Raw genomic sequence first — 41092 nt, forward strand, 5'->3', positions numbered from 1 at the left:
ATTCATTCTTTATTCCTCCATTGTGGTAGTTATCGGATTAATCCTCCCACGTAAAAGGGGCTCATCAACCCTCGACGGTGACGCCCATGCTGCGGGCGGTGCCCTTGATCATGCTGACGGCAGCTTCCAGAGAAGCAGCGTTCAGGTCAGGCATCTTGGTCTTGGCGATCTCTTCGGCCTGAGCCAGCGTGATCGAAGCGACCTTGTTCTTGTTGGGCACGCCGGAAGCGGTCTCGATGCCGGCAGCCTTCTTGATGAGGACCGGAGCCGGCGGGGTCTTGGTGATGAAGCTGAAGGAACGGTCAGCGTAAACGGTGATGACGACGGGGATGATCATGCCCATCTGGCCCTTGGTACGTTCATTGAACTCCTTGGTGAAGGCCATGATGTTGACGCCCTTCTGGCCCAGAGCAGGACCAACGGGGGGCGCCGGAGTCGCCTTGCCGGCGGGGATTTGCAGCTTGATGTAGCCAGTGATTTTCTGTGCCATGATAATTGCACCTCCAAAATTTGTGGTGAGTTGCGGCCCGCGGTGCAGGCCTCCCACGAGCATACCCAATCGGTACGCTCTATAAAAACCGCTGCGTCGCGGTTTCTACCGGAACTTGTGCGGACAGCCCGCGGCTGTCCACTGTGCGGATTCCCGCTCGGAACCCTTACAGCAGTTTGACCTCATGAAGTCCCAGCTCCGCCGGGATCTCACGGCCAAACATATTGATCTTGACGCGCACTTTACGCTCGTCCAGGTTGATCTCCTCAACCGTGCCGACAGAGCCTTCCATCGGTCCGGAAGTGATCTCAACGCTGTCGCCCACCGCGTAATCGACCTCCGGCGCGGCAACGCCGTTATCGACACCCAGTTTGGCGACCTCATCCTCCGAGAGCGGCTCCGGCTTGGAAGCCGGACCGACAAAGCCGGTGCAGCCGCGGGTGTTGCGGACGATGTACCAGGTATTGTCGTTCATCACCATTTTGACAAAGACATAGCCGGGATAGATCTTGCGCTGAACTTCCTTCTCGCCGATCTTGTTGCCGGTCTTGTCAAACTGGTCTTCCAGCACGGTCTCGGTAGGGACTTTGACGTCACAGATGAGATCCTGAAGGCGGCGGTTCTCCACCATCGTCATCAGGTCCGTGGCGACCTTGTTTTCATAGCCGGAATAGGTATGCACCACATACCAATACGCTTGTTCAGCCATTGTTGCCTCCGCTCAGAAGTCGGTTCACGCGCCGATCAGCAGCTGAATGATGCCGCCAAAGGCGAGATCAAGCAGAATCAGGACCAGCGCTGCAATGATGACCACCACGATAACGGTGATGGTGTTGGTCCTGACGTCCTGTTTGCTGGGCCACACGACCTTCTTCAGCTCACTCTTGGTATCACGGAAATACTTCCGGATGCGGCCGAAGAAGTTCTTGACCTTGGTCGTGAGGGGAACTTTTTTCTTGCCGTCGTCCGCCTTCTTGGCCTTCTTTTCGACCTTGGCGTCCTCAGGCTTGGCGGCGGTCTGGCTTACCGCTTTCTTATCTGCCATCTTAAAAGCTCCTTCAACTCACTTGGTTTCGCGGTGAACAGTATGCTTCTTGCAGAAGCGGCAATACTTCTTCATCTCAAGACGATCGGGGTTGTTCTTCTTGTTCTTTTCCTTGTTGTAGTTACGCTGCTTGCACTCGGTGCAGGCCAGGGTGATCTTGACAGTCATGTTTCGGCACCTCCAATTAACGGTTTATTAAGCCTCCCTCGTTGCGCAAAGGTTTGCCGCCCCCGCGCCTGCGGGCCTGCGCCTAAAAATGGGCACAAAAAAATAGACCCGCAAAAGAGGTATTATCATAATAGCATACCCATGCCCCCGCGTCAAGGGGCATGGGCGGAAAATTTCGCGTGGAGCGGAAACTCTTTCAGGGTTCGCACGGGATGTCAATTTCCCGGTGCAGCGCAAACGCATAGATGGTCAGGCGGGTCACCGGAACCGGCAGCCGCAGCGCAAAGGCACGGCGGTACAGCCGGAGCTGAGACGCATATTCTTCCTTATAATAGGAAGGATCGGTGCTGCGGTCGGTCTTGTAGTCCACAATCTCGGCATGATCCTCAAAGACCAGCACCAGGTCGGCAATGCCCTGGACCAGCACCGGCGCCTGCCGTGCGGCGGCATCGGGGGCGGCGGTTTCAAACTGCTCGGGGACCACCTCCCCGGCCGGCAGGGCCGTGATGAAGGGTTCCTCCCGCAGAATCCGTCCGGCCCGGGTGATCCGCTGCCACAGATCGCTCTCAAAGAACGGGCGGACCACCTCGAGGTCCAGGACCTCCGCCAGGGCAGGGTCCAGCAGCCGGAGGCGGATCTGGCGTTCCACCTCCCGGGCAAGGTCGGGCGCCGGGCCGTCAAACGGCACGCTCTGCATGAATGCGTGGATCGCCGTGCCGCGCTCGGCGCCCGTCATCCCGGATTTCTGCAGGAAGGCGGGCCGCTGCGGCAGGATTTCCTGCTGCGCATGGGCAACGGCACTCACGCTGACCTTGGCCGGAATCCGGTGCAGGGCTTCCTCGGGGTTGTGCCAGTCAAAAGCGTCCAGCATGGCCGCGCACAGCGTCCGATCCGGTTCGGCGGGTTCCTCCCGGGGCGGCTCTTCGACCTGTTCCGCCGGCGGGACCACACGGATGTGCAGCGGCGCGTCGGTCTGCTGCCAGTGGGGCAGAAGATCACTGTACTTCCAGAGCTCCCCGCTGTCGGGATGAAGCAGGGCCGCCGTCAGCAGCCAGGAAGCCCAGCTGCTGCCCGAGCGGAGCAGCGCCGCGCTGGTTGCCTCGGCGCAGGCACACAGGGCCGGCATTTTGAGGTCGGAGTCCGGTTTGCGCAGCGGCACCGTCACGATGAGGGCATCCTGGGCGCGGGTCAGGGCGACATAGAGAATCCGCATCTCCTCGCTGAGGGTCTCGCCGCGGATGGTCTGCGCCAGGGCGGCATAGGGCAGCGTCTTGTAGCGTCCGGCATGGCTGCCGGCCCGGAGCATGAGGCCGACCCCCAGCTCCCGATGGCTGAGCACCGGGCGGATGGCATCGCTCTGGTTGAATTTGTGGGCCGTGTCGGCGACAAAGACAATGGGAAATTCCAGTCCCTTGGAGCGGTGCACCGTCATGATGGTCACGCAGCCCGGGCGGCTCTGGCCGGTCCCGGACGGGTTCTGGACACCGCCGCCGTCCTGGGCCGCATCCATCGCACGCACGAGGGCCGCCAGTCCTCGGGCGCCCGCCTGGGCAGCCCAGACCGCAAATCCCCGCAGATCATCCCGGCAGTGCTCCCCGTCCGGCATGGCGCCCACCGCGGCCAGATAGCCGGTGCGGGCAAAGAGTTCTTCTATCAGGCGGTCCACCGGCAGCGTGCGGGCGAGCCGGCGATAGGTTTCGAGATCGCGGAGGAAGGGGGCGAACCGCTCCTTTCCGCCATAGAGGACGGCGGTATACAGGCTGCCGCCGGGCACCTCACGGCGAAGGCGGACCAGATCGTCCGGCGTATAGGGATAAAGCGGGCTGAGCAGCACGGCGGACAGTTCGACATCCTGCGCCGGGTTGTCAATGACCCGCAGCAGCGCGGCAAAAGGCCGGATGTGCGGGGCCGACAGCAGATCGTCCGCCGTATCGGCGTAGACCGGAATTCCGCGGGAGGCCAGGGCCGCCTCATAAAGGGCAAAATCTCCGCGGCTGCGCAGCAGGATGCAGAAATCTCCGTACTCGCAGGGGCGGGTTCCGTCCTCCCCGCGCACCGCAAAGCCCTGTTCCTTCATCCGGGCAATGCGCTCGGCGATGGTCCGGGCATCCCCGGCCGCATCGGCCTCGGGAAGGACATCCAGCTCACAGAGGCCGCGGTACTCCCCTTCCCGTCCGGGCACCAGACGCTGGCCGTCCCCGTACTCGATGCCGCCCAGCTCCGCCGAGAAGATTGTCTCAAACAGATAATTGATGCCCCGGATCACATCGGGTGCACTGCGGAAGTTGGCATCCAGCGCGATGGTAGCCGGTTCACGGTACGGGACCGGCGCATCGGTGGGATATGGTTTCCAGGCAAGCTGCTTGCCGATAAAGACCGAGGGGTCCGCCTGGCGGAAGCGGTAAATGCTCTGCTTGATGTCCCCCACAAAGAACAGGTTGGAGGCATCCGGCGCCGCCAGGGAAAAGTAAATGGCATCCTGCAGGGCGTTGGTGTCCTGATACTCGTCCACGAGGACCGCCGCATACCGCCGGCTCACCGTGCGGCAAAGGGAGGTGCGGTCACCGTCCGGCGTCTGCAGCAGTTCCAGCGTCAGATGTTCAAGGTCCGCATAGTCCAGCACCTTCTCTGTCAGTTTGGCCTGGAACAGATGGCTGCGGTACTCCTCCACCGCCCGAACCAGCGCCGCCACCAGGGGTGCCGCACGGCGACGGTCCTGGCGGAATTCCTCCTCGGTGCAGAGCAGGAAGTCCGCCGCCAGGGAGGCCACCTGTTTTTTTGCCCGTTCCCGCAGTTCCGCAGCCGCCGAGGCCGCGGTATTGCCGGCCTTTCCGCCCGGGATGCGGCCCATCCGCCGCCAGTTTCCCGCCGCCTGCAGGGCCTCGAGCGCACGGTCCCAGTCCCCGCGTTCCAACCGTTCGGCCAGCAGGCGCAGACGGTCCTCATCGTCAAACAGGACCGCCGTCAGTGCTTTGTCGGCGGCGTCATCGCGTGCGGCAATCTTCTGCGCAGCGCGGATCATCTGCAGCGCACCGTCCACCTTGCCGGCGGCGGCCCGGAGCAGATGCCGCCCCCAGACCGTCTGCTGGGGCGGGTCGTCGGTCTGCCACATCGCGGCAAAATCCCGCAGCGCGGCAGAAGGGTGTGGCAGGGTCTGGGTGAAATCATACAGTTCCTGCACCGAGCGTCCCGCCGTGTCATCGGTCCGGCCGCGGTCATACAGGTCGGCAAAGGCGCAGAAGTCGGCGTCCTCATAGGCGTGTTCCAGCACCTGTGCAAGCGTTTCCTGCCGCAGACGGGTCAGGGTGGCTTCGTCGGCCACCGTAAAGTCCGGCGGGATTTCCAGCGCCGAGAAATTCTGCTGCACAAAATGCAGGCAGAAAGCATCCACGGTGCCGATGTCGGCGCGCTGCAGCCGGAGCTGCTGGCGGCGCAGACGGGCATCGCCGGGACGGGCCCGGATTTCGGTGACAAGCCGCCGGGCAATATCGGAGCGCAGTTTGGCCGCGGCCGCGTTGGTGAAGGTCATGATGAGCAGCGCGTCGGCATCCACCGGGGCAACGGGGTCGGTGATCAGCCCCGCAACACGCTCGACCAAAACGCGGGTCTTGCCGGACCCCGCGGCGGCCGACACCAGCAGGCTGCCGCCCCGCGCCCGGATGGCCGCCGACTGGGCGGGCGTAAACCGGATTGTCTGTTCAGGCATCGTTGCAGCTCCTTTGTGTGCGGATCTTTTCCATCCGGAAATTGGTCATTGCCACGCCGTGGCGCACCACCTGCTGCCGCTGCACCACCCGGTAGCCCCGCCGCAGGAAAAAATCGCGGGCCGTGAGGGAGGCCTCGGTATACAGGCGCGGTGCATCCGACCCGGATTCGAGGGCGTCACACAGACGTGTTGCAACGCCCCGGCCCTGCCAGGCATGGTGGACGTACAGACGGTCCAGATGGCCGTCCGCCGCGAGGTCGGCAAAACCGACCATCCGGCCGTCCTGCACCGCAACCAGCGTGCGGTGTTCCCGCAATGAGCGGTCCCAGGCTGCGGTGTCGGGGGTTCCGTCCGCCCAGGCATCCAGCTGGTCCGGCGTGTAATCCCGGGCGTTGACGATATGGACGGTGTTGTAAAACAGGGTCAGCAATTCGGGCAGGTCCCCGGATCGGTACTCTCTCAGTTCCATCTTCAGGATTCCTTCTGTTTTTCCGGTGTCTGTTCAAACGGATCTTCGGTTTTGCGGACGGTGCGCTCTCCTTCCCCGTCGGCGTGGCGGCAGACGGCCCGGAAATCGCACCAGTTGCAGGGGCTTTTGCCCTCGCCGGGCACCAGCGGGGCGGCGTCGATGCGACCGCCGTAGAGGTCCCGGGCCATGCCGATCAGCAGTTCATCCAGATGATCCCGGATACGGTCCAGCGTCTCACGGTCCGCCAGGTGTGCCTTGGCCGAAACCGCCGTCGGTTCCCCTGTCTTGGCGCTGAACGTCAGCGGCACAAACGCGCCGGTGCCGTGGGTGTCCATGGCATGGTAGACGCTGGGTTCGTCCAGAAGCAGCCCTTCCAGCGGGTAGTCCTGGGGTTTGTCCGGTTGAGCGGCATCCGCCGCGGGACGTGCTCCGGTCTGCTGGGGCGGGTCGGCCAGCAGGTATTCCACCCCCGCCGCCCGGGCGCCGGGGAAGAGGTTCCCGGCATTGCGTTCCAGCGTGAAGAGGTAGAGCAGCATCTGGCAGTCCAGTCCGTAGTAGACTTCCCGCAGATCGAATTTTTTGGTGCCGGTCTTATAGTCCACCACCCGCAGGTAGGTTGTGGTGCCGAGTTTCATGGCATCCACGCGGTCCACCGTTCCCACCACGCGGACCGTGTGCCCCTCCTCATCGGTCAGGGTGACGGGCGGCACCTGCGGGGCTTCGGGGGCATCGGCATCGGGTCGGTCATCAATGCGCAGCTCAAAGGCCACCGGGTGGAATCCCGACTGGCGCATATCGCGCTGGATGAAGCTCAGCAATCCGACGAGGTTGCGGCCGATGCGGCCGAGCAGATAGGTCATCCGGGTGCCGGCACCCGGCAGATTGTCCCGGGTGTACTCCTCGATCAGCGCCGTGACGAGGGCTTGGATTTCATCGGGCTTCAGGTCCGTGAACTGTTCTCCCTGGCGGCGCAGTGCCTGTTCGAGAACCCAATGGGTCAGGGTTCCACTGATGTTGGGGGCCAGTTCCGCCTTGCGGCGCACCCGGGCGCCCAGCACATACTGCATGAAGTAGGCAAAGGGACAGCTGACATACCGTTCAAACCGGGTCGGGCTGATCCGGACGCTGCGGCCCAACAGCCCTTCGAGTTCCCGGACATCCTCCACCCGGGCAGGTTCCCGCCGGGCGGCACGGCGGATGGCCGCGAGGCCGGGGGCGGCGTGGGGCGTGTTTTCCACGGCATGCAGGGCTTCCAGCACCGAGGCCCGCAGCGGGGTGTTCTGCTGCCACACGCTGCCCAGCAAATCCAGGGCCGAGGACGGGGTGGCCGCCAGCGAGACCGGATCGGGGACCGTCTCGGGCACATTGAGCAGTTCCAGGGCCGGGGCCAGGGCTGTCGAGCAGGGCAGTCCCGCAGCACCGCCGGGCCAGCTGACCCAGAGGAACTGCCGGGCCGCCGTCAGGGCCTTGTAAAAGCAGACCTGTTCGCGGATCACGCGGTTTTCGAAGCAGTCCGGAAGATCGGCCCCCTGGGCGATCATCGCATCGCGGTCGGCATGGCTGAGCAGGCCGCTGTCTCCGGGGGTCTGGGGGAACTCACCTTCCGCCAGGCCCAGCACAAAGACAGCATCGGTCTCGGGCAGCCGCATCCGGCCCGCCGTCGTCAGGATCACACTGTCAATGCTCTGGGGAATATGGCCCAGGTCGGTGGTGCGCAGCAGCAGCGTGAACAGGTCGTCATAATCGGCGGCAGAGATCGGCGACCCGGCCGGCAGCAGCCGGACCATCTGGTCGAGCAGACCCATGACGACGTTCCATTCCCGCAGCGCTTCGTCGGCGCCGGGCAGTTCTCCCTGTGCGCGGAGTGCGTCGGTGAGTTTCTGCAATGCGCTCTCCGCCCCCACCGCCTGCAGAAAAGCGTACAGTCCGCGCGTCAGTTCGGCGGCATCGGCGCCGCGGGCCCGGTCCATCCAGCGGCGGGCCCGCGGAACCAAAAAGGCGCGGGCGGTTTCGGCATCGGCCAGGTCCCGCTGATCCTGCTCGGTCATCCGGTCGGTGTAGCCGGACGGGTTGCGGGTGAAGGGTTCCCGCCAGTCCGCCGCGCTGAGCTGCCAGGTGTAGGCGTAGTTTTCCAGCGCACAGAGAACCGGCTGTTCAAGGTCCACCAGTCCCGTTTTGACCAGCTTGAGAACCGTGTTGGAGGTGATGCCGCCCCGCAGCAGGTCCAGGGCCGCCCGGACCGCCCGGGCCGGCGCGGTATTTTCGGGGGTGGTGGGTTCATCGCAGAAAAGCGGAATGCCCTGAAGGCGGAATTCATACCGGACTGCCGGCAGATACTGCTCTGCGGTACGGCAGATAACGGCCATCCGCCGGTAAGGCATCCCGGCGCGTGCCCGGGCCTTGACCGCTGCGGCCACCGCCTTGGCTTCCGCCTGACGGCTGTCCGCCCGGTAACTGACGATGGCCGGGGCCGCCGGGTCCACCGTATGTTCCGGGGTATAGGTAGGGTCGGCCAGCAGCAGCCCCAGTTCCGCCAGCACCGGGGTCTTGCGGTGGCGCAGATCTTCGGTCAGTTTTTCGGTCCGGCAGGCAACACCGGCCCGGTTTGCCATCGCCCTGAGGGTATTGGCCACCCGCCGCATCCCGCTGAACACATCGGTCAGCCCCTCCTGCTCCGCCGCATCGTCACAGCAGAGGCTGACCGTCACATCGGTGACGGGAAGCATTGCCGCGAGCATCGCACGCTTGGAGGCGTTGAAGGTATCGAACTCATCAATAAAGACCGTCCGCCCCGCGAAGAATTCAGGGCTCAGTGACCTGGCCGCCAGCTCAACCCGGTCGCCGGGGTCCATGGCGGTCTCGGCGAGCAGGCTCTCGTATGTACCGTAGAGCAGCGCCAGTTCGGAGAGCTTGTCCCGGTCCGCCCCGGGCGCCGACGCATAGTCGGCCAGCGTTTCGGGACGGATGCCGGCGCTCTTCAGCTCGCTGATCGTCTCGGCGGCTTTCTGACAGAAGGCTGCACTGCGGCGCTGCCGGCTGTAATACACCACCTTGTCCATCATCTGGTCCAGGGCACGGCGCACCAGCACAGCCCGTCCCGCCTCGGTCAGGGTGGGGACAGCCGCCCCACCGTACCGGCGGAGCAGCGTTTCGGCCAGTGATGTGAAGGAGTAGCTCTCCACATAGCCGGACAGGGTATCTCCCAGCGTCCGGTACAATGCCGCCTCGGTGGAGGAGGTGAACTGTTCCGGCACAATCAGGAGGCTGGCGCTCCCCTTCTCTGCCCGTTGTTTGAGCTCCCGGCGCAGCCGTACCGACTTGCCGCTGCCGGAGGGTCCCAGAATCAGCGTGAGCATAGCAGTTCCTTTCTTTTCATGAGGTTTGGCGCAGTGCCTTCCAGGCCGCGCGTGCCGTGTCCAGCAGGGCCGAGCGGACCCGATATTCCCCGAAGACCAATGCGTTTTCATCCGCCTGCGCATACTCGGCGTCGCTGCTTCCGACGCAGAGCGCCGGGTAGAGCACGCAGAACCAGTTATGGCCGGCCGCTTCCCCGAGTTCAATACGCAGGGCGAGATAACTGCCGCCGGGCAGTCTGAACGTCCCGTAATCCCGCGGCGCAAACTCTGCCTGTTCCAGAGAACACTGCACGGTCTGGCTGCTATGGGCGGCGCGGACCGTCTGCTCCGCCGTCGCCCTGAGGGTGGGCAGCGCCGCCCCGACAGCCTGGACCGCCTGTTGTTTGTCCTGGGCGTTTTCGGTCAGGGCCGCCACCTGTTCGAGCACGGCATCCCGCACGCGCAGTTTGAGAAGCTGATCTTCGAGGGTATCGCTGTTGGCAAGGATATGCAGCCGCAGGGTATCCCGGCAGACGCGGTTACAGACGGCGCGGTACTGCCACAGTGCCGCGGTAAGTACGATGGTGAGAACCAGACCGAGCAGAAACCCGATTTCCAGCACGGTGCGGGCGGCCGGGCGTCTGGTGCCGGCCGGTGCAAATTCCGGATATTTCATAAACAAACTCCCCTTTCACCCGTCAGTATGGGGCAAAGGGGAGCAGCATAATCAGGTCTGCGGCGTCGTTCTGGGCGTTTTGCTCGTCCGGACCGATACCACCCGCGCGCCGCCGCGGACGGGGCGGGCGAAATAGACCTGCGAATATTCCTGGCGCAGGGCCTGGGCGGCCGCCTGGGCCGCCTCTTCCCGGTCAAACACCCCGAAAACGGCGGCTCCCGAACCGGTCATCAGACTGGTGACGGCGCCGTGGGCGTTGAGCTTTTCGCAGATGGCCGGGGTTTCCTTGGCACCGGAGCAGTGTTCCAGCGCGTTGCCGGCCGCGGCACAGACCGCCGCGAGGTCTGCGGCCCGCACGGCCTGTTCCTGTTTTTCACAGTCGGGATGAACCGGGCTGCCCATCGTATCGTACCGCTTGAAGGCTTCCGGGGTGGAGATTCCCACATTGGGCATGACCACCACAAACCAGCAGTCCGGGCAGGGCGGCAGCGGTTTGAGGAAATCCCCGACGCCCTGGACGCGGCAGGTACCGCCCATGAGTGCAAACGGTACATCGGCGCCGATGCCCGCACCGATCGCGCAGAGTTCACTCATCGAGAGGCGGGCGCCGTACAGCTCATTGAGGCCGACGAGCACGCCGGCCGCATCGGCGCTGCCGCCCGCCATCCCGGCACGGACGGGGACGCGCTTCTGGATGACGATTTCGGCACCCGCCAGCAGGCCGGTGTAGTTGAAAAAGGCAAGCGCCGCCTTGTACGCCGTGTTTTTTTCGTTGACGGGCACAAAGCTGCCGGGCATGCGCAGGATCAGGTCCTGGCTGCGCCGCAGCGTCAGGCGCTCGTACAGGTCGATGGTCTGCATGACCATGTCGAGATTGTGATACCCGTTGGGGAGCAGGCCCACCACGTCCAGCGAAAGGTTCAGCTTGGCCGGGGCCAGCACGACAACGGACTGTTTCTGTGTTGCCATTCGGATTCAACTCCCTGCGGCGGGCTCTCAGTCCTTGAGCCAGCCGTGATCTTTCAAGAATGTACGGATGCGGTGCATGGCGGTCTGCAGATGTTCCACGCTGTAAGCATAGCTGATGCGGGCAAACCCTTCGCCGGAAGCACCGAACGCATTGCCGGGGATGATGGCGACCTCCTGTTCCTTGAGCAGCAGCTCGCAAAATTCCTCGCTGGAAAGTCCGCTGCAGCGGATGCTCGGAAAGACGTAGAAGGCGCCCCGGGGTTCAAAGCAGGTCAGGCCCATATCATTGAGTGCCTTGACCACATACCGGCGGCGGCGATTGTATTCATCGCGCATCATCTCGATGGCGTCATCGCAGCTGCGCAGGGCCACAATGGCCGCATACTGGCTGGTGGTGGGGGCGGACATGATGCAGCTCTGGTGGATTTTGGTCATGACCCGGATGACCGGTTCGGGACCCACCGCATAGCCCAGCCGCCAACCCGTCATCGCGTAGGCTTTGGAGAAGCCGTTGACGACGATGGTGCGTTCCTTCATATCGGGCAGCGAGGCGATGCTGATATGGCGGTCCAGGCCATAGGTCAGCTCGGCGTAGATTTCGTCGGACAGCACCATCACATTGGTACCGCGCAGCACCTCAGCGATGGCTTCCAGGTCTTTCTGACCCATCACACCGCCCGTGGGGTTGTTGGGATACGGCAGCACAAGCAGCTTGGTCCGCGGCGTGATGGCGGCGCGGAGCTGGTCTGCCGTCAGGCGGAAGTCATCCTCGACGCGGGTTGCGATCGGAACGGGGATTCCGCCGGTCAGCGAGGTGATGGGTTCGTAGCAGACAAAGCAGGGCTCGGGGATGATGACCTCATCGCCCGGCTTGACAAGGGCACGGATGGCCATGTCGATGGCTTCGCTGCCGCCCACCGTCACCAGCACCTGCTCGGGATGGTAGTGCAGGTCCATCCGGCGTTCGAGGTACCGGCAGATTTCCACGCGCAGTTCCCGCATACCGGCGTTGGCGGTGTAGCGCGTCCGGCCCTGTTCCAGGCTGCGGATGCCGGCGTCACGGATGCCCCAGGGCGTCTTGAAGTCCGGCTCGCCCACGCCCAGGCTGATGCAGTGCGGCATATCGGCAGCCAGATCAAAGAACTTGCGGATTCCCGAAGGCCGCATCGCTTTGGCCGCCGGCGCAAGCAGTTCATCATAGTTCATCACAGTACGGTACACTCTCTTTCGTCGGCTTCTTCGTTCTGGTACAGCTTGCCGCCCCGTTTGTAGGTGCGCAGCACAAAGCTGGTGGCGGTGGACAGGACATCATCCAGCGGGGACAGCCGCTTTGCCACAAAGAGAGCGATTTCCTGGAAGCTGCGGCCCTTGATGACCACCTGCAGATCATAGCCGCCGCTCATCAGCAGCACGCTGTCCACCTCATCGAAGCCGGCGATGACGTTGGCAATCTCGTCAAAGCCGCGGGTCTTGCGCGGGGAGACATGCAGTTCAATGACCGCTTCCACCACATTGATGCCGGCCTGTTCCCAGTCGATCATCGCTTCATAGCCGCGGATATATCCCTTGGCTGCCGCTTCGTCCATCATGGCGGCCACCTCGGCGGGCGTTTTGTCCATCATCGCAGCGATGTCCTCGATCGGCAGGCGTGCGTTTTTTTCAAGAATATGCAGCAGTTCTTCCATCTTGCAGGGCTCCCCTCTTCAATAGATATGAAAATCATTATACCATAAATCCCGAACGCTGCACAGAGGAAATCTCAGATTTTTTGCCCGCTGTCGGCGTCCGGCTGCATCTCGAGCATGTCCTTCCACCAGCGGCGCGGGACATGCGTCTGCTGTGTTCTGAGATTCCGGCGTTCCTCGATGGTCACTGCGCCGAAAAAGTCCTTCCACAGCCGCTGCCACTGCCGTTCTTCCTCCTCGGCGGACGGCAGATACCGCTCCATTTCCAGGTATTGGACGCTGCCATCCTTCCGGACCAGCGCCATGGCGTGGGTGGCGTCAAAAATCAGGAAGTCCTCATCCCCCAGTCTCTCACAGAAATGCCGCTGCAGCAGCGGCAGCACCCGGTGTGTGGGATGGATTCTGGCGCCGTACATGCCATCCTTGTATTCAAACCGGATGAACTGCAGACATTTGCCCGCCTCGCCGTTCACGGCCCGTTCCAGCCGGAACGCCGCCTGCACATCCGGGTCGCCCAGCATGGCAGCAGCAGAAGGTCCGCGCTCAAAGCAGAGCCGGGCAAAGCGGAGCAGAATCATCTCCCGGTCGGGCGAATCCGCCAGGAATCCCCGCGTGATCCGCTGCCGCACATAGGGGCCCATCCGGTCAATTCCGGCCGCCACCCGGCGGGCGCGCCCGGGATCGGTGGGGATGTCCCGGCAGCCGAACAGCGAGGTCTGCCCGCATTCGGGCGACAGAATGGCCGCCGGAAGTTCCCGGCAGCGGAAACTTTCAAAAATACAGCAGAGGAATCCCGCATAGCTCCCGTCATACCGGTAGGATTCTTCGGTCACATGCGCCTGGTAAGACATCCCAACGCCTCCTGCCGCACTTCCATGGCCGCCCGCTCGGGGGCCATACCTCCATCGGTCAGCTGCTGGACCGCCGGCGCCGCCGTGGAGAGCGTCTCCTCAGTGATCTCTCCAAAGCTGAGCTGGTGCACATCGGCGGCGAATGCCTGGGGGTCCAGCAGGGCCGATGCGATCTCCCGCCGCGTGCCGCGGGCCGGGGCGCGTCCTTCACAGGTCACAAAGAACTGGGCACGTTTGAGCACGACGCCCAGACGTTTGAGTTCCGGCATTCCGAGATGCTGCTGCCGCCGTGCCAGCAGAATCCGCCGTGCACTCCGGGGACCGATGCCCGGAACGCGGAGCAGTGCAAACTCGGGCGCCTTGTTGACTTCGACGGGGAAGAATTCCGGATGCCGGATCGCCCAGCTGCATTTGGGGTCAAGATAGGGGTCAAAGTCCGGTTCCTCCTCCCCCAGAAGTTCCGAGGCCGAAAAATGATAGTAGCGGAGCAGCCAGTCCGCCTGGTACAGCCGGTGTTCCCGCAGCAGCGGCGGCCGGGTGGTCACTGCCGGCAGACGGGAGTCCGCATTGACGGGCAGATAGGCGGAGTAGAACACCCGCCGCAGGCCGTATTTTTTATAAAGCGCTTCGGCAAGCGTCAGGATGTGACGGTCATTCTCGGGGCTGGCGCCGATGATCATCTGGGTACTCTGCCCCGCCGGCGCAAACCGCGGGGCGTGGCGGTAGCGGACCAGGTCCTGCCGGTTCTGGCGGCTCTGCACGGCAATCTGTCCCATCGGGCGGAAGATCTCGCCGCGCTTTTTATCGGGGGCCAGCTTGGTCAGGCTTGCCTCGCTGGGCAGTTCGATATTGACCGAAATCCGGTCCGCAAGCAGCCCCATCCGCTGCACCAGTTCGGCAGACGCCCCCGGAATGGTCTTGGCATGGAGATAACCGTTGAAATGGTATTCCTCGCGCAGAATCCGCAGCACCTCAATCATGCGTTCCATCGTATAGTCCGGCGTGCCGATCACCGCACTGGAGAGAAACAGCCCCTCGATGTAATTGCGGCGGTAAAATCCGATCGTCAGGTCTGCGAGTTCGCGCGGCTCAAAGGTGGCCCGGGGCCGGTCATTGGAACAGCGGTTGACGCAGTAGCTGCAGTCATAGCGGCAGGCGTTGGAGTACAGGACCTTGAGAAGCGAGACGCACCGGCCGTCCGGGGTGTAGGCATGGCAGATGCCCGCCGCACTGCAGGTGCCGAAGGTTCCCGGGGTTCTGCCGCGGTTGATGCCGCCGGAGCTGCAGGATGCGTCGTATTTGGCGCTGTCGGCCAGGATTTTCAGTTTCTCGGCCAGTTCCATCTGGGGTTCCTCCTGAAAAATGGGTATAAGAAATACACCCCGCCGCATACCGTTGGATAGCGCAGGAACTGCGGCGGCGTGTACGATCAATGGGATGTTCAATTGGACAGGGTCCGGCTTGGGTCCGGATTAACGGACTGCCGGTCCGCTATACTGGAGTTGTGGCCGGGAAAGGCTCACCACTTGGCTTTGGTCTCGACAACCTTGCCGGCGATGTACAGATGGTCCAGCTCCTCGCCTCGGATGATCAGGTCCTCATAGTTGGGGTTGAAGGGATGGAGCACCACCGAATCCCCGCGCTGGATGTATTTCTTGAGGGTGCCGTTCCCGTCACTGCCGTAAACCATCACGCCCAGGTCCCCGTTGTCCAGCGTGTTCTGCTTATGGACAAGGGCCAGGTCTCCGTCCGAGATGCGCGGTTCCATGCTGTCACCCTTGACCACCAGATAGAAGTAGTTCTGCGGGTCCTTGACACTGGCATATTCGCTGCCGTAATCTTCCTCAAAGGCCAGCGATCCGTAACCGGCGCGCACCGTTCCCACAACGGGAATCGGGCACTGGGTGTAGCGGCTGAACGCACGCTGCCCGACGGCCCCCCGCAGCTCCGCAGAGGCACTCTGCAGCCCCAGAAGGACATCCGCGGTGGTATCCAGAATCTCTGCCAGCCGTGCGACGGTCTGGGGGTCCGGCGTGGAACGGCCCGTCTCCCACTTGCCCACAGCCTGCTGCGTCACGCCCAACAGGCGGGACACCTCGGCCTGGCTGTATCGTTTGGCTTTGCGGGCCTCTTTCAAACGTTCGGAAAACATCAGGTTCTACCTACTTTCGTATCGATGGAAGATTCCACGTTCTGTGATCCCATTATACAACCAAAGGTAGTTTCTGTAAAGAGGGTTGCCAAAATAAATTTCCCTTAAAAGTTGTTTTTTTCGTCTTGACAACAACGCAAAGTTGTATTATAGTGAAGTCAGCAAACAACAATAAGTTGTCACCAGCGATTTGTGGCCGCCGGATGACAACGCGACCGGGAGGAGAATCACCATGAAAACCGAATTGCTGAAAACCATTGTGTGCAAGGGCATCCTGACGGCGATGCCGCTGCTGCTTGTCAGTCTTCTGAGTGCGCTGCTGGAAGGAAGCATCGGTCCTGCCGCCGCTTTGCTGCTGGCTGCCGCCCTGATTCTGGGTGCCAACCTTCTCTGCGGGCTGCTTCTGCCCGCGCGTCCCCATCGGACCAAGACGGCACCGTCCCCGTCCACCCCTGCCCTGCGCGTTGTTCACAACGGGCAGGCCGCCTGATTGTGTTTCCCCCTTTTTCCGGGCCACGGCCGCGGATCGCATAGAACTGCACATTTCCCTGCCGTGTTCCCGCAAGCTGCACGGCGGGGACTTGTGCTTTTACGGCAAATGCACTATGATAGAGAAAACCCGATACCGGGCAGGGAGGTTGTCAGGATGAAACGACTGTTGGAAGTCTGTGTGGACAGTCTCGCTTCGGCGCGTGCCGCCATCCAGGGCGGTGCCGACCGGCTGGAGCTTTGCAGTGCGCTGCTGGCCGGCGGACTGACGCCGTATACAGCCCTGCTGCGCCAGATCCGGCAGGAGAGTTCGGTGCCGGTGCGGTGTCTGATGCGTCCGCGGGCAGGGGATTTTCTGTACACGCCTGAAGAGATGGACCTGCTCTGCCGCCAGGTGGAGGAACTGCGGTTGGCCGGGGCCGACGGTTTTGTGATCGGCTGTCTGACGCCGGACGGTGAACTGGACCGCCGGGCGCTGGAACCGCTGCTGAAAGCCGCCGAGGGAACCGGTCTGACACTGCACCGCGCCATCGATGTCTCCCGCGATCCCGTCACCACCTACCGCGAGGCGGCGGCTCTCGGATTTGACACCGTCCTGACGAGCGGTGCTGCTGCCAGCTGCGAAGCCGGAGAAGCCGTTCTGAAGGAGCTGCTGGCCGAGCGGGATCGTCTGAACGGGCCGGAAGTTCTGATCGGGGCCGGTGTCAACGCCGGCGTGATTGACCGGCTGCGGCGCCGCCTGCCGGGAGCACGGGCCTTCCATATGAGCGGCAAGACACTGCGGGAGAGCGGAATGCGCTTCCGCCGTGAAGGTGTGCCGATGGGACTTCCCGGCCTGGATGAGTGGCATATTCAGCAGACCGACCCCGGGGCAGTGCGGGCGGCGCGCGATGCGCTGGACGCCGAGATCTGAGGGAATCCGAATTTTTTCACGGAAAAGCTTGACAACCGCCCGATCGCGTGCTAGAATAATACACGCATCTGGTGGTGACCACTGTGGAGAGGTGTCCGAGTGGTTTATGGAACTGGTCTTGAAAACCAGCGATTCGCGAGAGCGGACCATGGGTTCGAATCCCATCCTCTCCGCCATTTTTGCAAAACAGGTGAATAGTTGAATCACTTTGAACTTTGGAGTAATACTCAAGAGGTCGAAGAGGCGCCCCTGCTAAGGGCGTAGGGTCCGAAAGGGCCGCGAGAGTTCAAATCTCTCTTACTCCGCCAACGTAAAAACCGCGTTACAGCTTGCAAAAGCCGTAGTAACGCGGTTTTTCGCTTTTATTGAGCAACCAGCAACCACGAAATAGACCGTTGTACCCGGTCGTATAGGTGTCGTAGACGGGGCTTCTGTCGTAAAAATGTCGTAGAAATCCGAGCCTTATTCTTCCTGGAAATGGGCATCCAGCATGGCTTTTGCCTCCTCGATGGCACTGGTTTTCGCTTCGGCATACCATCGCTGCGTTGTGAGTATGTCCGCGTGCCCCATGAGCTCCTTGGCCACCTGGGGGCTGATACCACACTGTACCAGAGTGCTGGCGAATTCATGTCGCAGTTGGTGGGCAGTGAAGTCAGGCGCCATGATCGTTTTATAGAGCGGATTGCCGCGCTTGTCCTTTTTGCCGGTCAGATATCTCCGTCCTGTATCATGGATACACCCCAGTGAGGCACAATATTGAAGCCAGGCGTTTTCATATTGGCTTTTGGTCATAGGCTTTTCTCCGCCAAAAACATATTCCTCATCTTTCATGCCGTCCAGTCGGTCCCCTATTCCCCGCCGAAGCGGCGCCAGAATAGGAACCTTCCGGACGGCATTTTGTGTTTTCGGAGATTCTATAACCGGCGCATTGCTGTGCCATACAACTTGTTTATAAACAAAAATCATGCCTCCGGCCAGATCTTTCTTCTGCAATGCCATGATTTCCCCCAGTCGCAAACCCGCATACATCATGAAGGCAGCGCACAGTCCGAATCCTTCCGAGTGCTGCTTCACCTTTTCCACCTCTGCATCGGTGGGGGCGCGGCGTCTGGTTTGAGGTAATCCCTGGGGTAATTTGAGCAGCGTGCAGGGATTGCAGTCTCCATCGAGCTCAGCGCACCAATACTGGAAGATCATCGAGAGCACTGACTTCTGCCCGGCAATGCTTTTGTAAGACCATCCCTGTGCTGCCATGCGGGACAATTCCCGGTTGATGAGAGTGCTGTTGATCTCTCGCATACCGTAGCCGGAAAACCAGCCCTTGGCCACCTCTACCTTATGCCTGTAGCCACGCACCGAGCCATATTTCAGTTTCGGCTCCTTTGTCTTCCAGAAAGCATCAGCCACCTCTTCGAACTTTTCGCCGCATTCTTTCTTGGTAGCTGCTTCTACGATAGCAGCATCGATTTTCTTCTGCACCTCTGGCAGGGAGCGACCGTAGAAGTGCCGGCGCTTGCCGTCAATGGTGCGCACCCGCTCGATCAGACCGTCAGAGCGTGTATTCACTTTCTTTTTGGGCATAAAAAATCCACCTCCAAAAGGGTACACTTGTCAAAGCCTACCCGAAGGTGGTATAATCCGAATTGGACTAGGTCGGATTTTCGCCTTTAGGCAAGCTGATCTATTCGAACGCCCTGCCGGTGGCCGCCGGCGGGGCGTTTTTTCTTTTTTTGGTCTTATTCTATAGGGATTTTATTCAGTGCCCCTTCCAGCGTGTTGATACACCGCGCTGAATTCTGAACAAGCAACTCGTAAAAAGAACTGCCGAACTGGAGTTCTATTCCTTTAGGGTTCACTGCAAAAGTTGTGATTGTGGTCAGTTTCTTATCAAAGCTGCCATGATTCCCGGAAAACACAATTCTTCGATTGGTTATGTACAAAGTGCCGGGATAAAGCTCTGAGACATTTTCCCGGATTGCCCGTGATACACCTGTGGACCGTCCGACGTTGAGGCCCGGCATAATCCGCACACCGGCGCCACCGCTTTCCTTGACATAGCCTGTCACCCGGTTTTTGGAAACTGTATACTGTGCAGGGGAGCAATAGACGCATACCTCCCCCTCATCCAAAAACAGGCCGGGAGCAGGCACTGCAAACAAAGATGTTGGTTTTCTGCGAAGCTCGTGCGCATAATGTGCAGCACCGAAATAGCGACGCCCAGCCTGCACTGTGTCGTAAATCCAACCAATGCAAAATAAACCACATGTAAAGATGTAAAGCAGACCTATGCCAATTTTCCCATGTAAAAACTTGTGGACTCCAAAGGCACCGAACAAAAAAGTCACCCAAAATTCAACAGCTGGAGACATACAACACTCCCCTTCCCATTTTTAATTGCGCTCCTTAGCGCGCTTCCAGTTCATTTACCACAACCGGTTCATCATGATAAAAATGGTCAAGCTGTATGTGCCTCAACTCATGTTCTGCAGCCTTACGCTGAATGTCAGGGCCTAGTGAATCGTTAACAAAAACAACAAAGTCATCATCCGGTGCGGCCACTGTAACACCTCGCACAGAACCCGGCAAAGAAATGCGCCTGATAAATATGCAATTCAATAAAATGTCACTTCCCTAATGCGGCCTCAACAATGCGTACTGCCTTCTCCACATCTTCTTTTGAGGCTCCCTTGGCAAGCGAGAATAGCATACGCATTTCTGGTCGATTCTTTAATTCTTCCAAATACTCGGTAAGCTCCTCATCACCATTGATGAGGGGCGTTTCTTTTTGCTCGTTACCGAGCAGAAAATCGATAGATACGTCAAAATAGTTTGCAATTTTAGATAAAGTCTCAGCAGAAAGAGATTGCTTACGGCCCGCCTTCAAATCGGTGATTGTCCCACGGCTAATTCCCAAATCGTTACACATGCGACCAGGTTTAATACCTTTTTGCTCGCAAAGAGAAGTTATTGTTTCATACAAATTGTACATTTTCAAGTACTCCTTATTGTGCACATAGACAAAAGTACATCAACAAGAACATTTCACGTTGACTTGTACTTGAACAAGTACTATAATAAAACCGTAACAAGTACATGATTGCGTGCTAATAACTGTTGACAGCTTTATATTAGTACTTAATTAGGTACTTGTCAATATGATTTATGGCAAGGAGGTGATGATTTGTGCAAAAAAACAAATTAACTGAATTCGGTTTGTGCGTAAAGACGGAACTCTTGCGTCAAGGAATGAGCCAGGCCGAACTGGAAAAAAAGGTCACAGAAGATACAGGGCTTTTTGTGGATAGTGGCTATATGTACAAGATTCTTACTGGTCAGAGAAGCCCCGAAAAAATCATAGAAAGTGTCAAAAAAAATCTTGGTTTTTCTGATCTTAAGGATCATTCTACCAAATAATTCGTCCCATACTCGGGACTGCAAAGGAGGAGACTATCTGAAATTATCTATCATCATCAGCTGTCTTTCCGGTGCCATCATCGGTTGGAACTTTGACAAGCTCGCTTGGCCTAGTATTATCAGGCGAGTTGCCCTCCGAATTCAAGGGTTCATCTTTAGGGTAAAATTCAAACGCCGCTGAAAAAGCCCCCCACGCAAAAATAAATGAGTAAAATGCCCCCAGAAAGCACACAACCTTTGCGGACATAAATAACAAATCCATCACCGTTTTGGGACTTAGCGGCGTGGGGATTAAAACTCCAATAGCAACAAGAATCGGCAAAGAAATAAAGCATATAAAAAACTGCTTTTTTACAAACGAGCGTGAATGCTTTGTCCGCCCATGTGAATTGTCGTTTTTCTCTCTTTCATTTATCGATTTTATAACTGCTTGCAAAATAAATCCGAAAAACGCGCAAATTGCAGTTGTGATTATGTTCGTAATAATGTCTTGCAACATTTTTTTCGCTTCCTTTCCGTCTCCATTCTACCGCGGAAAGTACAACATCACAAGGAGGTTCCTTATGGCACGAGAAAAAGAAGGTTACCGTGACGCCCTGGAACGGGTACGCAGTCAGGCTGCCGGCGAGATGGTAACGGTGGCGGAAGCTGCCAAGATCACTTTGGGCGCCGCGGACCGCAAAGAGAAAGACTGGGTGCTGCGCAAGTTCACCGGCTGGACCCAAGGCAGCCACGACAAAAAGATTCCTGCCACTGCGCTGGCCCGGCAGCTCTGCTGAAAGGAGTATCTCATGACACAAAACAAAAGGACCGCCCCGATGCTGGCACACCGGAACGGCCTGAAAATGCGGGAGGACAAAGAAAATACCCGCTCTCCAATGGTACATATCCTGGAGGGCATTGTCCACCAAATTCTGATCGGGTGCGGAGCCGCCGGCGTAGGGCTGTTTGTCGGTGTGACACTGCCGTCGTTGCTGCACTTGACGCCCTGGCAGCCTTGGCCGGTCACAACCGCCATTGCCCTGTGCATCATCGGCTTGCGGGAGGAGACACGATGAAATCGCCTTGGGTGGATCTGATCGAAGCACTCGCTCCGTTGGTCTGGGAAGAGCGCTGCCAGGAGGCGCAGCAGACAGCATCCAGACACCAGACCACACCGTGGTACTTCCTGAATATCAATCATCCCGTCATCAAACAGCTGTATATGCAGTATCTGAAGCACTCCCTCAACGGGACACCTCTGACCAGTCCGCCGGGAGATCTTGATCGTGTTCGGTTCGAGTTATCGCTTCTTCACCCGGCGGTCTTGCGTCGTCTGGCAGAGAGGTATCGAAAAGCAGGGAAACTTTGAAAAGAAAAGGAGGGATCCCCGCAGTGATTTACTTGCTGATGAGTGCAAGTGCAGACGCAGTCCGACAGATTTTCGAGGGCAGCAAAACCCTTGAAATTCGCAAGACGGCTCCGGAAAGTTCCGGACCGTATTGCGTGATTCTGTATGAGAGGAAACAAGGCAATGGCCGTGGGAAGATCGTAGGATGGTTCCGGTGCCCGCACATCGGGACGCTGCACAAGATTTCCGTACGGGAGGCGTGCAGCAGAGCGTGTCTGTGCAGATCGGAGCTTTGCCGATATGCAGCGGATTCCCGGCGGGATGTTCCGCAGCTGCGGACCTGGGAGATCGAATCTCCCAGGGAGCTGGTTACGCCGATCCCGTTGCCCAAGGCGCTTGCACCTTGCCCGCCCGAGAGTTGGCGGACACTCAAACCCGGTGCAGCCCTGGCCGTTTTGGACCTTCCTTCCAGGACGATCCGCTCCTCTTTGCCGTTGACTGCAAAATGAAAACCGGCCCCACAACCATGCGGGGCCGGTTTGGGCAAGCGCGGACGCTTACCGGATCAGCATTCCCATTATAGCGTGCGCGCTGGTGCCCTGTCAAGAAAGCCCGGCGGCTTCGGCCGCTATGCGGGCTCGTATAGGGTAATAAAAATAGAACGGTGCCCTGCCGGGGAAAGGGGTGCAGGGGAAAACGAGGGCAGGCGCTTTCCCACCTCCAAAGCACTGCCGCCCGGACAAGCCTGCCCGGTGTGTTCCCCTGCAGGAGGAGCCCTTTTTTGTTTCATACCAGAAAAGCGAGGAATTCATGAAGACCTACCAGCGAGAGCGCCGATACCTGTGCGGCAGGAACTCCCGGCAGGCGCAGTACCAGGAAGTGGAGATCTATCCCCTCCCCTCTCGGGACAGCCTCAGCCGGGACCTCGACCGCCGGAACAGCACGCCGCCCACCTTTCGCGGGACGCCTCCCGCCCAGGCGGCCCACAACGCAAAAACAGCCCGGCGATGGTTTCACCGACTGGCCGTAACCAACTTTACCGGAAAAGACACCCACACCACCCTGACCTACGCCGCCGACAAACGCCCGGCCTCCCCGGAAGAAGCGTGGCGGGATTTTCGCAATTTCATGCGGCATATCCGGGAAAAAAGCAAAGCCGCCGGGCTGGACAAGCCGGAATGCCTGGCCGTGATGGAGTGGCAGGACGCGGACCCCGACGCAGATCAGAAAGCCGTGGCGCCACACTTTCATGTGCTGCTGCGCTGCGGGCTTTCCCGTGACGAAATCGAAAGCTGCTGGCACCGCAAGGGTGTCAGCCTGGGCCGCGCCAACGCCGACCGGCTGCAGCTGGACAAGGGCAGCCTGGAAGCCCTGGCCAATTACATGATGAAGCATCCCAACCGCAAGCACCGCTACTACCGCAGCCGGGGCATCCGCAATCCCGTGATGCCCCCGCCCCGGGACGGCCGCTACACCCGCCGCCAGATCGAGCACCTGGCCACCAACAATGCCCTGCTGCAGGACGCTGCCTACTGGGCCCGGCGGTACCCGGGCTGGGAACTCAACGAAGCCACCGCCCAGTATAACGACTTTCTCGGCTGGTCCATCAGCCTGAAAATGCGGCGCAAGCCACGACTATAACGAAAGAGAGTGAATCAATATGACCCATCTGCAAGCGGCGCTGGACAAGATCACCGCCCAGCAAGCCACGCACAAGCAAGGCTCTGCCCCCTGGTGTGTAGGTGAGCAGCTGAAGGATATTCTGCGCACCCAGCCGGAGACCGCCGGGCTGGTAGCCAACGACCTGGACCAGACCGGCATGAGCCTGGCCGACTGTGAAAAGAAGATTGCCGCCTTCGCCAAGGATCACCGCCAGGGCAGCGTAGGTTTCTGCGGACCGCTGGATGCCGACCGCATCATCCGGGCATTTTATGGTCTGCCGGAAGCCCCGTCGGTCCCTACCGGTGCGCCAAAACGCAAGACCATCCGCTTGGCGGATTTTCTCTGAGGAGGCAGTCCTCATGGAAACACAAGACTACGCCAGGCTGATTCCCACCGCCCCGCCCAGAGGCCTCGTGTCCTGGCTCAAACATTTTGAGCACTTCTGGTCCAGCGGCATCCTGAAATACAAACAGATCAGCCGGGAGGAAGCAGACGCCTACACCTGCCACTATGACTTCTTTGCCGACCTGCGTTGCGACGACGGCACCGAAAAGCATCGTCCGGCCCTGCTGTACTGCACCGAGTGTCAGCGGTATATGCTGGCAGACTACATACCCGGCAAAGCCTGCCACGGATATGGTGTCTCTTCCGGCGTCCGGATGCTGGACTGCTACATGGACAACACCCGGTTCGGGGACGGCGAGGAGCTGCTCTGTCCCAGCTGCGGCGCACAGGTGCGCCTGCGCAGTACATCCTCCCTGCGGTACGGCCAGACCGAGGAGCACTTCGTGGTGGTGCCGACGGTGAAAAGGAACCGGCTGGTGCTGACACAGTGGCGGATTGCCCGGCATTTCAGCGCCCGGCTGGAGGAAGACTGGTTTTCCGACCCGTTCTGCGCCTATATCTTCGACGGCGGCAAGCTGCACCGGCTGGTAAAATGGCGTCTCGGCATGATGGGGCGCTACTACGAGCTGGAAACCTGGCAGCAGCCCAAACGGAAGATCGACAGCCTGGGCGATCCGGTGTTCTATACCGGAGAACTTCCCAGCCTGGACGGCACCGAGCTGGAGAACGCCAAGCTGTGGGAGTATGCCGAGCAGGCGTACCGGAAGGGCGTATTCTACCCGGTGGCCTACCTGCGCTTTTACCAGCGTCACCCGGCGGTGGAGAATCTCATCACAACCGGGCTGGGCCGCCTGCTGGGGCAGGCATTTGAGGCGGAGTGCGAGCGAAGCTCCATGAGCTACAGCGGCATTAAGATGGTGACCCCCAAACTGTCCTGGATGAACTGGAAGGAATGCAAACCCGCCAAGATCCTGGGCCTGAACCGGGCGGAACTTCGCCAGGTGGCCCGGCAGCAGTGGGATCTCAAAAAGCTGCGCCTGTATCTCACCCTCCGAGAAGATACCACGCTGGAAGACTTTACCCTGGCCGTGCAAGAGCTGCAACTCTACTTTGTGGAGCGGCTGCATCAGTCAGGCGCACCGCTGGGCAAAACGGTGCGGTACCTGAAAAGACAGGAAGAGCGGCCCAACCTCCTGCTGGACTACTGGAGTATGGCCGATCAGCTGGAGCTGGACCTGCAGGACGAAGTGATCCGCTGGCCGCCCCATCTGCGTGCCGCCCATGACCGGCTGGCCACCCAGGTCGAATACCAGCACAACGCACCGCTGAACGCGCGCTTTGCCGCCATGACGGAGCGCTGCCGGGGCCTTGCCTGGGAACATGACGGTATCTGCATCCGCCCGGCGGAAACGGTGGACGAACTGGTGCAGGAGGGCAAGACGCTGCACCACTGTGTGGGCGGCTACGGGCCAGCGCACGCCAACGGTCAGATCATCCTCTTTATCCGCCACACCCGCCGCCCGGAGCGCAGCTGGTTTACCCTGAATGTGGATGTCAAGGAGAAAAAGATCATCCAGAACCACGGCTACGGCAACGAGTATGCCCACGGCCAGACGCTGCACATTCCAAAGGCCGTGCAGGATTTCGTAGACCTCTGGAAACGGGAAGTCCTGGACAAATGGACCCTTCCCAAACCGAAAAAGAGGCCGAAACCGCAAACCGCTGTCAGCGCCGCGTAAAACGCTCCTTTGCATTTGACTGCAACCACCCGGCGGGCCGTTCCCGCCGCCATAAGGAGGCAACATCATGAACGAAATGCAGCAGCTGTCCCTGATTCCGGACGGCACCCCCGAACAGGCCCAGGCCATGGGCCTGCACTATGAGATCATGGCCGCCGCACAGGCTGCCGCCAACAGCCTGCTGGACCTGGGCCGCAAGCTCAAACAAATGCGGGATACCGGAGGCTATAAGCGGCTGGGATTCGAGACCTTTTCAGACTACACCGAGCAGGCCGTTGGCATCCGGCAGCGTCAGGCCTATAACTACATAACCGTGGTGGAGAACGTACCCGCCCGCCTGGTGGAGGAGAACGCAGCCGCCGGTGTGACAAAACTGGCTCTCCTGGCCAGGCTCGGCCCGGCAGATCAGCAGAAAGTGGCCGGAGAACTGGCCGGCATCACCGTGAAGGACCTGAAAACCCTCATCGAAGAGAAAAATGGCCTGGCCGAGCAGCTGTCACTGCTTCAGTCCAATGCACCGGTGGAAGACCGGGCCGAGAAAGTGGATGTGGATGCTCTGCGCGCCGAGATGCTGGAACAGGTCAAGGAAGAGGTAGCAGATGCCCACCGGCAGGAACTGGAGAGCGCTCTTCGCACGCAGCATAATGCGCTGACTGCCAAGATCGACGCAGCCCGGCGGGATGCTGCGGAGGAGGCACGCCGCCGGCAGGAAAAACAGGATGAAGAAGCCCTGGAACGGGCCCGGCGGGATGCCGACGATGCCCGGATCCGTGCCGAGACGAATGCCAGAAAGTTGAATCCGGATTCCAGCGAGGACAGTATCCGTGCTGCTCTTCTGTTTGAGCAGCTGCAGGACGCAGCCCAGAAAATGATGGATCTGATGGAAGCCATGACCGACGCCGGTCATGCTGATGAAGCAGCCAGACTGCGATCCGCCCTTGCCGGTGCACTGCATGCTCTGGCAGATCAGGCGGAAAGATGAGAAAGGAGAAAAGCAGGCGTGAGCTATCAAGTATTTGTGTCGTATCGGTCCTTTGCCGACTGGAAGATCCACTGGAAGATCTTCCGGTGTCAGACTTTGAAAGCGGCGGTGGAAAGAATCCTCAAGATCCGGACCGCAGCCATCGTGTATCATGTCCGCGTGGAGCGGGTGGAAGCAGGTGAGAAAGCGTGACGATTGTGGCAAGCGTATTCGGAACCATTCTCCTGGCGGCACTGATCGCCGGTGCCTATGCACTGGGAATCGTTCGGGGAACCGAGGCCGCCCGGGAAGAGTACCTCGAAATCGAATTGTACATGGATCATACCCACGGAGGCGACCCCGATGACCTATGACGAAAAAGTCCGCTGGCTGCGACGATATCAGGATAGCCTGCGGCGAGAGAAAGAACTGGCCGAGGAAGTGGAGCGATTGCGCAGCGAGGCGGCGCGGGTGACGCCGCTGTTGTCCGGAATGCCCGGCGGGACAGAGGATGGGAGCAAGCTGCCCCGCGCCGTAGAGGGGATCGTCAAGGCGCAGCAGGAACTGCAGGCCCAGATCAACCAGTGCGGCGCCATCCGCAGGGAGGTGGTGGCAGCCCTGAATCAGATCTCCAACCCCCGGGACCATGAGATCCTGCGCCGGCGGTATCTTCTGGGGCAGCGCTGGGAGTACATTGCGGTGGAGATGAAAATCGAACTGCGCTGGGTTTATCGGAGACACAAAAGGACCGTAGAGATTTTGACCATTGAAAGCCACTAACATGTGAGGTAAGATGGTACCATCAAAAGCCGTAAGGAACGGGAAACCGCCTTGCGGCTTTTGTGTTGCCCGGCAGGCAAGGAGAGCCCCGCCCATTTGTGACCCAAACGCTCCGTCCTCTGCGCTGCCGGGATTTTTATTGCCGTTTGCTGTGTCTCCGCAGGAAAAACTTGTCAATATCACCTTGATTTGCTAGAATCAAGTCGAGGTGAGTACCGTGCCAGAGGAAAAGAAACGCACTTTTGCTGATGATGACCTGTTCCACCGCGAGGACTACGCGGATTTTTTGAAAGAACTCATCCTGAATTGTGACAACTACCACCGGGATGACGACATAAAAGCCTACACTATCGCTCTGGATTCTCCCTGGGGTACCGGCAAGAGCGTTTTTCTTGAAAAGTTCGAGTCCATGCTGGAGAAAGACTGCCAAGATCAGCTCTGTGTGGTGCATTACAATGCCTGGGAAAACGACTTCTGGGACAATGCCTTTGAGCCTTTTGCCGATGCGGTCTTTTCTCATCCGTTGTTTGCCTCTCCCCTTGCGGATCAAACGGAAGGAAGTGCCGGAAAAAAGTTTAGAGATGCTCTGAAGCATCTTGCTTTGGCTTTTGCCAAAAAACGATTGGATGACTATTTTGATTCTCCTGAAATGATAAAAGCGTTGGAAGCAGCCATGAGTGCTGCAGGAGCCGCAACTTCTCAAAAGCCTACGATAATCACCCCAAAATACAGCGCTTATAAAGTGAGCATCCAAACAGTCCAGGATGCCATGGAGAAAGTTTTGGCAGAAAACGCTCCAAAAGATTCTTCCAAAACGGTCAAATTGGTCATCATCATCGACGAGTTGGACCGTTGTCGCCCAACCTTTGCCATCGAGACCCTGGAAATCGTAAAGCACGTCATGGATGTTCCCAATGTGGTCTATCTATTCGCTTTGGATGTCCAGCAGCTGGGGGCCGCCGTAAAACAGGTGTATGGCCCGGATACTGATGCCACCGGCTACCTGATGAGATTTTTTAGCTATTATTCCAGACTGTCAGAAGCAAGCACTGACGCAATGATAGGGAAACTTATCGATTCTACAAGAAATATTGATGAGAAGGAACTGATAAAACAGGATCTATTTAGTGTTTCATCTAAATTTCAGTTGAGCCCTCGTAATATTGAAACCATCGGAAAAGTCTATCAACTGATGATGAACAACTTCCTCTCCTCCTATAAAAACAGACAGGCTTATCTTCTGTATTGGACTTTGCTTTGTTGGAAATACAAAGACCCCTCATCGTTTGCAAATTTATCGAAGGGGTCTGTAGAGAAACTCCTGCACGAGTTTCTCTTTTCGGACAACAAACAAAACAACTTTTGTGTCCGTACCGCGTTAGGGCTTGTGCAAAAAAACAAACCCTTCAAATGCTCTGAGTTATCGGAGCTTTCCATGGAGAGCACCAGGAAGGATTCTGGAAGAATCATCTATTCAGTTGAGCCAAACAATGGAACAAACAAGATCAAGATCTTGTGGAAAAACGGAGAATTCTCTAGAATCGTAGATATGGACTTTAGGATGGATTTAAGTTTGTCAGGAATTCTATTTACCGAAGATTTGCTTCATTGGGATGAAATCAAAGACTTGACCCCGGGTCAGTTTCTCTTCCGTCAGATGGAAATGTTCAACTTCCTCCCTGACATCCACTAACCTTTTGCCCACCGCCACCCGGCGGCGGGCATTTTTATTCCCATTTTTAATCCATTTTCTGAAAGGTGGCGAACAATGGCGTCGAAAAGGAAGGCGGGCCGTCCGCCGAAGTACAAGACGGTGGAAGAGATGCAGTCCAAGATTGACGCCTACTTCACCGCCTGTGAGGGAACACCGCTGCTGGATGATGACGGCAAAGCTGTGATCGACAAGCACGGAGACCCGGTGATTGTCGGCGCGCATCCGCCCACCGTCACCGGTCTGGCCCTGGCGCTTGGGCTTTCAGGGCGGCAGGCATTGCTCAATTACCAAGCAAAAGCAAAATTTGTGGACACGATAACGCGCGCGAAAGCCCGGTGCGAAGCCTATGCCGAAGAGCGCCTGTATGACCGGGACGGCACAACCGGCGCCCAGTTCAGTCTGCGGTGCAATTTCGGCTGGAATGATAAGGCCCCGCCGGCCGAAGAAGGGGAGGTAAAGATCCTGGATGACCTGTAAACTGTCCGAGCTGATCTCCCCTGCTTTCTTTGAGGTCCACCGCCAGATCAAGGCCGGCAAGGTAACCGAGCTGCTGGCCAAGGGAGGCCGCGGCTCCACCAAATCCAGCTACATCAGCCTGGAGCTGATCCTGCAGCTGCTGCTCCATCCTCAGTGCCACGCCATCGTGCTGCGCAAGGTAGACAAGACGCTGCGCACCAGTGTCTATGCGCAGATCTGCTGGGCCATTGCAGCCCTGGGTCTTGGCAGCCGGTTCAAATGTACCGTCAGCCCCATGGAGTGCATCTACCGCCCCACCGGGCAGAAGATCCTCTTCTTCGGCATGGACGATCCCGGCAAGCTGAAATCCCTGAAAGTACCCTTCGGGTACATCGGCCTTTTGTGGTTTGAGGAGCTGGACCAGTTTGACGGTCCGGAGCAGGTGCGCAACGTAGAACAGAGCTGCCTGCGCGGCGGTCCCTACGCGCTGACCTTCAAGAGCTTCAACCCACCCGCCTCGGCGCGCAGCTGGGCCAACCGCTACGCCCTGGAGCAGCGCCCCGGAAAGCTGGTGCATCACTCCACCTATCAGACGACCCCGGCCCAATGGCTGGGGCCGCGCTTTTTGGCGGACGCTGAGCACCTGCAGGCCACCAACCCGGTGGCCTACCGCCACGAATACGGCGGCGAGGTCGTGGGCAGCGGCACAGCGGTATTTGAAAACCTGCGCCTGGAGGCCATCCCCGACGCGCTGCGCGCCGGCTTTGACCGGTCCCTCCACGGGGTGGACTGGGGCTGGTACCCCGACCCCTGGGCCTACAACGCCGTGCACTATGATGCCGCCCGGCGGACACTCTACGTTCTCGACGAGCTGACCCGGCGGCGCACCTCCAACCGGGACACCGCCACCCTGCTGCAAGAGCGGGGCCTGACCGGCGCCGACCTGATCACGGCCGATTCTGCCGAGCCCAAGAGCGTGGGCGACTACCGCGCCTTTGGTCTGGGTTGCAAAGCCGCGCAGAAGGGCCCCGGCAGCGTGAACTACAGCATGAAATGGCTGCAGGGCCTGGCCGCCATCGTCATAGACCCGGCGGTCTGTCCCGACACCGCCCGGGAATTTTCCGAGTATGAGTACGAGCGGGACACCCGCACCGGCGAGGTGCTTCCCGGCTATCCTGATCTGAACAACCACCACATTGACGCGGTGCGTTACGCCACCGAGTGCATCTGGAAGCGCAAGGGTACATGATGAGTATTTTGGAAACATTGAGAGGAGCGGTCATGAAACTGCTGAATCTGCGTGATGCCCGTGCCCTGGGCTGTGATATGACGCCGCAGATGGCACAGGCGGTGGAAGCCTGGGACCGTCTGTTCTATCTGACCGACCAGCCGCCCCACAGTCTGAAGATGGCCCAGAGCCTGACCGGCTACATGGCCACCCTGGCCACCAGTGAGATGACTTTCTCCACCGGCACCAGCGCCCGGGCCGGCTGGCTTCAGCAACAGTCCAGCGCCAACCTGATGCCCCACCTGTTCGAAGCGGTGCAGCTCGCGGGGGTGGGCGGCATGTCTGCCGTCAAGCCCTTTGTGGAGAACGGCAGCCTCTACGCCGAAGTGATTCCCCGCCGCCGCATCTTCCCCGAGCGCTGGGGTCCCAACCATCGGCTGAACGCCGGATACTTCACCGACTTTGACAAGATCGCCGGTGACGTTGCCGTGGTCAAGGTAGAGCACTTCGATCTGCGGGACGAGGCTTTGACCATCACGAACAAGGCCTACCGGCTGAAAACCGGCGGCCTGATGGGCGAGGAAGTGCCCCTGACCGACGTGCCCCGCTGGTCGGCCCTGGAACCGGAAGTGACGATCCACAATGTGGACCGGCCCCATTTCGGACTGCTGCGAATGCCCATGCTCAACACGGTGGACGCCAGCGCATACCCGGTAAGCCTCTACGCCAACGCCCTGGACACCCTGCGCCAGTTGGATGTCACCTATGGGGATTTTGTGTGGGAGCAAGAGACCGGCAAACGCCGGATGATTCTGGACCGAACCGCCGCCATGCGGGACCCTGTGAACGGGAAGCCGCCCATTCCTTTCCGGGAGATGGCCAGCGACTTCTATATGACCATCGACATGCCCGACGAAAAGCCCTGGGACGATTACACTCCGGATCTTCGGTTTGAACCGTATCGCAAAGGAATCGAAACACTGCTGCGCTTGCTGGAGATGCAGGTGGGGTTCAGCGCCGGAACATTTGCCATTGAGCCGCGCACCGGCCGGGTGACCGCCACTCAGGTCATCAGCGAGGACCGCACCACCTACAACACCATCAAGGCCATCCAGGACCGGGGCCTGACCACCGGCCTGCTGGATGTGCTGTACTGGTTCGATGTCTACGCCACCCTGTACAGCCTGGCCCCGGCGGGTGCCGTAGAGCCTGCGGTCAGCTTCGGCGATTCCATCTTCGAGGATACCGGCGTGGAGTTCCAGCGGCGCATGGCGCTGGCCCAGGCCAACTACCTGCGCCCCGAGCTGGTCACCGCCTGGTATTTCGGGGTGGATGAGAAAAAGGCGCGGCAGATGATGCCCGCCGCCGACACGCTGCACTTTGGTGATGTCTGATGCTCTTTCCTGACGATCTGGACAAACTGCCTGAAGCGCTGGTCCAGCTGTGGCAGCAGGTGGAGGACGATATCCTCCAGGACCTGGGGCGGCGTATCGCCCAGATGCGGGACCTGGACGCCCTGACCCCGGCGGCTCAGTGGCAGGCCTGGCGGTTGGAGCAGAGCCAGCTGGTGCGCAAAGGCGTTCTCTCCATCCTGGCCAAGTACAGCGGCAAGAGCAAGGAGGAGATCCGCCGCTTGCTGCTGGATGCGGGCCGGGAAACGCTGGCCAGCGACGACGCTCTCTACAAGGAAGCGGGCCTCACCCCCTCTCCCATCGAGGAGAACGGGACACTCAACAACCTGCTGAATGCCGGCTACCGGCAGACGCTGGGCACCTGGCAGAACCTGACCGCCACCACAGCCGCCACGGTGACCGGTGCCTTTGAGAAGCGCCTGGACGCCGCCTGGCTGCAGATCAGCAGCGGCGCCTTTGACCACGATACCGCCATCCGGCGCGCTGTCGAAGATCTGGCCGACCAGATGCCGGGTGTCACCTACCCCAGCGGCCACCAGGATACGCTGGAAGTGGCTGTCCGCCGCGCGGTGCTCACCGGTGTGAACCAGACAGCTGCCAAGCTGCAGCTGGCCCGGGCCGAGGAGATGGGCTGTGAGTTCGTGGAGGTCACCGCCCACGAGGGAGCCCGCCCCGAGCACGCACTCTGGCAGGGAAAGGTCTATCACATCGGCGGGGCAATCCTGTACAAAGGCATATGGTATGAGGATTTCGAGACTGCCACCGGCTACGGCACCGGCCCGGGGCTGTGCGGCTGGAACTGCCGCCATAACTTTTTCCCGTTCTTTCCGGGAATTTCGGTTCCCCATTACACCGCCGAACGACTCGCTGCGCTGGACGCAAAAACCATCGAATACCACGGCAAACTCTACACCCGGTACGAGATCACTCAGATGCAGCGCGCGCTGGAACGCCGGGTGCGCAAGTACAAGCGGCGCTTTGTGGCCCTGCGTGCTGCCAAGGCGGACACCGCCGCCACATCCGTCCGACTGCGCGATGCCCGGCGGGCGCTCAGCCGGTTCCTGGAGGACACCGACGGCAAGCTGGACGGCGGCCGCACCGACGCAGCAGGGTTCCGCTACCCGGAAGCCGCGCTCTCCACCGCCCAGGCAAACGACCCCTTCGAAGCCTTCCGCAAGGAGAACCTTGCCGCCGGGGAGGAAGATCTGCTGCCGGGCCATACCCAGGCGGTCATCCCCCAGGAAAAGCTCACCGGCTATGCCCTGAATCTTGACCACCCGAAGGGCGCCGGCAAAGCGGTTGCCTTCCGGGATGTGCTGGGCTATACTAAAGAAAATGCCCCTGCACTGGCCGACGCGCTGCGCGATGGACTGGGCCGGTGGAAAGCCCGCCCCAGACCGGCCACCCGCTATGGTCAGCCCTATGAAGTCAAGATGATCCTGACCGGTGCCAACGGCCGGCAAGCCACGGCGAAAACCGGCTGGCTGATTGAGAAGGAGGGCACGGCGCCGCGGCTCATCAGTGTCTATCTGTACAAACAAAAGTGAGGTGATTTTCTTGCAGCCGAAAGAGCTGGACGTTGTTCGTTTGAAAGACGGCCGTGAGGTAACGGTCCTGGAAGTGCTGGGCGACGGCGACGAATTCTATGTCGAATACGATCTGCCCGACAAAGACGATTGTGAGTTCTTTTCCGTTTCGCCGGAGCAAATCGAGAAAATCACCTGGCACTCTTTCACCTGATTGTCACCATACCAGAAGCACGATGCAAACCGCACCGTGCTTTTTTCTTGCGCTTTTGCACCCGAATGCAAAGGCGCATTGTATGCCCACCCTGGCCGCAGGAGGCCGGGGCGGGCCATTCTTTTGCCCGGCGGCGGGACTGATCAGCCGCACAGACTGGCGGAGCCGACCGCCTTATCAAGGCTATCTGCAACCGAAAGGAGAACAACCGATGAAAACAGAAGAACTCAAAGCCCTGGGGCTGAACGACGATCAGGTACAGAAGGTGTTTGCGATGAACGGCACCGAACTGAACGACCTGAAACAGCAGATCACCACCCTGACCGCCGAGCGGGACACCGCCCGGAACAACCTGAGCGACGCCAACAAGAAACTGGAGGGCTACGACCCCGACTGGAGGACCAAGGCCGAAAAAGCCGAGAACGATGCCAAGGCACAGGTGGCCGCGCTGCAGCAGGACTTTGCCGCCCAGACTGCCGCAGCGGGCGTCAGGTTTTCCAGCGAGAGCGCCAAGCGGGCTTTCTTGTCTGATCTCAAGGCCAAGAAGCTGACCCTGCAGGACGGCAAGCTGCTGGGATTTGATGACTACCTGGCCGACTACAAAAAGGACGACCCCGGCGCTTTTGCCCCGGAAAAGGCCGCCCCCACCATCACGGTGGGCAGCAAGGGCCAGATGCCCTCCACCTCCAGCCAGTCCTTCCTGGACAGCAAGTACAAGAACAACCCCTTCTACCATCCGAAAGGAGAATAATTCATGGCCATCAAGTACGACCAGCTCAATGTGGATGAGAAGTATGCTTCCATCCTCGAACCGAATCTTTACTACAACCCCGTCATGGTTCCCGGCGTCACCTTCACCGACAAGTACCAGACCGGCCCGGCGGGTCAGATCTACGTCCACAAGGTTTCCACCTCTGCGGTGGAAGCCGGTACCCCCGGCCGGGACTTCACCGACAAAAAGATGGCAGACACGCTGGTTCCCATCCAGCTGAACAACAACTTCCAGCAGTCCTACAAACTCTACGGCGTGCAGGCTGCCGCTGTGGCGTTCAGCGCGGGCGAGGAAGCGCTCTCCACCGCCATTTCGGAGTGCCGCGAGGGCTGGATGCAGTGCGGCATCGCCTGCCTGGCACACGAGGGCTTTGCCGCCACCGCCAAGACAGCCATTACGGCCGACAACGTCAAGACCGACCTCATCGCAACCCGCAAGGAGATTGTCAAGAAGAAAGGTCGCGCCAATGTGGTGATGTGCACCCCGGACTTCTACGGCATTGTGCTGGAAGCCGCCGGCAAGGATTTCACCCCGGTCATGAATGACCGCATTGCCGATACCGGCAACGTGGGAAAATGGCTGGGCATGATCTTTGTGGAGGCCAACGGCGCCACCGGCAGCATCAAATACTATGACTATACCGGCTCCCAGCAGACGGTGGATCTGACCAATGTGCAGTACGTCATGTACTATCACGAGGCGCTGTCCATCGTTTCCAACTTCGATATGGCCCGCATCATCGACTCCGAACGCTTTTCGGGGTCTCTTGCTCAGGTGGAGATGAATACCGGCTATCGTGTCACCAACCAGAATCTGGTGGCGGTGCGCAGCGTGTCCGACTAAGCCGAAAGGAGCCGCCTATGTACAGCACATATGATCTTTATCAGGAAAACGGCGGCACACTGAGTCAGGGCGCCTATCTGATCCTGGCCAAAAAGGCAGCGTACATCCTCGATCGTGAAACGATGGGACGGTCGCGGGATGCCCCCGCCTGTATGGCCGATGCCCTGTGTGACTGTGAGTGTGCCCTCATCGACGCACTGGATGCCGGACACTTTTCCGCCGACGGCGTGCAGAGTTTTACCAACGACGGTTACAGCGAGACCCGCGCCCCGGCCGCAGAATCCCGCGCGGCGCTGCGCAGCCTGCTGACCCGGTATCTGACCGTTCCTGTGAATCTTCTGGGGATTGCAGGGCATGCCTTTGTGTGAAGGAGGAACAACCATGCAAGGATGTAACAGAACCGTGACCATCACTCATCTCGGCTATGATGGGGACACCGACAGTGACACCGAGCAGGTGCAGACTTTTCGCGGATGCAGCTGGTACGGCGGCCGCACAACCGCCCCCGGAAAGGACGGTATGACGGCCCGCTGCGTGTACAAGTGCCGCATCCCCGAAAACGCCGGTGACCCTGTTGTGGCCGTGGGGGACAAGATCTGCTGCGGGAGTGAGACGGCCACCGTGACGACCGTGCACGACAACCGTGGCAGGACCGGAGCCCATCTCTATCTGGAGGCGGAATAAATGCCCATCCAATACGATGCCCGCCTGGATCTGGACAGCCTGCGGGAAGCCCTGGAAGCCCGTGGACTGACGCCCGGCGGAAAGGTGCAGAAGTTCATCGACAGCGAGGTCATCCGCCTGTGTGACCCCAAAGTTCCCTTTGCCACCGGCGTGCTTAAGCACAGTGCCATCACCGCATCGGTCATCGGGCAGGGCATGGTAGTGTATGCTGCTCCGTATGCCCGGTATCTCTATTACGGCCAGGTCTACGGGCCCAACATCCCGATTTTCGAGGCGGGAGAGCTTGCCGGATTCTGGTCTGTGCCCGGCAAGAAAAAGCACCCCACCGGCCGTAAGCTGACCTACAACGGCGCGCCGGAGCGGGGTGCTTTCTGGTTTGAGAGGATGAAGGCCGAGCGTGGAGACGACATCATCCAGGGCGCTGCAGCCCTGGCCGGAGGGAGGGCCGGACCGTGAACGCACTGGACGCCACCCGGAAGTGGCTGAGGGCGAAATGCCCGCTCATTGACAAGCACGACCGCTTCAACGCCAATTATCTGGGGTCCGAAGCCACCGAATACACCCTGCGCACCGGCGGCGAGAGCCACAAGCCCGATGTGCTGGGGTATGACATGGCCGAGTATGACCTGGTATTTGTGGCACAGCTGCCCTTCGGGGCGGCACTTGCCCCCAACCTGAGCGCGGCGGATTTCTTTGCCCGTCTGTCCGCATGGATCCGCGGGCAGGAGCGGGTCCATGATTACCCGGAGGTATCCGGGTATACCGTTACGAAAATTCAGGCATCCAACGCGGGCGTCATCACCCAGGCAGACGCCAATGCCGCCCGCTACCAGCTGCAGATCAAGCTGAATCTTGAGGAGGTATAACCATGGCAGCACCTGTTATCAATCTGACCAACGGCCAGAAGGCCGACCGCAAACTTCTGATGACCTTTGTCAACGTTGGCTCCACCAGTGAATCCCCCGAGTGGGAGATTCTGGGCCGCGGTGTGGAGGATTCCAGCATCGAATACAACCACGATGTGGATCAGACCACCGACGTTCTGGGGCTGACCGATACCACCGTGTCCCCGGCCAAGCCCTCCCAGGAGCTGGACCCCAACACCATCCGGGGCGGCAACAAGCTGAGCGAGAAGATCCTGGACATCGAGCGCCGCAAGGCTCTGAGCGAGCTGGGCAACTTTGAGGTGTTGGTGGTCCACTGCTATCTGGGCACCGCCGCCACCGGTCCCTTCACCGCCGAGCTTCACAAGGGCTGCACCATCGTGCCCACCAGCCTGGGCGGTTCTTCCTATGTGGACATGCCCCTGACCGTCTACCTGTCCAACGACACCGACCTGGGCACCGTGACCATCACCAAGGGCGTTCCCACCTTTACCGCCGACGATGCCGAATAAGGAGGATACACCATGCAGTTGCAAATCGACACCGGTCTGAAAACCTACGATATTCTGGACGCCAACGGCAACGTGACCGGCACCGTGCGCTTCAACCCCGCCGATCCCGGCATCGCTGCGCGTTGGAAATCCGCCGAGCCGGAGATCCAGCAGCTGGCCCAGGCGGCGCAGGAAGCCGACGACGAGGAGGACGCCACACTGTCCCTGATGCTGGACGCCGACCAGAAGATCAAATCCCTGTTCGACTACGCCTTCGGTGCCAAGGTATCGGAAGCATTTTTCGGCGGACAGTCCGCTTTCGGCATCTGTGAAGACGGCTCCCTCGTGCTGGAGCATGTGCTCACCGCTCTGACGCCGGTGCTGGAATCTTCCATGAAGTCCGGCCTGGAAGCGGTACAGCAGCGGGCTAAAACCCACACAGCACCCTACCAGGGCACCACCCGCGGCCTGGCGCCAGACCAGACCCTGCCTGACTGATGGGCTGGGAACTGCCCACCACGGTGGAGGTGGAAGGCCAGACCTTTGCCATCCGCAGCGACTACCGTGCCGTGCTGGATGCCATCACCGCCCTGAACGACGCCGCACTGCCGCCGCCCTTGCGGGTAGCCGCCTGCCTGCAGATTCTCTACCCTGCCTTTGACCGCCTCCCCGATGCCGGGGAGGCTTTCCGGGCAGCTATGACCTTCATCAATCTGGGCCAGCCGGTGCCGGATAACCAACCGGCTCGCCCTGCGCTGGTCCACTGGGACACCGACGTGCAGCTCATCGCCCCCGCCATCGACAAGGTGCTGGGTTACAGCTGCCGTGCCTGCACCTATCTGCACTGGTGGGAATTCGTGGGGGCCTTCCGCAACATCGGCAAGGGGCTGTTCGCCGAGGTGGTCGCCATCCGGGACAAACGCGCCCGGGGTAAAAAGCTGGATAAATCCGAGCAGGCCTTTGCTCGCGAGAATCCTGACCTCATCGGGATGGCGGTGCAAATGACCAGTGAGGAAGAAGAATTTTTCAAACGATTGGGGGTGTAAACCATGGCCGCAGATGGTTCCATCATCATTGATACCCGTGTCAACACCAAAGGTGCCGAAGCGGACCTGAAAGCCCTGCAGGCCAAGGCCAAAAGCACGGCCCAGCAGATCAGCGCCCTGGACAAGCAGATTGCCCAGGCAACCAGCAAACGCACCAAGCTGGCCGACGACCTGGCCAAAGCCAAAGCCGAAGCCCAGGCCACCGAAACCGCCCTCCAGGGGGTAAACAGCCAGCTCGCTACCGCCAAATCTGCCGCGGCCGCGCAGGTGCGCCAGGAATACCCCGGCATGTCCGACACCAACGTAAACAACATCGCCACCAGCCGCGTGCTGGGCTCCCATGCCTCGCTTGTGGCGGAGAATGACAAACTGATTGCCGCACTGGACAAGCAGACAGCCGCCGTTGCTGATGTCGAAGCCGAATATCAGAAACAGGTAAGCACCGTCGCGCAGCTTCAGCAGCAGCACAGCAATCTTCAGCAGCAACTAGAACAGGAGCAGGCAGCAGCACAGCAGGCTAGCATTACATTCGAAAAGGCCGTTGCTTCCCAGCAAAGAGCAAAGCAGTTTCAAAGTGCCGATTACTCTATGCAGGAGTACTTCTCCAAACAGGAATCTGCTATCTCTCAGTCTTTTGCCAAAGCACAAGAAAGACAAAACAAACTGTTGGGGATAGAAACTGACCCCGTGAAGCACGCTGAGGCTGTAGTGCAAGCCACGCAAAAGGAGATTGCCGCACAGAATCGGGCCGCCAAAGCTGCAGAAGAACGCGCTGCACGAGAAGAAGCCGCCGCAAAGCGCCGCGCCACAGCAAATGAGACAGGGACCTCCACTACAGTGGAAAAGGCGTATGAACCTGCAAATCGAATCGCAGCGGCTTCCGCCGCCATGCAAAAGTTCGGCACACGGCTTACTGGCATCATCGCGGGTGCCCTGGTATTCAACGTGATTTCCTCGGCCCTCACCAAAATGGTGGGCTGGTTCGGCAGCGCCATGAAGTCCAGTGATGCTTTTCGCCAAAGTTTGGCCAACCTGCAGGGAGCTGCCAGCGTGGCTGCGGCCCCTCTGGTGCAGGCGCTGGGCAAGGGTCTTGCTTATATCAACAACCTGCTGGCAACCGGCATCAGCTACCTGGCACGATTCATCAGCCTGATCACTGGCAAGAGCCTGGGGGCCATGAAGAGCAGCGCCAGGGCGATGAACAGCTACGGGAGCGCCGCTGGCAGTGCCGCCAAACAGACGGAAAAGGCCACCCGCAGTCTGGCCGGATTCGATGAGATCAACCGTCTGGACGCGCCGCAGGATAACAGCCCCGGCGGGGGTGGCGGCGGGGGCGCCGCTGCCCCCAATTATGATTTTGTGGACCGGACCGGGGCGGGATTTTCTACCCTGATGGACCGGGTGAAGGCCTTCTGGGATTCCTTTACCGCCGCGCTTGCTCCGTCCCTTGCGGCATGGAGCGCTGCCTGGGAACAAATCAGGGCCACGGCGTTGGCTGTATGGCCGGAAATTCAGGCGGCGGCATCGGGACTGTGGACCAATGCCCTGCAGCCTTTGCTGGGGTATCTGACAGGTACTTTCGTACCCGGTGTAGTCAACTCCTTCTCACAGGCATTCGCCCCCGTTGTGGGAGGTACGGTATCGGCGGCCATGCAGATTCTCGCCAATACCTTTGTGTGGGTGTGCGGCATCCTCACCGATGCCATCAACAATCTGGTGCGCCCGGCGCTGGATGTGCTTCTGACCGTCTGGCAAGACATGATGAGCGGAATCTCCGGTGCGTGGGCCGTATACGGCCAGCCTGTTTTGGATGGGCTGGTCTTCGCCTTCCAGAACCTGCAATCCATCTTCAGCAATCTGTATTACACCGTGGTGGAACCCATTCTGTCCGACGTCATTGCGCTGCTGGGGGACTTCTGGAACCGGCACGCAAAACCTTTGTGGGACGACCTTCTTTTGCTGATCGGCAGCGTGCAGAATGCACTGCTGACCTTCTGGAACAATGTGCTGGCCCCACTGGTAAACTGGCTGATTTCCGTCTTCGGCCCGACGTTTGCCGACGTGTTCCATGCTGTGGCAGAGGCCGTCGCAACTGCCATGGGACTCGTGACAGATGTCATCGATGCCGCTGTTGTTCTTTTGCGCGGCCTGGCCGATTTCCTCACTGCGGTTTTCCAAGGTGACTGGGAGGCCGCCTGGCAGGCCATCGCCGACACGGTGCTGGCTGTCTGGGACCGTATTCAGAACGGGATCAAGAGCTGCATCAATGGCATAATCGGTTTTGTGAACCGTATGATCCAAGCCGTCGTGAATGCTTTGAATTCGCTGATCCGCGCGGTTGACTCTCTGTCTTTCGACGTGCCGGACTGGGTGCCCGGCATCGGCGGTTCTTCTTTCGGATTTGATATTGCGACCATCACCGCCCCGCAGATCCCCTACCTGGCACAGGGTGCCGTCATTCCGGCCAACCGGGAGTTTCTGGCAGTGCTCGGCGACCAGACCCACGGCACCAATGTGGAGGCGCCACTGGCGACTATCCAGCAGGCCGTTGCCGAGGTCATGCAGGATCTGCAGGCCGGGCAGATGGCCGGATTTGAGGCCGTGGTGGCCGTCCTGCGGGAAATTCTTTCCGCGGTCTACGGC

At 59.9% G+C, this 41092-nt stretch carries 48 protein-coding genes and 2 tRNA genes (1 of these 50 running past the window's edge); 31 read left to right on the forward strand and 19 right to left on the reverse strand.

Translation table 11 applies throughout. The annotated features are described in order from the left end of the window. From rplA to U0L91_RS03235, 15 genes are all read right to left on the reverse strand, one after another. Window positions 1–6, reverse strand: partial view of a 50S ribosomal protein L1 gene (gene rplA / locus U0L91_RS03165; protein WP_330044782.1) — the 5' end (the start) only. 687 nt of this gene lie to the left of the window's left edge; the window shows 6 of its 693 coding nt (coding positions 1–6); the start codon lies at window positions 4–6; the stop codon falls past the left edge of the window. Between the two features lie 58 nt (window positions 7–64). Then, window positions 65–490 carry a 50S ribosomal protein L11 gene (gene rplK / locus U0L91_RS03170; RefSeq protein WP_330044783.1) on the reverse strand — a complete coding sequence of 142 codons (426 nt, stop codon included), beginning with the start codon at window positions 488–490 and terminating at the stop codon, window positions 65–67. Between the two features lie 166 nt (window positions 491–656). After that, complete coding sequence (nusG, locus tag U0L91_RS03175) at window positions 657–1199, reverse strand: transcription termination/antitermination protein NusG (protein WP_330044784.1); 543 nt, start codon at window positions 1197–1199, stop codon at window positions 657–659. 24 nt (window positions 1200–1223) lie between these two features. Next, window positions 1224–1535: a preprotein translocase subunit SecE gene (secE, locus tag U0L91_RS03180; protein ID WP_330044785.1), complete on the reverse strand. Its 312-nt coding sequence runs from the start codon at window positions 1533–1535 to the stop codon at window positions 1224–1226. Between the two features lie 18 nt (window positions 1536–1553). Then, window positions 1554–1703, reverse strand: a complete 150-nt coding sequence (rpmG, locus tag U0L91_RS03185) for a 50S ribosomal protein L33 (protein WP_114000479.1) — start codon at window positions 1701–1703, stop codon at window positions 1554–1556. A gap of 196 nt (window positions 1704–1899) precedes the next feature. Beyond that, window positions 1900–5409 carry a UvrD-helicase domain-containing protein gene (locus tag U0L91_RS03190; RefSeq protein ID WP_330044786.1) on the reverse strand — a complete coding sequence of 1170 codons (3510 nt, stop codon included), beginning with the start codon at window positions 5407–5409 and terminating at the stop codon, window positions 1900–1902. Continuing rightward, a complete protein-coding gene (locus tag U0L91_RS03195; RefSeq protein WP_330044787.1) occupies window positions 5402–5878 on the reverse strand; it encodes a GNAT family N-acetyltransferase in 477 nt (158 codons plus the stop codon). The genes U0L91_RS03190 and U0L91_RS03195 overlap by 8 nt, the downstream gene beginning before the upstream one ends. 2 nt (window positions 5879–5880) lie before the next feature. Continuing rightward, window positions 5881–9234 (reverse strand): PD-(D/E)XK nuclease family protein, encoded by a 3354-nt coding sequence (locus U0L91_RS03200; RefSeq protein WP_330044788.1) that lies wholly within the window; start codon window positions 9232–9234, stop codon window positions 5881–5883. A gap of 16 nt (window positions 9235–9250) precedes the next feature. Continuing rightward, window positions 9251–9889, reverse strand: a complete 639-nt coding sequence (locus U0L91_RS03205; RefSeq protein WP_330044789.1) for a stage II sporulation protein R — start codon at window positions 9887–9889, stop codon at window positions 9251–9253. A gap of 51 nt (window positions 9890–9940) precedes the next feature. Beyond that, the gene (gene ispE / locus U0L91_RS03210; RefSeq protein ID WP_330044790.1) at window positions 9941–10858 is read right to left on the reverse strand and encodes a 4-(cytidine 5'-diphospho)-2-C-methyl-D-erythritol kinase; all 918 of its coding nucleotides are present in this window, start codon (window positions 10856–10858) and stop codon (window positions 9941–9943) included. Window positions 10859–10885: 27 nt separating this feature from the next. Continuing rightward, window positions 10886–12064 carry an aminotransferase class I/II-fold pyridoxal phosphate-dependent enzyme gene (locus U0L91_RS03215; protein ID WP_330044830.1) on the reverse strand — a complete coding sequence of 393 codons (1179 nt, stop codon included), beginning with the start codon at window positions 12062–12064 and terminating at the stop codon, window positions 10886–10888. Continuing rightward, window positions 12064–12543 carry an Lrp/AsnC family transcriptional regulator gene (locus U0L91_RS03220; RefSeq protein ID WP_330044791.1) on the reverse strand — a complete coding sequence of 160 codons (480 nt, stop codon included), beginning with the start codon at window positions 12541–12543 and terminating at the stop codon, window positions 12064–12066. The genes U0L91_RS03215 and U0L91_RS03220 overlap by 1 nt, the downstream gene beginning before the upstream one ends. 74 nt (window positions 12544–12617) lie before the next feature. Further along, window positions 12618–13394 (reverse strand): TIGR03915 family putative DNA repair protein, encoded by a 777-nt coding sequence (locus U0L91_RS03225; RefSeq protein WP_330044792.1) that lies wholly within the window; start codon window positions 13392–13394, stop codon window positions 12618–12620. Continuing rightward, complete coding sequence (locus tag U0L91_RS03230) at window positions 13373–14737, reverse strand: putative DNA modification/repair radical SAM protein (protein WP_330044793.1); 1365 nt, start codon at window positions 14735–14737, stop codon at window positions 13373–13375. The genes U0L91_RS03225 and U0L91_RS03230 overlap by 22 nt, the downstream gene beginning before the upstream one ends. A gap of 176 nt (window positions 14738–14913) precedes the next feature. Continuing rightward, window positions 14914–15546 (reverse strand): LexA family protein, encoded by a 633-nt coding sequence (locus tag U0L91_RS03235; RefSeq protein ID WP_330044794.1) that lies wholly within the window; start codon window positions 15544–15546, stop codon window positions 14914–14916. A gap of 232 nt (window positions 15547–15778) precedes the next feature. Between U0L91_RS03235 and U0L91_RS03240 the strand changes: the two genes are divergently transcribed. The 4 genes from U0L91_RS03240 (at window position 15779) to U0L91_RS03255 (ending at window position 17256) form a co-directional block, all read left to right on the forward strand. Further along, on the forward strand, window positions 15779–16036 hold the full coding sequence (locus U0L91_RS03240) for a hypothetical protein (protein WP_330044795.1): 258 nt from the start codon (window positions 15779–15781) through the stop codon (window positions 16034–16036). 156 nt (window positions 16037–16192) lie between these two features. Further along, window positions 16193–16948, forward strand: a complete 756-nt coding sequence (locus U0L91_RS03245; RefSeq protein WP_330044796.1) for a copper homeostasis protein CutC — start codon at window positions 16193–16195, stop codon at window positions 16946–16948. Window positions 16949–17033: 85 nt separating this feature from the next. Further along, window positions 17034–17124: transfer RNA gene (locus tag U0L91_RS03250), tRNA-Ser, on the forward strand. Between the two features lie 41 nt (window positions 17125–17165). Further along, window positions 17166–17256: transfer RNA gene (locus U0L91_RS03255), tRNA-Ser, on the forward strand. Between the two features lie 154 nt (window positions 17257–17410). On the opposite strand, the gene U0L91_RS03260 is transcribed toward U0L91_RS03255, so the two are convergent. The 3 genes from U0L91_RS03260 to U0L91_RS03270 all read right to left on the reverse strand — a co-directional run bounded on the left by U0L91_RS03260 (window position 17411) and on the right by U0L91_RS03270 (window position 19937). Beyond that, entirely contained in the window at window positions 17411–18529 is a 1119-nt protein-coding gene (locus U0L91_RS03260; protein WP_330044797.1) for a tyrosine-type recombinase/integrase, read from the reverse strand. 155 nt (window positions 18530–18684) lie between these two features. Then, window positions 18685–19317, reverse strand: coding sequence for a TM2 domain-containing protein (locus tag U0L91_RS03265; RefSeq protein WP_330044798.1), 633 nt, complete (start codon window positions 19315–19317; stop codon window positions 18685–18687). A gap of 254 nt (window positions 19318–19571) precedes the next feature. Next, window positions 19572–19937, reverse strand: coding sequence for a helix-turn-helix domain-containing protein (locus tag U0L91_RS03270; protein WP_330044799.1), 366 nt, complete (start codon window positions 19935–19937; stop codon window positions 19572–19574). Window positions 19938–20131: 194 nt separating this feature from the next. Between U0L91_RS03270 and U0L91_RS03275 the strand changes: the two genes are divergently transcribed. Then, entirely contained in the window at window positions 20132–20362 is a 231-nt protein-coding gene (locus U0L91_RS03275) for an XRE family transcriptional regulator (RefSeq protein ID WP_330044800.1), read from the forward strand. A gap of 43 nt (window positions 20363–20405) precedes the next feature. On the opposite strand, the gene U0L91_RS03280 is transcribed toward U0L91_RS03275, so the two are convergent. Continuing rightward, window positions 20406–20861: a hypothetical protein gene (locus tag U0L91_RS03280; protein ID WP_330044801.1), complete on the reverse strand. Its 456-nt coding sequence runs from the start codon at window positions 20859–20861 to the stop codon at window positions 20406–20408. 64 nt (window positions 20862–20925) lie between these two features. Between U0L91_RS03280 and U0L91_RS03285 the strand changes: the two genes are divergently transcribed. The 26 genes from U0L91_RS03285 to U0L91_RS03410 form a co-directional block, all read left to right on the forward strand. Further along, window positions 20926–21141, forward strand: coding sequence for a hypothetical protein (locus tag U0L91_RS03285; protein WP_330044802.1), 216 nt, complete (start codon window positions 20926–20928; stop codon window positions 21139–21141). Between the two features lie 12 nt (window positions 21142–21153). Continuing rightward, window positions 21154–21420 carry a hypothetical protein gene (locus tag U0L91_RS03290; RefSeq protein ID WP_330044803.1) on the forward strand — a complete coding sequence of 89 codons (267 nt, stop codon included), beginning with the start codon at window positions 21154–21156 and terminating at the stop codon, window positions 21418–21420. Continuing rightward, window positions 21417–21713, forward strand: coding sequence for a hypothetical protein (locus U0L91_RS03295; protein WP_330044804.1), 297 nt, complete (start codon window positions 21417–21419; stop codon window positions 21711–21713). Before U0L91_RS03290 ends, U0L91_RS03295 begins: the two co-directional genes overlap by 4 nt. Before the next feature lie 789 nt (window positions 21714–22502). Next, window positions 22503–23333, forward strand: coding sequence for a rolling circle replication-associated protein (locus U0L91_RS03300; protein WP_330044805.1), 831 nt, complete (start codon window positions 22503–22505; stop codon window positions 23331–23333). Window positions 23334–23352: 19 nt separating this feature from the next. After that, window positions 23353–23700: a hypothetical protein gene (locus U0L91_RS03305; protein WP_330044806.1), complete on the forward strand. Its 348-nt coding sequence runs from the start codon at window positions 23353–23355 to the stop codon at window positions 23698–23700. Window positions 23701–23713: 13 nt separating this feature from the next. Further along, the gene (locus U0L91_RS03310; RefSeq protein WP_330044807.1) at window positions 23714–25438 is read left to right on the forward strand and encodes a PcfJ domain-containing protein; all 1725 of its coding nucleotides are present in this window, start codon (window positions 23714–23716) and stop codon (window positions 25436–25438) included. 67 nt (window positions 25439–25505) lie between these two features. Next, entirely contained in the window at window positions 25506–26420 is a 915-nt protein-coding gene (locus U0L91_RS03315; RefSeq protein ID WP_330044808.1) for a hypothetical protein, read from the forward strand. Window positions 26421–26438: 18 nt separating this feature from the next. Continuing rightward, window positions 26439–26612, forward strand: coding sequence for a hypothetical protein (locus U0L91_RS03320; protein ID WP_330044809.1), 174 nt, complete (start codon window positions 26439–26441; stop codon window positions 26610–26612). Next, a complete protein-coding gene (locus U0L91_RS03325; RefSeq protein WP_330044810.1) occupies window positions 26609–26773 on the forward strand; it encodes a hypothetical protein in 165 nt (54 codons plus the stop codon). Before U0L91_RS03320 ends, U0L91_RS03325 begins: the two co-directional genes overlap by 4 nt. Then, window positions 26763–27179: a hypothetical protein gene (locus U0L91_RS03330; RefSeq protein ID WP_330044811.1), complete on the forward strand. Its 417-nt coding sequence runs from the start codon at window positions 26763–26765 to the stop codon at window positions 27177–27179. The genes U0L91_RS03325 and U0L91_RS03330 overlap by 11 nt, the downstream gene beginning before the upstream one ends. A gap of 217 nt (window positions 27180–27396) precedes the next feature. Further along, on the forward strand, window positions 27397–28872 hold the full coding sequence (locus U0L91_RS03335) for a KAP family P-loop NTPase fold protein (RefSeq protein WP_330044812.1): 1476 nt from the start codon (window positions 27397–27399) through the stop codon (window positions 28870–28872). A 75-nt stretch (window positions 28873–28947) separates the two neighbouring features. Then, window positions 28948–29370: a terminase small subunit gene (locus U0L91_RS03340; protein WP_330044813.1), complete on the forward strand. Its 423-nt coding sequence runs from the start codon at window positions 28948–28950 to the stop codon at window positions 29368–29370. Next, window positions 29360–30598, forward strand: coding sequence for a PBSX family phage terminase large subunit (locus tag U0L91_RS03345; protein WP_330044814.1), 1239 nt, complete (start codon window positions 29360–29362; stop codon window positions 30596–30598). The genes U0L91_RS03340 and U0L91_RS03345 overlap by 11 nt, the downstream gene beginning before the upstream one ends. Window positions 30599–30630: 32 nt before the next feature. Continuing rightward, window positions 30631–31971, forward strand: coding sequence for a phage portal protein (locus U0L91_RS03350; protein ID WP_330044815.1), 1341 nt, complete (start codon window positions 30631–30633; stop codon window positions 31969–31971). After that, complete coding sequence (locus U0L91_RS03355) at window positions 31971–33536, forward strand: phage minor capsid protein (RefSeq protein WP_330044816.1); 1566 nt, start codon at window positions 31971–31973, stop codon at window positions 33534–33536. The genes U0L91_RS03350 and U0L91_RS03355 overlap by 1 nt, the downstream gene beginning before the upstream one ends. Before the next feature lie 10 nt (window positions 33537–33546). Next, a complete protein-coding gene (locus U0L91_RS03360; protein WP_330044817.1) occupies window positions 33547–33729 on the forward strand; it encodes a hypothetical protein in 183 nt (60 codons plus the stop codon). A 211-nt stretch (window positions 33730–33940) separates the two neighbouring features. Then, window positions 33941–34480, forward strand: a complete 540-nt coding sequence (locus tag U0L91_RS03365) for a phage scaffolding protein (protein WP_330044818.1) — start codon at window positions 33941–33943, stop codon at window positions 34478–34480. Between the two features lie 3 nt (window positions 34481–34483). Next, window positions 34484–35344, forward strand: coding sequence for a hypothetical protein (locus tag U0L91_RS03370; RefSeq protein ID WP_330044819.1), 861 nt, complete (start codon window positions 34484–34486; stop codon window positions 35342–35344). Between the two features lie 17 nt (window positions 35345–35361). Then, on the forward strand, window positions 35362–35712 hold the full coding sequence (locus U0L91_RS03375; protein WP_330044820.1) for a hypothetical protein: 351 nt from the start codon (window positions 35362–35364) through the stop codon (window positions 35710–35712). Between the two features lie 13 nt (window positions 35713–35725). Further along, entirely contained in the window at window positions 35726–36028 is a 303-nt protein-coding gene (locus U0L91_RS03380; protein ID WP_330044821.1) for a DUF6751 family protein, read from the forward strand. Continuing rightward, on the forward strand, window positions 36029–36484 hold the full coding sequence (locus tag U0L91_RS03385; RefSeq protein WP_330044822.1) for a minor capsid protein: 456 nt from the start codon (window positions 36029–36031) through the stop codon (window positions 36482–36484). Then, window positions 36481–36894, forward strand: a complete 414-nt coding sequence (locus tag U0L91_RS03390) for a hypothetical protein (protein WP_330044823.1) — start codon at window positions 36481–36483, stop codon at window positions 36892–36894. The genes U0L91_RS03385 and U0L91_RS03390 overlap by 4 nt, the downstream gene beginning before the upstream one ends. A 2-nt stretch (window positions 36895–36896) precedes the next feature. Beyond that, the gene (locus U0L91_RS03395) at window positions 36897–37424 is read left to right on the forward strand and encodes a hypothetical protein (protein WP_330044824.1); all 528 of its coding nucleotides are present in this window, start codon (window positions 36897–36899) and stop codon (window positions 37422–37424) included. Between the two features lie 12 nt (window positions 37425–37436). Further along, on the forward strand, window positions 37437–37901 hold the full coding sequence (locus U0L91_RS03400; protein ID WP_330044825.1) for a hypothetical protein: 465 nt from the start codon (window positions 37437–37439) through the stop codon (window positions 37899–37901). Continuing rightward, window positions 37901–38449 carry a Gp15 family bacteriophage protein gene (locus U0L91_RS03405; protein WP_330044826.1) on the forward strand — a complete coding sequence of 183 codons (549 nt, stop codon included), beginning with the start codon at window positions 37901–37903 and terminating at the stop codon, window positions 38447–38449. The genes U0L91_RS03400 and U0L91_RS03405 overlap by 1 nt, the downstream gene beginning before the upstream one ends. A 3-nt stretch (window positions 38450–38452) precedes the next feature. After that, window positions 38453–41092, forward strand: a 2640-nt coding sequence (locus U0L91_RS03410) for a hypothetical protein (RefSeq protein ID WP_330044827.1), incomplete at its 3' end; no start/stop codon positions are given.

The sequence above is a fragment of the Gemmiger sp. genome, assembly GCF_036306485.1.
Classification (GTDB): Bacteria; Bacillota; Clostridia; order Oscillospirales; family Ruminococcaceae; genus Gemmiger.

Bases quoted from the DNA above. Each gene is read 5' to 3' on its own strand.
- rplK (WP_330044783.1), bottom strand. From the start codon at position 490: ATGGCACAGAAAATCACTGGCTACATCAAGCTGCAAATCCCCGCCGGC.
- nusG (WP_330044784.1), bottom strand. From the start codon at position 1,199: ATGGCTGAACAAGCGTATTGGTATGTGGTGCATACCTATTCCGGCTAT.
- secE (WP_330044785.1), bottom strand. From the start codon at position 1,535: ATGGCAGATAAGAAAGCGGTAAGCCAGACCGCCGCCAAGCCTGAGGAC.
- rpmG (WP_114000479.1), bottom strand. From the start codon at position 1,703: ATGACTGTCAAGATCACCCTGGCCTGCACCGAGTGCAAGCAGCGTAAC.
- U0L91_RS03190 (WP_330044786.1), bottom strand. From the start codon at position 5,409: ATGCCTGAACAGACAATCCGGTTTACGCCCGCCCAGTCGGCGGCCATC.
- U0L91_RS03195 (WP_330044787.1), bottom strand. From the start codon at position 5,878: ATGGAACTGAGAGAGTACCGATCCGGGGACCTGCCCGAATTGCTGACC.
- U0L91_RS03200 (WP_330044788.1), bottom strand. From the start codon at position 9,234: ATGCTCACGCTGATTCTGGGACCCTCCGGCAGCGGCAAGTCGGTACGG.
- U0L91_RS03205 (WP_330044789.1), bottom strand. From the start codon at position 9,889: ATGAAATATCCGGAATTTGCACCGGCCGGCACCAGACGCCCGGCCGCC.
- ispE (WP_330044790.1), bottom strand. From the start codon at position 10,858: ATGGCAACACAGAAACAGTCCGTTGTCGTGCTGGCCCCGGCCAAGCTG.
- U0L91_RS03215 (WP_330044830.1), bottom strand. From the start codon at position 12,064: ATGAACTATGATGAACTGCTTGCGCCGGCGGCCAAAGCGATGCGGCCT.
- U0L91_RS03220 (WP_330044791.1), bottom strand. From the start codon at position 12,543: ATGGAAGAACTGCTGCATATTCTTGAAAAAAACGCACGCCTGCCGATC.
- U0L91_RS03225 (WP_330044792.1), bottom strand. From the start codon at position 13,394: ATGTCTTACCAGGCGCATGTGACCGAAGAATCCTACCGGTATGACGGG.
- U0L91_RS03230 (WP_330044793.1), bottom strand. From the start codon at position 14,737: ATGGAACTGGCCGAGAAACTGAAAATCCTGGCCGACAGCGCCAAATAC.
- U0L91_RS03235 (WP_330044794.1), bottom strand. From the start codon at position 15,546: ATGTTTTCCGAACGTTTGAAAGAGGCCCGCAAAGCCAAACGATACAGC.
- U0L91_RS03240 (WP_330044795.1), top strand. From the start codon at position 15,779: ATGAAAACCGAATTGCTGAAAACCATTGTGTGCAAGGGCATCCTGACG.
- U0L91_RS03245 (WP_330044796.1), top strand. From the start codon at position 16,193: ATGAAACGACTGTTGGAAGTCTGTGTGGACAGTCTCGCTTCGGCGCGT.
- U0L91_RS03260 (WP_330044797.1), bottom strand. From the start codon at position 18,529: ATGCCCAAAAAGAAAGTGAATACACGCTCTGACGGTCTGATCGAGCGG.
- U0L91_RS03265 (WP_330044798.1), bottom strand. From the start codon at position 19,317: ATGTCTCCAGCTGTTGAATTTTGGGTGACTTTTTTGTTCGGTGCCTTT.
- U0L91_RS03270 (WP_330044799.1), bottom strand. From the start codon at position 19,937: ATGTACAATTTGTATGAAACAATAACTTCTCTTTGCGAGCAAAAAGGT.
- U0L91_RS03280 (WP_330044801.1), bottom strand. From the start codon at position 20,861: ATGTTGCAAGACATTATTACGAACATAATCACAACTGCAATTTGCGCG.
- U0L91_RS03285 (WP_330044802.1), top strand. From the start codon at position 20,926: ATGGCACGAGAAAAAGAAGGTTACCGTGACGCCCTGGAACGGGTACGC.
- U0L91_RS03290 (WP_330044803.1), top strand. From the start codon at position 21,154: ATGACACAAAACAAAAGGACCGCCCCGATGCTGGCACACCGGAACGGC.
- U0L91_RS03295 (WP_330044804.1), top strand. From the start codon at position 21,417: ATGAAATCGCCTTGGGTGGATCTGATCGAAGCACTCGCTCCGTTGGTC.
- U0L91_RS03300 (WP_330044805.1), top strand. From the start codon at position 22,503: ATGAAGACCTACCAGCGAGAGCGCCGATACCTGTGCGGCAGGAACTCC.
- U0L91_RS03305 (WP_330044806.1), top strand. From the start codon at position 23,353: ATGACCCATCTGCAAGCGGCGCTGGACAAGATCACCGCCCAGCAAGCC.
- U0L91_RS03310 (WP_330044807.1), top strand. From the start codon at position 23,714: ATGGAAACACAAGACTACGCCAGGCTGATTCCCACCGCCCCGCCCAGA.
- U0L91_RS03315 (WP_330044808.1), top strand. From the start codon at position 25,506: ATGAACGAAATGCAGCAGCTGTCCCTGATTCCGGACGGCACCCCCGAA.
- U0L91_RS03330 (WP_330044811.1), top strand. From the start codon at position 26,763: ATGACCTATGACGAAAAAGTCCGCTGGCTGCGACGATATCAGGATAGC.
- U0L91_RS03340 (WP_330044813.1), top strand. From the start codon at position 28,948: ATGGCGTCGAAAAGGAAGGCGGGCCGTCCGCCGAAGTACAAGACGGTG.
- U0L91_RS03345 (WP_330044814.1), top strand. From the start codon at position 29,360: ATGACCTGTAAACTGTCCGAGCTGATCTCCCCTGCTTTCTTTGAGGTC.
- U0L91_RS03350 (WP_330044815.1), top strand. From the start codon at position 30,631: ATGAAACTGCTGAATCTGCGTGATGCCCGTGCCCTGGGCTGTGATATG.
- U0L91_RS03355 (WP_330044816.1), top strand. From the start codon at position 31,971: ATGCTCTTTCCTGACGATCTGGACAAACTGCCTGAAGCGCTGGTCCAG.
- U0L91_RS03365 (WP_330044818.1), top strand. From the start codon at position 33,941: ATGAAAACAGAAGAACTCAAAGCCCTGGGGCTGAACGACGATCAGGTA.
- U0L91_RS03370 (WP_330044819.1), top strand. From the start codon at position 34,484: ATGGCCATCAAGTACGACCAGCTCAATGTGGATGAGAAGTATGCTTCC.
- U0L91_RS03375 (WP_330044820.1), top strand. From the start codon at position 35,362: ATGTACAGCACATATGATCTTTATCAGGAAAACGGCGGCACACTGAGT.
- U0L91_RS03380 (WP_330044821.1), top strand. From the start codon at position 35,726: ATGCAAGGATGTAACAGAACCGTGACCATCACTCATCTCGGCTATGAT.
- U0L91_RS03385 (WP_330044822.1), top strand. From the start codon at position 36,029: ATGCCCATCCAATACGATGCCCGCCTGGATCTGGACAGCCTGCGGGAA.
- U0L91_RS03395 (WP_330044824.1), top strand. From the start codon at position 36,897: ATGGCAGCACCTGTTATCAATCTGACCAACGGCCAGAAGGCCGACCGC.
- U0L91_RS03400 (WP_330044825.1), top strand. From the start codon at position 37,437: ATGCAGTTGCAAATCGACACCGGTCTGAAAACCTACGATATTCTGGAC.
- U0L91_RS03405 (WP_330044826.1), top strand. From the start codon at position 37,901: ATGGGCTGGGAACTGCCCACCACGGTGGAGGTGGAAGGCCAGACCTTT.